45 protein-coding genes and 4 pseudogenes are annotated in these 57,671 nt (G+C 70.1%); 28 read left to right on the forward strand and 21 right to left on the reverse strand.

All coding sequences use genetic code 11. From position 1 onward, the window contains the following. The 4 genes and pseudogenes from BY998_RS24845 to minC (BY998_RS19315) form a co-directional block, all read right to left on the reverse strand. Positions 1 to 147, reverse strand: a pseudogene (locus BY998_RS24845) (porin); the annotation flags it as partial. A 1,223-nt stretch (positions 148 to 1,370) separates the two neighbouring features. Further along, positions 1,371 to 1,652: a cell division topological specificity factor MinE gene (minE, locus tag BY998_RS19305; protein WP_110353289.1), complete on the reverse strand. Its 282-nt coding sequence runs from the start codon at positions 1,650 to 1,652 to the stop codon at positions 1,371 to 1,373. Next, the gene (minD, locus tag BY998_RS19310) at positions 1,649 to 2,464 is read right to left on the reverse strand and encodes a septum site-determining protein MinD (protein ID WP_110353290.1); all 816 of its coding nucleotides are present in this window, start codon (positions 2,462 to 2,464) and stop codon (positions 1,649 to 1,651) included. Before minD ends, minE begins: the two co-directional genes overlap by 4 nt. 12 nt (positions 2,465 to 2,476) lie before the next feature. Continuing rightward, positions 2,477 to 3,115: a septum site-determining protein MinC gene (minC, locus tag BY998_RS19315; RefSeq protein WP_245421661.1), complete on the reverse strand. Its 639-nt coding sequence runs from the start codon at positions 3,113 to 3,115 to the stop codon at positions 2,477 to 2,479. A gap of 321 nt (positions 3,116 to 3,436) precedes the next feature. Here minC (BY998_RS19315) and BY998_RS19320 point away from each other — a divergent pair. Continuing rightward, positions 3,437 to 3,740 (forward strand): annotated as a pseudogene (locus tag BY998_RS19320) (chemotaxis protein); the annotation flags it as partial. Positions 3,741 to 4,048: 308 nt separating this feature from the next. Here the strand turns inward: BY998_RS19320 and typA are convergent. Further along, positions 4,049 to 5,875: a translational GTPase TypA gene (gene typA, locus BY998_RS19325; protein WP_110353293.1), complete on the reverse strand. Its 1,827-nt coding sequence runs from the start codon at positions 5,873 to 5,875 to the stop codon at positions 4,049 to 4,051. Between the two features lie 355 nt (positions 5,876 to 6,230). On the opposite strand from typA, the gene BY998_RS19330 reads away from it, so the two are divergent. From BY998_RS19330 to BY998_RS19370, 9 genes are all read left to right on the forward strand, one after another. Further along, the gene (locus BY998_RS19330; RefSeq protein WP_110353295.1) at positions 6,231 to 7,526 is read left to right on the forward strand and encodes a DUF2254 domain-containing protein; all 1,296 of its coding nucleotides are present in this window, start codon (positions 6,231 to 6,233) and stop codon (positions 7,524 to 7,526) included. A gap of 106 nt (positions 7,527 to 7,632) precedes the next feature. Continuing rightward, positions 7,633 to 8,361, forward strand: a complete 729-nt coding sequence (gene minC / locus BY998_RS19335; RefSeq protein WP_110353297.1) for a septum site-determining protein MinC — start codon at positions 7,633 to 7,635, stop codon at positions 8,359 to 8,361. 254 nt (positions 8,362 to 8,615) lie between these two features. After that, positions 8,616 to 9,596, forward strand: coding sequence for an ABC transporter substrate-binding protein (locus BY998_RS19340; RefSeq protein ID WP_110353299.1), 981 nt, complete (start codon positions 8,616 to 8,618; stop codon positions 9,594 to 9,596). Between the two features lie 13 nt (positions 9,597 to 9,609). Beyond that, entirely contained in the window at positions 9,610 to 10,431 is an 822-nt protein-coding gene (locus tag BY998_RS19345) for an ABC transporter permease (RefSeq protein ID WP_110353300.1), read from the forward strand. An 8-nt stretch (positions 10,432 to 10,439) separates the two neighbouring features. Continuing rightward, entirely contained in the window at positions 10,440 to 11,321 is an 882-nt protein-coding gene (locus BY998_RS19350; RefSeq protein WP_110353302.1) for an ABC transporter ATP-binding protein, read from the forward strand. Positions 11,322 to 11,571: 250 nt separating this feature from the next. Next, positions 11,572 to 13,425, forward strand: coding sequence for an ATP-binding protein (locus BY998_RS19355; protein ID WP_110353304.1), 1,854 nt, complete (start codon positions 11,572 to 11,574; stop codon positions 13,423 to 13,425). Then, positions 13,415 to 14,776, forward strand: a complete 1,362-nt coding sequence (locus BY998_RS19360; protein ID WP_110353305.1) for a sigma-54 dependent transcriptional regulator — start codon at positions 13,415 to 13,417, stop codon at positions 14,774 to 14,776. The genes BY998_RS19355 and BY998_RS19360 overlap by 11 nt, the downstream gene beginning before the upstream one ends. 26 nt (positions 14,777 to 14,802) lie before the next feature. Then, the gene (locus tag BY998_RS19365; RefSeq protein ID WP_110353307.1) at positions 14,803 to 15,633 is read left to right on the forward strand and encodes a 3-keto-5-aminohexanoate cleavage protein; all 831 of its coding nucleotides are present in this window, start codon (positions 14,803 to 14,805) and stop codon (positions 15,631 to 15,633) included. 454 nt (positions 15,634 to 16,087) lie between these two features. Next, entirely contained in the window at positions 16,088 to 16,993 is a 906-nt protein-coding gene (locus BY998_RS19370; protein WP_245421658.1) for a transporter, read from the forward strand. A gap of 35 nt (positions 16,994 to 17,028) precedes the next feature. Here the strand turns inward: BY998_RS19370 and BY998_RS19375 are convergent, their stop codons facing one another. Further along, positions 17,029 to 17,733, reverse strand: a complete 705-nt coding sequence (locus BY998_RS19375; protein ID WP_110353309.1) for an HdeD family acid-resistance protein — start codon at positions 17,731 to 17,733, stop codon at positions 17,029 to 17,031. A gap of 238 nt (positions 17,734 to 17,971) precedes the next feature. Beyond that, positions 17,972 to 18,400 (reverse strand): TIGR01244 family sulfur transferase, encoded by a 429-nt coding sequence (locus BY998_RS19380; RefSeq protein ID WP_110353311.1) that lies wholly within the window; start codon positions 18,398 to 18,400, stop codon positions 17,972 to 17,974. A 233-nt stretch (positions 18,401 to 18,633) separates the two neighbouring features. Here BY998_RS19380 and BY998_RS19385 point away from each other — a divergent pair, with 233 nt between their 5' ends. The 3 genes from BY998_RS19385 (at position 18,634) to BY998_RS19395 (ending at position 20,648) form a co-directional block, all read left to right on the forward strand. Then, positions 18,634 to 18,999, forward strand: coding sequence for a restriction endonuclease (locus tag BY998_RS19385; protein WP_110353312.1), 366 nt, complete (start codon positions 18,634 to 18,636; stop codon positions 18,997 to 18,999). 161 nt (positions 19,000 to 19,160) lie between these two features. Beyond that, entirely contained in the window at positions 19,161 to 20,300 is a 1,140-nt protein-coding gene (locus BY998_RS19390) for an acyltransferase family protein (protein ID WP_245421662.1), read from the forward strand. A gap of 132 nt (positions 20,301 to 20,432) precedes the next feature. Further along, complete coding sequence (locus tag BY998_RS19395; protein WP_110353316.1) at positions 20,433 to 20,648, forward strand: DUF3606 domain-containing protein; 216 nt, start codon at positions 20,433 to 20,435, stop codon at positions 20,646 to 20,648. Between the two features lie 27 nt (positions 20,649 to 20,675). Here the strand turns inward: BY998_RS19395 and BY998_RS19400 are convergent, their stop codons facing one another. Next, positions 20,676 to 21,092, reverse strand: coding sequence for a flagellar biosynthesis repressor FlbT (locus BY998_RS19400; RefSeq protein ID WP_110353318.1), 417 nt, complete (start codon positions 21,090 to 21,092; stop codon positions 20,676 to 20,678). Positions 21,093 to 21,295: 203 nt separating this feature from the next. On the opposite strand from BY998_RS19400, the gene BY998_RS19405 reads away from it, so the two are divergent. The 4 genes from BY998_RS19405 to BY998_RS19420 all read left to right on the forward strand — a co-directional run bounded on the left by BY998_RS19405 (position 21,296) and on the right by BY998_RS19420 (position 28,246). Further along, positions 21,296 to 22,492, forward strand: coding sequence for a flagellin (locus tag BY998_RS19405; RefSeq protein WP_110353320.1), 1,197 nt, complete (start codon positions 21,296 to 21,298; stop codon positions 22,490 to 22,492). 183 nt (positions 22,493 to 22,675) lie between these two features. Further along, a complete protein-coding gene (locus BY998_RS19410) occupies positions 22,676 to 23,869 on the forward strand; it encodes a flagellin (protein WP_110353322.1) in 1,194 nt (397 codons plus the stop codon). Between the two features lie 240 nt (positions 23,870 to 24,109). Beyond that, complete coding sequence (locus BY998_RS19415) at positions 24,110 to 27,136, forward strand: transglycosylase domain-containing protein (protein ID WP_110353323.1); 3,027 nt, start codon at positions 24,110 to 24,112, stop codon at positions 27,134 to 27,136. Positions 27,137 to 27,184: 48 nt separating this feature from the next. Then, positions 27,185 to 28,246 carry a hypothetical protein gene (locus BY998_RS19420; RefSeq protein ID WP_110353325.1) on the forward strand — a complete coding sequence of 354 codons (1,062 nt, stop codon included), beginning with the start codon at positions 27,185 to 27,187 and terminating at the stop codon, positions 28,244 to 28,246. Between the two features lie 180 nt (positions 28,247 to 28,426). On the opposite strand, the pseudogene BY998_RS19425 reads toward BY998_RS19420, so the two are convergent. The 4 genes and pseudogenes from BY998_RS19425 to ptsP form a co-directional block, all read right to left on the reverse strand. Next, positions 28,427 to 29,924, reverse strand: a pseudogene (locus BY998_RS19425) (carbohydrate porin). A gap of 161 nt (positions 29,925 to 30,085) precedes the next feature. Continuing rightward, positions 30,086 to 31,798, reverse strand: coding sequence for a fructose-specific PTS transporter subunit EIIC (locus BY998_RS19430; RefSeq protein ID WP_110353327.1), 1,713 nt, complete (start codon positions 31,796 to 31,798; stop codon positions 30,086 to 30,088). A 191-nt stretch (positions 31,799 to 31,989) separates the two neighbouring features. Next, entirely contained in the window at positions 31,990 to 32,937 is a 948-nt protein-coding gene (pfkB, locus tag BY998_RS19440) for a 1-phosphofructokinase (RefSeq protein ID WP_110353329.1), read from the reverse strand. Next, positions 32,934 to 35,501: pseudogene (gene ptsP, locus BY998_RS19445) on the reverse strand (phosphoenolpyruvate--protein phosphotransferase). Before ptsP ends, pfkB begins: the two are co-directional and overlap by 4 nt. Positions 35,502 to 35,691: 190 nt before the next feature. Between ptsP and BY998_RS19450 the strand changes: the two are divergent. After that, on the forward strand, positions 35,692 to 36,675 hold the full coding sequence (locus BY998_RS19450; protein WP_110353331.1) for a LacI family DNA-binding transcriptional regulator: 984 nt from the start codon (positions 35,692 to 35,694) through the stop codon (positions 36,673 to 36,675). 186 nt (positions 36,676 to 36,861) lie between these two features. On the opposite strand, the gene BY998_RS19455 is transcribed toward BY998_RS19450, so the two are convergent. The 4 genes from BY998_RS19455 to BY998_RS19470 all read right to left on the reverse strand — a co-directional run bounded on the left by BY998_RS19455 (position 36,862) and on the right by BY998_RS19470 (position 44,629). After that, a complete protein-coding gene (locus BY998_RS19455; RefSeq protein WP_110353332.1) occupies positions 36,862 to 40,026 on the reverse strand; it encodes a CusA/CzcA family heavy metal efflux RND transporter in 3,165 nt (1,054 codons plus the stop codon). A 106-nt stretch (positions 40,027 to 40,132) separates the two neighbouring features. Continuing rightward, positions 40,133 to 41,386, reverse strand: a complete 1,254-nt coding sequence (locus tag BY998_RS19460; protein WP_110353334.1) for an efflux RND transporter periplasmic adaptor subunit — start codon at positions 41,384 to 41,386, stop codon at positions 40,133 to 40,135. A 437-nt stretch (positions 41,387 to 41,823) separates the two neighbouring features. Beyond that, complete coding sequence (lepA, locus tag BY998_RS19465) at positions 41,824 to 43,629, reverse strand: translation elongation factor 4 (RefSeq protein WP_110353336.1); 1,806 nt, start codon at positions 43,627 to 43,629, stop codon at positions 41,824 to 41,826. A 160-nt stretch (positions 43,630 to 43,789) separates the two neighbouring features. After that, entirely contained in the window at positions 43,790 to 44,629 is an 840-nt protein-coding gene (locus tag BY998_RS19470) for a DUF2470 domain-containing protein (protein WP_110353338.1), read from the reverse strand. A 324-nt stretch (positions 44,630 to 44,953) separates the two neighbouring features. On the opposite strand from BY998_RS19470, the gene BY998_RS19475 reads away from it, so the two are divergent. From BY998_RS19475 to BY998_RS19495, 5 genes are all read left to right on the forward strand, one after another. After that, on the forward strand, positions 44,954 to 45,667 hold the full coding sequence (locus tag BY998_RS19475) for a response regulator transcription factor (protein ID WP_110353340.1): 714 nt from the start codon (positions 44,954 to 44,956) through the stop codon (positions 45,665 to 45,667). A 32-nt stretch (positions 45,668 to 45,699) separates the two neighbouring features. Next, positions 45,700 to 47,562 carry a sensor histidine kinase gene (locus tag BY998_RS19480; RefSeq protein ID WP_110353342.1) on the forward strand — a complete coding sequence of 621 codons (1,863 nt, stop codon included), beginning with the start codon at positions 45,700 to 45,702 and terminating at the stop codon, positions 47,560 to 47,562. Continuing rightward, positions 47,559 to 48,083, forward strand: coding sequence for an HPr kinase/phosphatase C-terminal domain-containing protein (locus BY998_RS19485; protein ID WP_110353344.1), 525 nt, complete (start codon positions 47,559 to 47,561; stop codon positions 48,081 to 48,083). Before BY998_RS19480 ends, BY998_RS19485 begins: the two co-directional genes overlap by 4 nt. Positions 48,084 to 48,208: 125 nt before the next feature. Beyond that, on the forward strand, positions 48,209 to 48,610 hold the full coding sequence (locus BY998_RS19490; protein ID WP_110353346.1) for a PTS sugar transporter subunit IIA: 402 nt from the start codon (positions 48,209 to 48,211) through the stop codon (positions 48,608 to 48,610). 180 nt (positions 48,611 to 48,790) lie between these two features. Further along, positions 48,791 to 49,114 (forward strand): HPr family phosphocarrier protein, encoded by a 324-nt coding sequence (locus BY998_RS19495; RefSeq protein ID WP_110353347.1) that lies wholly within the window; start codon positions 48,791 to 48,793, stop codon positions 49,112 to 49,114. A gap of 24 nt (positions 49,115 to 49,138) precedes the next feature. Here BY998_RS19495 and BY998_RS19500 read toward each other — a convergent pair whose 3' ends face one another. The 3 genes from BY998_RS19500 to BY998_RS19510 form a co-directional block, all read right to left on the reverse strand. After that, positions 49,139 to 49,426: a GIY-YIG nuclease family protein gene (locus BY998_RS19500; RefSeq protein WP_110353356.1), complete on the reverse strand. Its 288-nt coding sequence runs from the start codon at positions 49,424 to 49,426 to the stop codon at positions 49,139 to 49,141. Positions 49,427 to 49,789: 363 nt separating this feature from the next. After that, positions 49,790 to 50,902, reverse strand: a complete 1,113-nt coding sequence (locus tag BY998_RS19505) for a GTP-binding protein (RefSeq protein ID WP_110353358.1) — start codon at positions 50,900 to 50,902, stop codon at positions 49,790 to 49,792. 62 nt (positions 50,903 to 50,964) lie between these two features. Further along, positions 50,965 to 52,482: a D-alanyl-D-alanine carboxypeptidase family protein gene (locus BY998_RS19510; RefSeq protein ID WP_110353360.1), complete on the reverse strand. Its 1,518-nt coding sequence runs from the start codon at positions 52,480 to 52,482 to the stop codon at positions 50,965 to 50,967. A gap of 263 nt (positions 52,483 to 52,745) precedes the next feature. On the opposite strand from BY998_RS19510, the gene queE reads away from it, so the two are divergent. Then, on the forward strand, positions 52,746 to 53,378 hold the full coding sequence (queE, locus tag BY998_RS19515) for a 7-carboxy-7-deazaguanine synthase (RefSeq protein ID WP_110353362.1): 633 nt from the start codon (positions 52,746 to 52,748) through the stop codon (positions 53,376 to 53,378). Positions 53,379 to 53,493: 115 nt separating this feature from the next. Next, positions 53,494 to 53,907 carry an ABC transporter ATP-binding protein gene (locus tag BY998_RS19520; RefSeq protein ID WP_110353364.1) on the forward strand — a complete coding sequence of 138 codons (414 nt, stop codon included), beginning with the start codon at positions 53,494 to 53,496 and terminating at the stop codon, positions 53,905 to 53,907. A 240-nt stretch (positions 53,908 to 54,147) separates the two neighbouring features. Here the strand turns inward: BY998_RS19520 and BY998_RS24495 are convergent, their stop codons facing one another. Next, positions 54,148 to 54,321 (reverse strand): hypothetical protein, encoded by a 174-nt coding sequence (locus BY998_RS24495; RefSeq protein WP_181425571.1) that lies wholly within the window; start codon positions 54,319 to 54,321, stop codon positions 54,148 to 54,150. Positions 54,322 to 54,409: 88 nt separating this feature from the next. Between BY998_RS24495 and queD the strand changes: the two genes are divergently transcribed. Together queD and queC are read left to right on the forward strand one after the other, a co-directional pair. Continuing rightward, positions 54,410 to 54,766 carry a 6-carboxytetrahydropterin synthase QueD gene (gene queD, locus BY998_RS19530; RefSeq protein ID WP_003604191.1) on the forward strand — a complete coding sequence of 119 codons (357 nt, stop codon included), beginning with the start codon at positions 54,410 to 54,412 and terminating at the stop codon, positions 54,764 to 54,766. 2 nt (positions 54,767 to 54,768) lie between these two features. Next, positions 54,769 to 55,506: a 7-cyano-7-deazaguanine synthase QueC gene (queC, locus tag BY998_RS19535; RefSeq protein ID WP_110353368.1), complete on the forward strand. Its 738-nt coding sequence runs from the start codon at positions 54,769 to 54,771 to the stop codon at positions 55,504 to 55,506. Between the two features lie 27 nt (positions 55,507 to 55,533). Here queC and BY998_RS19540 read toward each other — a convergent pair whose 3' ends face one another. Beyond that, positions 55,534 to 56,730, reverse strand: a complete 1,197-nt coding sequence (locus BY998_RS19540) for an MFS transporter (RefSeq protein ID WP_110353370.1) — start codon at positions 56,728 to 56,730, stop codon at positions 55,534 to 55,536. Positions 56,731 to 56,832: 102 nt separating this feature from the next. Here BY998_RS19540 and BY998_RS19545 point away from each other — a divergent pair, with 102 nt between their 5' ends. Continuing rightward, on the forward strand, positions 56,833 to 57,591 hold the full coding sequence (locus BY998_RS19545) for a helix-turn-helix transcriptional regulator (protein ID WP_110353372.1): 759 nt from the start codon (positions 56,833 to 56,835) through the stop codon (positions 57,589 to 57,591). The last annotated feature ends 80 nt before the right edge of the window (positions 57,592 to 57,671 follow it).

Raw genomic sequence — 57,671 nt, forward strand, 5'->3', positions numbered from 1 at the left:
ATCGGTGCGGGGCTGGGTCTGATCGTTGAACTGGCCCACCGGCGAGGGCTGCTGCGCCAGGGCGCCCGTCGCCCCGGTGAGGCTGGCCGCCAGCAACGCCCCGGCCGCCCAGGCCGCCCGTCCGGGCCTCGCCGATCCCCGATCCATTCCCACTCCGCCACGTTGCATCCTGCAATCCCCTTGCTGTGTCGGTTGCGACCAAGACTTCGCTGATCTTGGGATTTGCTGTGTCGCGTGAAGCGCGACCGCGGCCTTTCCCGATCCGCCGGACGGGCGAACGCTTCCACGAAGCCAGCCGACCGCCGATGCCCGATTTCTTTATTTCGATCGAACTTCAGTGACCGTCGGCAAAGCCTGGGTCTGGTTCGATTCTTTAGCAACATGGTCAAAGCCTGAGCTGTTGCTTCTTTTTTGACCATATCTCTCTTGTATTACAATGATTTCATCGAATCGATGTTGGGGTCAACGCTGAATTTGGCTTTCTTGGATTTTGCGGTATCGCTTGTGCGCCAAAGCCACAGCTCGCGTACGCCGCCCGATCAGCGCACAGGAATTTTCCCAAAGGAAAACGTTAGATCCTTAAAGGAAATGTCGTTCCTGAAACCGCAGGTGAAGCGCGGTAACCGTATTGGAGGATGTGCGCCCGGTTTCATGGACGAGGATAGAGCAACACGCCCAAAAACGAGGCGTTTGGCCGTGTTTCGATGGCAGCGGCAAAGACTCGGCAAGTCCGGGGAGGTTGGTAGCTCTGGGTGTGCAGCACGGGCACGGCGCAGGCGTGTGCTGTCGGAGACGCGCGAAACCGCGCTGCCAAGCCAAGGCGGCGCATCGAGGCGGCGGATCGAGGCGGCGCATCGAGGGGGCGGCCAGGGACGTGAGACGGCTACCGGCCGATCGTCCCGGATCGTCATGGCGAGGCGAAGCCGACGCCATCCAGCGCTCCGAACGATCCGGAGAGGTCGCGCCTCTGGATCGCGTCGCACACGCGCGATGACGCTCCGAGGTGGAAGCCGAGGCCATCAACCGCACGCCGTCAGGGGCGCCGCCGCGGGCGGTTCCTCCCGCTCGAACGCGGCCTCACGCGGCTTCGGTTCGATGCCGTCGGGCTGCTTTCACCCGGGCGAGGCGGGTCTCGGTCAGCGCTCCGCACGATCGCGAGAAGTCGCGCCGCCGGATGGTGTCGCCGAGGCTCCCCAAGGACGATCCGGGACGAAAGCCGGGGCGATCAACCGGAGGCGGGATCGGCCGATGAAGCCCTGCCGGGCAGCGTGCCTGCGGCCTGGCGCGGAGCGCAGGCGTCGCGGCAAAAAAGAGACCGCGGCATCGCTCGGGATGCCGCGGTCTCGGTCTTATGGGTCGTCGCGCCGCGCTCAGGCGGTGGCGCGCTTCGGCTTCGCCTTGAGGGCCGTGTCGACCGGGAATTCGATATCGACACCCAGCGTCGAGACGCCCGCGCCGCGCTCCAGCTTGATCTGCACCTTGTCGCGCTCGACCGTGACGTGCTTGGCGATCACGTTCAGGATCTCCTCGCGCAGCGTGATGATCAGGTCGGGCCTGCCGTTCTCTGCGCGCTCGTGCGCCAGAATGAGCTGCAGGCGCTCCCGGGCGACGGAACTCGATCCGCGCGGTTTGAGGAAGGTCAGAACGCTCATGCGGCCCTCCGTGTGAACAGCTTGTTGATCAGGGATTTGCGGTCGGAGGGGATCGCCATCGGCACGGTCTCGCCCTTCAGGCGGCGGACGGCGTCGATGTAGGCGCGGGAGGGCGCGCAGAGCGGGTTGTTGAGCGTCACCGGGCAGCCGACATTCGAGGCGCGCAGGACTTCGAGGCTCTCCGGGATGATGGCCAGCAGGGGGATCGAGAGGATCTCGAGCACGTCGTCGACCTTGAGCATGTCGCCGCGGTCGGCGCGGGCGGGGTCGAAGCGGGTCAGGATCAGGTGCTTCTCGATATGGTCGCCCTTCTCGGCGCGGACCGTCTTGGAATCGAGGAGCCCGATGATCCGGTCGCTGTCGCGCACCGAGGAGACCTCGGGGTTCGTCACGACCACCGCCACGTCGGCGTGGCGCATGGCGAGCTGGGCGCCGCGCTCGATGCCGGCGGGGCTGTCGCAGACGATCCAGTCGAACTTCTCGCGAAGCTCACCCATCACCCGCTCGACGCCCTCGTCGGTGAGCGCGTCCTTGTCGCGGGTCTGGGAGGCGGGCAGCAGGGAGAGGTTCTCGAGGCGCTTGTCGCGGATCAGCGCCTGCGGCAGCTTGGCGTCGCCGTTGGTGACGTTGATCAGGTCGTAGACCACCCGGCGCTCGGCGCCCATGATCAGGTCGAGGTTGCGCAGGCCGACGTCGAAATCGACCACGCAGACCTTCTCGCCGGCCTGCGCCAGCGCCGCACCGAGCGCTGCCGTCGTGGTGGTCTTGCCGACGCCGCCCTTGCCGGACGTGACACAAAGAACCTTGGCCATTCTCGTTTCCCCTTAACCCAAGGCTGCAATTTTGATCGCGCCGCCATCGGACCAGATCTGGACCGCTTGACCGCGCAGGTGAGTGCCCATGTCCTCGGCCGTGCGGACGAGGCGGTCGATGCCGAGAAGCTCGGGCTCGAACTTGCGGCAGTAGATGCGTGCGCGAGGGTTGCGGGCGGCGCCCGCGATGGCCCGCCCGCGCAGGGCGCCGTAGACGTGGATGGAGCCGCCCGCGAGGATTTCGGCCCCCGAGGACACCGAGCCCATCACGGTCACGTCCCCCTCGCGGTGGACGATGCTCTGGCCCGAACGCACCGAACCCTCGATGGTGAGGGAGGACACGCCCGGCTTCTCTTCCTCGTGAGCCGGCGCCTCGAAGGCGTCGCCCGCCGGGCGTCCGTTGACGAGCCGCGGGGGAAGGGAGGAGGGGAGCGGATCTCGCGCACCCTCGATGCCGAGGATGCGCACCTTGCGGGCCGACAGCTCGGCGACGAGGCTTTCCAGCTCGGACGGCGCGGGCGCGAGGCCCGTGACGTCGAGGATCACGGCCTTGTCGTCGAACAGCGTGCCCGAGCGCTTCAGGGCACCGTCCAGGAGGACGAGCCAGTCGGCGAGCGGAGCCTCGGGCGCGAGCGAGACGGCGCGGAACACGCGGCCTCGCAGGGGCAGTGAGGGGCGGGAGGGAGCGGGGCTGGTCACGGGCGTTGACGTTTCCTTACCGACACGCCCATTGACCGCCGGGATGGTTACCGGCGGGTTAATTTTTACGCCGACCGGGCAAGAATTGCCGGGCAAGATTTTTCCATTGCTCGATGGGTTGCTGCCGAAACCCTGTCGGATCAAGGGCTTGGCGCGCAGGGCGGACCGGAAACACTCATTAATCCGGCCTGTGCCCCCAGGATCGCGGGATCCTGTGATCGCCGCGAATCGCCCTGTTCGGGGCGTGCGCCGCGCGTCGGATCGATCTCCTTCGGCTTCGCGCATGGTCGCGGCGGAGGTCGAGGAAATCGCCGACCACACGGCCCGGGCGACCCACGAGATTTCGAGCCAGATCGGGCCGGTCCGGAACATCACCGGGCAGGCCGTATCGGCCATCGGCGACATCGCCGTGCGCATCCGCGCGATCGACGGGCTCGCCGGCTCCATCGCCGCCGCGGTGGAGGGGCAGGGCGCGGCCGCCAATCAGGTTCTGGCCTCCGCCTCCGAGCCGTCGCGTCCATCCGAGCGACGTGACGGCCAGGTCCGCCACTTCCTCGAGACGGAGCGGGCGGCCTGATACCGGCATCGGTCGAACGCTTCGGGTTCGGCCCCTTCCGTCAATCGCGAGCGTCAGCGAAGCGACGCCACCGCGCGGCTTCTCGGGAAAGGTCGCGCCCTGGATTGCCACGGCTTCGCCTCGCAATGACGAGAGCGGCCGAACGGATCAGCCGCAACTCGTCCGAGGCGGGAGGCCGTTCGGGTTTCGGTCGATCGGTCTTGTCGGCAGCCGCACACCTTCCTCGGAGAGCGGAATCCCACGAAAAAGGCCCCGATGCGTTCGCCGCATCGGGGCCTTATCCGTTCCGATCGAGGTGCGAGGAGATCTCAGCCCGTCAGGGCTTCCTTCGAGCGCTCGAAGCGCTTGCGCTCGTTCGGGTCGAGGTGGATCTTGCGCAGGCGGATCGACTTCGGCGTGACTTCCATCAGCTCGTCGTCCTGAATCCAGGCCAGCGACTTCTCCAGCGTCATCCGGATCGGCGGCGTCAGGCGCACGGCCTCATCCTTCGAGGTGGTGCGGATGTTGGTGAGCTTCTTGCCCTTGAGCACGTTCACCTCGAGGTCGTTCTCGCGGTTGTGCTCGCCGACGATCATGCCCTGATACACCTTGGCGCCGGGCTCGATCATCATCGGGCCGCGGTCTTCGAGGTTCCACATGGCGTAGGCCACGGCCTCACCCTTGTCGTTCGAGATCAGCACGCCGTTGCGGCGGCCGGCGATCTCGCCCTTGAAGGGCTCGTAGGCCTTGAACAGGCGGTTCATGATCGCGGTGCCGCGGGTGTCGGTCATCAGCTCGCCCTGGTAGCCGATGAGGCCGCGGGTCGGAGCGTGGAAGACGAGGCGCAGGCGATTGCCGCCCGAGGGCCGCATCTCGATCATCTCGGCCTTGCGCTCGGACATCTTCTGCACGACGACGCCGGAATACTCCTCGTCGACGTCGATCACGACCTCCTCGACCGGCTCGAGCACGTCGCCGTTCTCGTCCTTCTCCAGGACGACGCGCGGACGCGACACGGCCACCTCGAAGCCCTCGCGGCGCATGGTCTCGATCAGGATCGAGAGCTGCAGCTCGCCGCGGCCGGAGACGTAGAACGAATCCTTGTCGGCGGCTTCCTCGATCTTGAGCGTGACGTTGCCCTCGGCCTCCTTGAACAGGCGGTCGCGGATCATGCGGCTCGTGACCTTGTCGCCCTCGGTGCCGGCGAGCGGCGAATCGTTGACGATGAAGGACATGGTGACGGTCGGCGGATCGATCGGCTGGGCCTGGATCGGGGTCTCGACCTGCGGGTCGCAGAAGGTGTCGGCCACCGTGCCCTTCACGAGCCCGGCGATGGAGACGATGTCGCCCGCCTCACCCACCTCGATCGGCGCGCGCTCAAGGCCGCGGAAGGCCAGGATCTTCGAGACGCGGCCGGTCTCAACGACCTTGCCGGTGCGGTCCAGAACTTTGATCGACTGGTTCGGCTTCACCGTGCCGGAGGCGATGCGCCCGGTGATGATGCGGCCGAGGAAGGGGTTGGCTTCGAGCAGCGTGCCGAGCATCCGGAACGGACCCTCCTCGACCCGGGCCTGCGGCACGTGCTTGAGCACGAGGTCGAACAGCGGCGCGAGGCCGACATCCGGCGAGGCGTCGGGCGAATCGGCCATCCAGCCGTTGCGGCCCGAGCCGTAGAGGATCGGGAAATCGAGCTGCTCGTCGGTGGCGTCGAGCGCCGCGAACAGGTCGAACACCTCGTTCACGACCTCGTTGATGCGCGCGTCCGGGCGATCGACCTTGTTGATCGCGACGATCGGGCGAAGGCCGATCTTGAGCGCCTTGCCGACCACGAACTTGGTCTGCGGCATCGGGCCCTCGGCGGCGTCGACCAGCACGATCACGCCATCGACCATCGAGAGGATGCGCTCGACCTCGCCGCCGAAATCGGCGTGGCCGGGGGTGTCGACGATGTTGACGCGGGTATCCTGCCACACGACCGATGTCGCCTTGGCGAGAATCGTGATGCCGCGCTCCTTCTCCAGGTCGTTGGAGTCCATCGCCCGCTCCTCGACCCGCTGGTTTTCGCGGAAGGTGCCGGACTGCTGAAGCAGCTTGTCGACCAGCGTCGTCTTGCCGTGGTCGACGTGGGCGATGATGGCGATGTTGCGCAGCTTCATCGGAGATCTCGAGCCGTTCGGAAACTTGGAGCCCGGCCATAAAGCGCCGTGTCGCGGGCCGTGTTTCGACGGTCGTGACGCCAGGGTACGGATTCGGGCGGTATCGCGTCGCAATATAAGGTGTCGCCCGATCCGGCAAGTGCGGGCTGCGCCGCGCCCGGGCGGGGCAGCCATGCCGCCGCGCGGTTTTTCCCGGGGAACGGCCGTCGGCTGCTCGCCTCGCCGGGGCCCACCGACTATGGCCGGAGCGTCACCGGGGGGCGGGTCCACCATGGGCCGGCCTCTCCCGGGACGGATCGGCGCCGCCGTGGCGGTCGAGGGAAGGGGTCCGAACATGCCTCGCTGGCGATGGTTGATGGCGCAGCTGACGCGGCGGCTCTGGGTGCGGGCCACGCTGATCGGTCTCCTGGGCATCCTGGCCGCAATCCTCGCCGCCGTGGTCGACACCCATCTGCCCTGGACGATTCCCGGCACGATCAGCGCGGATGCCCTCGACAGCATTCTCACCGTGATCGCGTCGAGCATGCTGACCGTCACCACCTTCTCGCTGAACGTGATGGTCTCCGCCTACGGATCGGCCACGAGCAACGTCACGCCCCGCGCCACGAAGCTGCTGATCGAGGACCGGCTGACCCAGACCGTCCTCTCGACCTTCCTCGGCTCCTTTCTGTTCAGCATCGTCGGCCTCGTCGTCTCGAAGACCGGCGCCTACGGCGAGCAGGGCCGCTCGATCCTGTTCGTGGTGACGATCGCCGTCATCGGCCTGATCGTGATCGCGCTGCTGCGCTGGATCGATCACCTGACCCGCCTCGGACGCGTCGGGCAGACGACAGACCGGGTCGAGGCGGCGGCCCGGGAGGCGATCCGCGCGCGGCTGCGGGAGCCCTATCTCGGCGGCACGGCCCTGCGGGACCGGCAGGCGATTCCGCCCGACGCGCTCTTCGTGACGACCGACCGGATCGGCTACGTCCAGCATATCGACGTGCCGGCCCTGTCCGCCCTCTGTGAGAAGCGGGATGCGGAGGTCTTCGTCACGGCGGTGCCCGGAACCTTCGTCTACCCGCACACGCCGTTGGCACGGCTGCGGGTGAGGGGCGGAGCGGCGGATCGCGAGAGGGCCGACGCCCTGCGCGGCGCCGTCGAGGCCGTGTTCTTGATCGGCGAGGAGCGCTCCTTCGATCAGGATCCGCGCTTCGGCGTCGCCGTGATGAGCGAGATCGGATCGCGCGCCCTCTCCCCGGCGACGAACGATTCGGGCACCGCGATCGACGTCATCGGCCGCGCGACCCGCCTGCTCTGCCTCTGGGCCCGCGGCGGCGACGCGGAAGGGGAGGGCGCCGAGAGCGAGGGACCGAAATATCCGCGCGTCCACGTCCCGCCGCTCGACACCGCCGACCTTATCGAGGACGCCTTCATGCTGATGGCCCGCGACGGGGCCGGGTTGATCGAGGTGCAGCTGCACATCCAGAAGGGACTGTCGGCTCTCGGGCGGATGGGTGACGAAGCCCTCGCGTCGGCCGCCCGGTACCAGTCCCGGCTGGCCCTGGAGCGGGCCGAGGCTGCGCTCCCGCTCGACGCCGACCGGCGGCGCCTGCACGCGCTGGTCCGCGCGCTCGAGGCCGGCGATGCGTCGCCCGCGCCGGCGGGTTGACGGGCGCGCGGGCGCCTTTGCTGTTGAGGACGCCGCACCCCCGCGCGGCGCGGCCCGCGATCTGCCATAAGCTGTCCGGCATGATCCACACGCTGCGACGCCGCCCGTGACCGACCGTCCCCCGATCCGCTTTCGCGGCCGCTCCTTCCTGGCGATGGTGCTGGCGCCGGTGCCGCCGGTCGATCAGTGGCTTGCCGAACTCGACGCCCTCAAGCAGCGGGCGCCCGCCTTCTTCTCGGTGCGGGCGATCATTCTCGACGTGACGGGCCTGCGCTTCGAGCGGTCGGACCTCACCTATCTCTGCGAGGAGCTGAACCGGCGCTCCATCACCATCCTCGGCATCGAGGGGATCGGCCCGACCTCGCTCGGGCCCGGCTTCCCGCCGCCGCTGGTGGGCGGCAAGCCGGTGGACGACATCGCGCCGCCCGAGCCCGGCGCCGTGCCGGCGGGGGCCGCCGAGATCCCCGCCGGCACGGCGCTGGTGGTCCCGCCGTCCCCGTCCCGGCCGCGCTCCTTCGTGCTCGACGCGCCCGTGCGCTCGGGACAGGTGATCCAGCACCTCGACGGGGACGTGACCGTTTTGGGCTCGGTGGCCTCCGGTGCGGAGGTGATCGCGGGCGGCTCGATTCACGTCTACGGCGCCCTGCGCGGCCGGGCCATCGCGGGCGCCGTGGGCGATCCCGGCGCGCGCATCCTCGCGCGCAAGTTCGAGCCGGAACTCATCGCCATCGACGGTCTTTACAAGACCGCCGACGATCTCGGCGCCACCCGCCGCGGCCAGTCGGTTCAGGCTCGGCTCGAAGGCGACGCCATCGTCCTGCTGCCGCTCGACTGAGCGCGCCCCAGGCGCCGACGCGTCTGCATCCCGAAAGCACCGGCCACGGCGGCGGAAATCCGCCGCCTCATCCCGGCCCCTGGCGGGAAACCGCCGCCCCTCGCGGCGGGCGCCGGGCCGATTTTGCCGGAAATGCCTTTATCTGCAGTAAATTGCAGGAAACTTTGCGCCTTCCGCATGGCTGGCATGCGCTCTGCAATGAGGGAGGGGTCACATCGACCGGCCGCAGAGCCGGCACCTCAGGGAGAAGCACCTTGCTCGAACGCCTCCGCTCCACGCGTCTTCGTCTGGCCGCGCTCACGGCCACCGCCGCGTTCCTGCTCGCGCCGAACCCGCTCTCCGCGCAGGAGGTGGTGCGGCTGGGCAACCTGAAGCTCGCGCACTTCGCCGGCGTCTCCTACGTCAAGGAGATCGCCAAGGATTGCGGCATCAGCGTCGATCTCAAGATCTTCGCCAAGGGGCCGGACATCATGCAGGCGATGCTGGCGGGCGAACTCGATGTCGGCGCCACCGCCTCGGAGGCCGCGATCTCGGCCCGCGGCAACGGCGCCCAGGTCTACATCGTCGGCGGCTTCGCCAAGGGCGGCGCCCGCCTGCTGGCGACGGCGGAATCCGGCATCAAGTCGGCGGCCGACCTCAAGGGCAAGAAGGTCGGCGTCACCCGCGGCTCGATCCAGGAGGTGCTGCTCGCCGCCGAGATGGCCAAGCACGGCCTCAAGGCCCGCGACGTCAACCTGATCTATCTCGGCTACCCGGACCTCAACCAGGCGCTGCTGCAGAAGCAGGTCGACGCCATCATGCAGACCGAGCCGCAATCGGCCCAGGCCATCGCCCGCGGCTTCGGCGTCGAGATCCTCAAGCCCTACGACACCCCGGTCGGCTCGCCGATCCGCACGCTGGTGATGACGGAGAAGTTCTACAAGGAGAAGTCGCCGGTCGCGGCCAAGTTCATGGCCTGCTTCGTCAAGGCGCAGAAGACCTTCATGGACGACCCGAAGACGGCCGAGAAGTTCGTCACGCAGGACGTGTTCAAGGGCCAGCTCACCGGTCCCGAATTCCAGGAGGCGCTCGCCAACTCGCCCTACACGATCGAGATGAGCGCCGACCACATCCAGAAGACCACCGACGTGATGGCCCAGCACGGCATCGGCAAGATGTCGGTGCCCGCCAAGGCCGTCGATTGGGTGAAGCTCGACCTGCTCGACGCGGCCAAAGCCGCCGCCGGCACGAACTGAGGAGCCCGACGCCATGCACTCCCTTCGCCTGAAGGCGCTGGCCGAAGGCCTCGCCGTCCCCGTCGCCGCCCTGGTGATCTGGCAGCTCGCCTGCACCGCGGGGCTCGTGAACCCGCTGGTCCTGCCCTCGCCCGCCGCCGTCGCGGCGCGCTGGTGGGCCTATCTCGCCCCGCTCGAAGCCTACGATCCGGCGCACGGCTCGTGGTTCCTCTGGCTCTTCTCCGGCGAGATGCTGCACGACTCGGTGGCCTCGCTCTATCGGGTCGTCGTCGGCTTCGCCGTCGGCGCCGGGCTCGCCCTGCCGCTCGGCCTGTTCATGGGCTCGAGCGACCTGATCTACCGCCACATCAACCCGTTGATGCAGGTGCTGCGCCCGATCCCGCCGATCGCCTACATCCCGCTCTCGATCCTGTGGTTCGGCCTGGGCAACGCGCCCGCCGTCTTCCTCATCGCCATCGGCGCCTTCTTCCCAGTCCTGATGAACACCATCGCCGGCGTGCGCCACGTGGACGGCATCTATATCCGCGCCGCCCGCAGCCTGGGCGCCAGCCGCATGACGATCTTCCGGCGGGTGATCCTGCCGGCGGCCACCCCCTACATCCTCTCGGGCGCGCGCATCGGCATCGGCACCGCCTTCATCGTGGTGATCGTGGCCGAGATGATCGCGGTCAACAACGGTCTCGGCTTCCGCATCCTGGAGGCGCGTGAATACTTCTGGTCCGACAAGATCATCGCCGGAATGCTGACCATCGGTGCGCTGGGCCTGCTCATCGACATGGGCGTCAGCCGCCTGAACAACCACCTGCTCCGCTGGCATCGCGGCCTGGAATCGTGAGGCATCCCATGTCCGTGCAACCTCATCCCCTCGAAGCCGTCACCCAGGACGCCGTGCCCGTCCACGCGTCGCTGCCCTCCGCCGCCTCGTCCCACGCCACGCCGCACATCGTGGTCACGGGCGTCGACAAGGTCTTCCCCGTCCCGGGCGGCGAGGTCGTCGCCCTCAAGGACATCGACCTGACCATCAACCAGGGCGAGTTCGTCTGCCTGCTCGGGCCTTCAGGCTGCGGGAAGTCGACGCTGCTCAACGCCATCGCGGGCTTCTCCCACCCCACCCGCGGCGGCATCGTCGTCGAGGGCCGCAAGGTGATCGAGCCGGGTCCCGACCGGGGCATGGTGTTCCAGGAATATGCGCTGTTCCCCTGGATGACGGTCGCGCAAAACATCGCCTTCGGTCTGGAGATCAAGGGGATGGCCCGCGCGGCCATCGAGGCGCGGGTGGCCGAGCTTCTCGACATGCTCAAGCTCGCCGAGTTCCGCGACCGCTTCCCCAAGGACCTGTCCGGCGGCATGCGCCAGCGCGTGGCGATCGCCCGCGTGCTGGCTCTCGACAGCCCGGTCATGCTGATGGACGAGCCCTTCGGCGCGCTCGACGCCCTGACCCGCCGCTCGCTCCAGGACGAGCTGCTGCGGATCTGGGCGGCCACGGGCAAGACCATCGTATTCGTCACCCACTCGATCGAGGAATCGATCTATCTGGCCGACCGCATCGTGGTGCTGACCTACCGCCCGGGCACGATCAAGCGCGACCTGCGGGTGGACCTTCCGCGCCCGCGCGACAGCGCCTCGGCCGCCTTCAACGCCCTGAAGCGCGACCTCTCCGCCCTCGTCACCGCCGAGCAGCACCGCTTCGAGGAAGTGGAGATGAAGGGGCTGACGACCGATTGACGGCGGCACGGCCGCCGGAGCTTTCGGCGGCCGCGGCCCGCGATCGACGCGGGTCGCGGTGCTGGATCGCGTCGCCGGCGCCCTCCATGACGGAGAGGCAAGAGCCGCACCGTCATGGCGCGGCGGAGCCGAAGCCGTTCGGCCTCGCGACGCCGCAAGGACGCAAGGCTGACTTCCCCGACCACTTCCCCGACCATCGTTCGCGCACGAGGATGACGGTGACCGCAGCCTCGTCTGCTAGATAAAAACAATGCCCGTCTCCCTCGCCGCGGCCGCGCGCGCCCTCATCCTCGCCGCCCTGGCGGTGGCGGCCCTTCTCGTCGTGCTCAAGGCGGGGGATGTGGCGGAGACCCGCGTCGGCCTGAGTCTGGCCGGCGATGCAAGGCAGCGGGCCGAGATCTACGCCCAGAGCCTGGAAGGCGCCATCGAGCGCTTCGGCTTCCTGCCGGCGGCGGCGGCCCTCGACCCGCGGGTCCGCGCCCTGATCGCCGCCCCCGACGATCCGGCGCAGGTGGCGGTCGTCAACGATTATCTGAAGCGGCTCACCGGCGCGGCCGGGGCGGGCGTCGTCTACCTGCTGCTGCCCTCCGGGCTCACCCTCGCGGCCTCCAACTGGGACACGCCCCAGAGCTATGTCGGCCAGGATTTCAGCTACCGGCCGTATTTCACCGAAGGTCTCGCCGGACGCACCGGGCGCTTCTACGCCGTCGGCACCCTGACCGGCGTGCCGGGCTACTTCATCAGCGCGCCCATCGTCATCGACGGCGCGGTGCGCGGCGTGATGGCCACGAAGATCGACCTCGATCCCCTGGAGACCGTCTGGCGGGAGGGAAGCGACCGCGTGCTGGTGGCCGACGCCAACGGCATCGTCTTCCTCGCCTCCGACCCCGCCCTGAAGTTCCGCGCGACCAAGCCCCTCGACGCCGCCGCTCGGGAGGGCATGGAGCGCACGCGCCAGTACGGCCGCGAAAGGGCGCCGCCGATCGATCTCGGCCGGGTGGAGGATGTCGGCGGCGTGCCCCTGGTCGAGCGCTCCGAGGCGTCGCCGCACAATCGCGGGCTGTTCGAGGAGCGGGCGCTGCCGGACCATGGCTGGACGCTGCTGCTCTTCGCCGATGCCGCGCCGGTGGCGATCGCCGGGCGCAGCGCCCGGGCCGGGGCGAGCCTTGCGCTGATCGTGCTCGGCCTGATCGGGCTCTACGGGCGCCAGCACCTGCGGCGGGTGCGGGAGAACCGTGCGGCGCAGCGGGAGCTGGAGGCCAAGGTGAAGGCGCGCACCGTCGATCTCAGCGCGGCCAACGGCCGGCTTGCGGACGAGATCGCGGTACGGGCCCGCGCGGAGAACGACCTGCGCGCGGCGCAGGGCGAGCTGGTCCAGGCGGCCAAGATGGCCACGCTGGGGCAGATGGCGGCGGGCATCACCCACGAGCTGAACCAGCCGCTCGCCGCCATGCGGGGGCTGGCCGACAATGCCCGCGCCTTCCTGCATCAGGGCCGCGAGGAGGAGGCCGCGGCCAATCTCGACCGCATCGTCTCCCTGGTGGACCGGCTCGGCAAGATCACGGGGCAGTTGCGCAGCTTCTCCCGTCGCTCGGGCACCGAGCGGGTCGCGGTGGATGTGGCGGCGGCGGTCGCGGAGAGCCTCGCGATCCTCGCGCCCCGCATCCGCGCCTCGGCCGCGCAGGTGACGACCGATCTCGATCCGGCCGCGCAATGGGTCGGGTTCGAGCCGATCCGCCTGTCGCAGGTGCTGGTCAACCTCGTCGGCAACGCCCTCGACGCGGTGAAGGGCCGGGCCGGCGCCCATGTCGCCGTGCGGGCCTGGGCAGGGGAGGGGCATGTCGTGCTCAGCGTCGAGGATAACGGGCCGGGACTCGACGGGGCCGCGTTGACGCGCATCTTCGATCCGTTCTTCACCACGAAGCCCGCGGGGGAGGGGCTCGGCCTCGGCCTGCCGATCTCGCTCGCCATCGCCCGCGAGTTCGGCGCCACGCTGCGGCCCCGCCCGATCGCCGGCGGCGGCCTCGCCTTCGACCTCGTGCTGGAGGCGGCCGAGGATCCGGCCCGGACCTCGCCCCGAGAGAGGATGCGGCATGTTTCCTGACCGTTCGGAGGCGTTGCCGCGACCGCGGATCGTGCTGATCGACGACGAGGAGATGGTCCGCCTCTCCATGGAGCAGACCCTCCAGCTCGCCGGATTCTCGGTCGAGGCCTATGCCAGCGCCGAGGCGGCGCTGCCGGCCATCGGCCGCGACTTCCCCGGCGTGGTGGTCAGCGACGTGCGCCTGCCGGGTCAGGACGGGCTCGAGCTGCTCGCCGACATCCGCCGCCGCGACCCCGAATTGCCGGTGGTGCTCGTCACCGGCCACGGCGACATCGCCATGGCGGTCGCCGCCATGCGCGAGGGCGCCTACCACTTCATCGAGAAGCCCTTCGTCAACGATGCCTTCGTCGAGGTGGTCCGGCGCGCCCTGGAGAAGCGCGCGCTGGTGACCGAGAACCGCCGCCTGCGCATGGCCCTCGACCGGGACGACGCGCGGGGCAGCGCGGTGGAGCGCTGCCTCGTCGGGCAGTCGCCGGCCATGCGCCGCCTGCGCGACGACGTCGCCTCGCTGGCCTTCGCCGCCGCCGACGTGCTGGTGCTCGGCGAGACCGGGGCGGGCAAGGAGCAGGTCGCCCGCGCCCTGCACGAGGGGGGTGCACGGGCAGCCAAGCCGTTCGTGGCGATCAATTGCGGCGCCATCCCCGAGAGCATGTTCGAGAGCGAGATGTTCGGCCACGAGGCCGGCGCCTTCACGGGAGCCGGCAAGCGGCGCATCGGCAAGGTCGAGCATGCCAGCGGCGGCACCCTGTTCCTCGACGAGGTCGAGAGCATGCCGCTGGCTCTCCAAGTGAAGCTGCTGCGGGTGCTGCAGGACCGGCGCGTCGAGCGGCTGGGTTCGAACACGAGCGTGCCCGTGGATCTGCGGGTGGTGGCCGCCACCAAGGAGGATCTCGGCGCGCTCTCGGAGGCCGGCCGCTTCCGCCGCGACCTGTTCTTCCGCCTCAACGTCGTGACGCTGACCCTGCCTCCCTTGCGCGAGCGGCGCGAGGACATCCCGCTGCTGTTCGAGCTCTTCCTCGTCCAGGCGGCGGTGAAGTATCAGCGCCCGGTGATCGAGGTGCCGCCCTCCTTGCGCCGCACGCTGATGCTTGCCGACTGGCCGGGCAACGTGCGTGAACTGAAGAACGCCGCCGAGCGCTTCATGCTCGGCTTCCTCAGCCCGGATCTGGCCGGCGGCGCCGGGCAAGCACCGGGCCTCGACGCCCTGCTCGACCGGGTGGAGCGCCTCGTCATCGAGGATGCGCTCAAGGCCTCCGGCCAGAGCATCGCCGAGGCCGCCCGGGCGCTCGGCCTGCCGCGCAAGACGCTCTCCGACCGCATGCGCCGGCTCGGACTGAGCGCGGGCGACTGACCCTTTTCCATCGAGAGACCTGACCCGTGACGCACGACGCCGGCTGGCCACCCCTCATCCTCGCCAACGCGCCCAACGGCGCGAGCCGCACGCAAGCCGATCATCCGGCCCTGCCGATGACGGCCGCCGAACTCGCCCGCACCGCCGCGGAGATCGCGGAGGCCGGCGCGGCGCTGATCCATATCCATGTCCGCGACGGGGAAGGCCGACACCTCCTCGACGCGGAGGCCTACCGCGCCGCCACCCGGGCGATCCGCGCCGAGATGGGCGACCGCCTCGTGGTGCAGATCACCTCGGAGGCCGCGGGGCGCTACGCCGCCCCGGAGCAGATCGCGGTGGTGCGCGCGGTGCGGCCCGAAGCGGTCTCGCTGGCGCTGCGCGAGATCGTGCCCGACGCGGCCGCCGAACCCGCGGCGGCCGATTTCTTCGCCTGGGCGCGGCGCGAGCGCGTCCTCCTCCAGGTCATCCTCTACGAGCCGGCCGAGGTGACCCGCTACGTGGAGCTGAAGGCGCGCGGCGTGCTCGGGGAGGGCGGGGATTTTCCCCTGTTCGTGCTCGGCCGCTACACCCCCGGGCAAGTCTCGCGGCCGGCCGACCTGCTGCCCTTCCTCGCGGTGGCCGGGGAGGAACTGCCGCTCTGGTCGATCTGCGCCTTCGGCCCGCGGGAGAATGCCTGCGCCCTGGCCGCGGCGGCCCTGGGCGGTCATGTCCGGGTCGGCTTCGAGAACAACCTGTTGAGCCCCGACGGGCGCCCGGCGGAGAACAACGCCGCCCAGATCCGCCGCGCCGCGGAGGGCGCCCGCCTCCTCGGCCGTCCGCTCGCCGACGCCGACGCGGCGCGGGCGATGATGGCCTGACCGGTTCCGGGCCGTCTCGGCGGCCCGCACCGGCCGACACGCCCGCGGTGCCGCCGTCGGCCGAGTCCGACAGGATCACGCCCCTCCGGCCGATCGGCGATCGGCCCTTACGCTGACTGGGCGGCGCCCGGCTTCCGTTCCGCCCGGCCTGGGGCCGGCTCGCGGCACTCTGCTTTCTATCGAGGCGGCATTCACTTCAGCGCGGAATGCCCTTACCGGGTTCTTGCCTGCATCGGGCTGAGGAAAGATTTTAATCCCTCGATTATCGAAGATTTGCAGATATTTTTATTCTGTTGTTTTTGCATTAAAATCGTAACAAGTCTTGTAATCTATCAATTGATGAGCCTCGGCTCGGCTGGTCCCCTCCCATCCGTCTCGCCAAGAAAGAGGCGCGAAAGCCAAGCGTGCCCGGCCGAGGACGGCGGCCCAGGCGCGATATCTCGGGGGAACCGACTTGAAATCTGGACAGAACGCGCGCCGCGCCGCGCTGGCCACCACCTTCGCGTGCCTGGCCGTGATGCCCGGCACGGCCCTGGCTCGTTCCGCTGCCCTTCCCGGTATCACCATCGGTCTGCCGACGGGCTGGCAGGTCCCGGAAGGCGTGCAGATGGCGATCACGACGAGCTTTGCCGAGCGCAGCACGCGGCCGCGGGACAATCAGGGCAACAACAATCTCGTCGTCTTCCTCTGGGCGACCCCCTGGAAGGTGCTGGGCGGGCAGCTGCGCTTCCTTCAGTCGTTTCCGTTCAACGCGCAGAGCCCGCAGGGCGGACCCTGGCAGGCGGGTCTGTTCCAGCCCCTGACGACGGCCCAGATCGCCTGGAAGATCAACGACAACCTCGGCGTCAGCTACTTCCTCGGCGGTTTCTGGCCCAGTGACACGCTCCTGGCGCTCCGGTCGGCCTCGATCGCCCAGCGCTTCGCGATCAGCTACGTCGGCGACGGCTGGAACGTCACGGCCAACCTCCACTACGGTACGATGCTGGCGGAGAATTCGCCGACCAACGTGCACTATTCCGACTACATGAACCTCGACCTGACCGCGACCAAGCGGATCGGCAAGTGGGCGGTCGGTGCCGTGGCCTTCGGCTCGACCGACCTGCCGACCAACCGGCCGGGCTATCGCCCCGTGGGACAGTTCGCGATGGGCGGCCTCGTTTCCTACGCGTTCGACACGTTCACCGTTCAGACCATGCTCACCCGCGACATCGCCCAGCGGAATCTCGGCGGCGAGGAGACGCGCGCCTGGATGCGCTTCCTCGTGCCGCTCTGGCGCCCGGAGAAGAAGCCCGATCAGGTTCCGAATCGGGTCACGGTCCGGCGCAACAGCGCCGCGGGGCCGGGGGTCGCCCGCGAGTGACGGAGCCGGCCCGCCTCAGGCGGGCCGGGCAGCGTTCAGCCCGAGGTTCGGGCGTGGTCGCTCCCCGGGAGCGGCTGCGCCTGCGCCGTGTGATGGGAGCGCAGGCGGAAGCCGAGGATCAGCAGCATCACGCCGAAGGCCACCGCGTAGGCGCCGAGCCACCATGTCAGCACCAGCGCCGACATGCCGGGATTGATGACCAGCGCGATCCCGAACAACACCGAGATCACCCCGCCGAGGCCGAGCCACCAGCGGCCGTAATGCGGGTGGAGGCGGAAGGCCGCCGCGATCATCAGCCCGCCCGAGAGCAGGGCCCAGGCCGCGACGAGGAGCACGAAGGCCCAGACCGCCGCCGCCGGCACGAGGAAGGCCGCCACGCCGACGACGATGTCGAGCAGCCCTTCGAGCAGCAGGAAGCCCCAGCGCTCGTGCCGCTGCGCCGCCCGGATCGCCGCGCCGATGCCGAACAGGCCGTCGACCAGCATGTAGGCCGAGAAGAACAGCACCAGCGAGAGCACGAAGGCGGCGGGCGCCAGGAAGGCCGCGAGGCCGAACAGGATGGCGAGCACGCCGCGCAGGGCCACGAGCCACCAGTTGCGGGCGAGCACCGCGTTCATCGCGTCGAGATGGGCCGGCCCGGTGGGCCGGGGGGCGGAGGGAGATGGGCCGGAGGCAGATGGGCCGGAGGCAGATGGGCCGGAGGGAGGTGTGGCCCCGGACGTGTCGGATGAACCCACCATCTTCCACTCCTTCGAGATCGACCGGCGAAATCGGCCGGTCGGCGCTGCGGGAACCGGCCGGCGCGGGACGCTTCTCCGGTACCATGGCGCAACGCCGGGTCGTGTCCTGCGTTCCGTCCAGCCCGACGTTGAGTTGCTTTCCCGGCGAAGAGGTTGCGTGAGAGCGAGCCGCGCCCGCTCGGTTCCTCGACGGGCGGGGACGGTTCATCCGGAGGCGGACCCTCGGCCCTCCTCGGCTTCAGCCCGCGTTCGCGGCGAGCCAGCGCTCGGCCCCCGAGAGGTCGTATCCGTGGCGGGCTCCCAGCGCCGCCACCTCGTCCCGGCGCAGGCGGCCGGCGAGCACCTCGCCGATCGCCCAGAGGGTGAGGGAGCGCGTGCCGCTGCGGCAATGGGCGACGACGGGGCCCCGCGCGCCCTCGACCGCGGCGTGAAAACGCTCGACCGCCTCGCGGGTCAGGGTCGGGCCGGTCACCGGCAAGTCGAGATAGGCCAGACCCGCTTCCTCGGCCGCCGCCCGCTCGGCCGCGGCGCCGGGCTGGTCCGGCTCCTCCCCGTCGGGACGGTTGTTGATGAGGAGCGCCACGCCTTCCCGCCCGAGGGCGGCGATCTCCTCGAGGCTCGGCTGGCCGGCGACCGAGAAGGTCGGGTCGATGGGCGTCCGCTTCATGTCGCTGGCCCTCGGGTCTGCCGCGTGCCGGGTTCCGCCAGGGCGGCCGGCTTCCGGATGGGACGATAACGCGGGCCTTGGCGTAGCGCGCACCCTGCGCGGCGGCAAGGCGGGCCGGGCGTCCCGAAGGATTGCCCCGGCGCACGTGACGCGGCCGCGCCGGGGAGCCGCGACGCCCTCCGCCCGGTTTTCCTCGCGCCCCGCGGAGCCGGGCGGTTTCGTGGGAGGGGAACGTGGTGGGGCGGCGCGCCCGGCGCTGGCGGGACGAGGATCCGGAGACCCACGGGCCGGCGCCCGCTTCCGTGCCGGTCTGCCCGCTCTGCGAGCGCCCGATTCCCCGGCACGCGCGCCAGAGCCTGCATCACCTCACGCCCAAGCTGAAGGGCGGGACCCACGGGGGGACGGTGCGGCTGCATCAGATCTGCCACTCGGCGATCCATGCCCGCTACAGCGAGGCCGAGATCGCCCGCCGGCTGGCACAGGTCGAGGCGCTGCGGGCCGACCCCGAGATCGCCCGCTTCCTGGCCTGGGTGCGCGACAAGCCCGACGACTTCCACGCCCCCACCCGCATGACCCGCGCCCGGCGCGACCGCCGCTGACCGGCCCGACCGTCTTGTCCGGGCATTAACCGCGCCGCGAGGTTGCCGGCCCGCGCTCAACCCGACTTAACCCCCCGGCAGCGAGGATGGCGGCTCGATTTCGCAGGCCCGAGCCCATGACCGCGCCCCAGACTGCGCTCCAGACCGCGCCCGCCTCCACGATGGCGGCCAGCCAGCCCCTCCGCCCGCGGCCCGAGGAGGCGGCCCGCCTCGCCTGGGTCGATGTCGCCAAGGGGCTGTGCATCATCCTCGTCGTGATGATGCACTCGACGCTCGGCACCGGAGAGGCGCTGGGCGGCGAGGGTTTCCTGCACACCGTCGTGGAATTCGCGCGCCCCTTCCGGATCCCGGATTTCTTCCTGCTCTCGGGGCTCTTCCTCGGCCGGGTGATCGACCGCGACTGGCGCCTGTTCGCGGATCGCCGCGTGGTCCACTTCGCCTATTTCTACGTCCTGTGGGTGGTGATCCAGTCGCTGTTCAAGGCGGGCCCGATCGTCGCGGGCGCGGAGGGGGTGGGCGCCCAGTTCGCGGCCTTCGGCCTGCATCTGGCCGAGGCGCTGGTGGTCCCTTACTCGACGCTGTGGTTCGTCTACCTGCTCGCGGTCTTCTCGGTGGTGACGAAGCTTCTCCACCGCCGCGTGCCCGGGCTCGTGCTGCTGGCCGCCGCCGCGCTCCTGCAGATCCTGCCGACCAGCAGCTGGCCCTACCTGCTCGACGAGTTCTGCGAGCGCTACGTCTACTTCCTGGGCGGCTACCTCTTCGCCGAATGGATCTTCCGCTTCGCCGACCGGGTGCGCGGGGCGGTCGTTCCGGCGCTGGCGGGCCTCGCCCTGTGGGCGCTGCTGGAGGCCGTCTTCGTCTTCACGCCGACGGGCATCGAGGCCGTGCCGACACTCGCCCGCCTGCCGGTGGTGAGCCTCGGGCTCGGCACCGTGGGCGCGCTCGCCATCGTCGCCTTCGCCGCCCTGATGACCCGCGCGGGCGGGCCCGTGACCGCGGCCCTGCGCGCCTGCGGCGAGCGCTCCATCGTGATCTATCTCGGCTTCTTCCTGCCGATGGCGCTGACCCGCACGCTGATCGTCAAGTTCAACCTCGCGCTTCCCGATCACGCCCTCGGCGTCGGCCTCGCGAGCCTGATCGTGACCGTCGTGGCGGTCACGCTGCCGCTCGCCTTCGAGCGGTTGGTGCGCGGCACCCGGCTCGACGTCCTGTTCCGGCGCCCGGCCGCCTTCCACATCGCCCCCGCGCCGGCCCGGACCGGCTGCTTGCCGCCCGCGTCGGTCGCGCCCCGCGAGGCGTGAGCCGCCGCAGGGGCTCAAGGCAGGTGCGGAGGACCGGCGCGGAGGCGAGGACGGAACCTTCGCGCCCCGCCCGTCGCTTCCCCCCGGCGCCCGCCGTCCCGTCGCGGGCGCGCTTCAGGAAGGGGCCGGCGCATGGCGAACGAGGTGGCGAACGAGACGAGCGCGGCGAGCGGCGACCCCGCCGAGGTGGTCCTGCGCGAGCCCCGCGACCGCGCCTACTGGGCGCGCCGGTTCGAAGTGCCGGTGGAGCAGGTGCAGGCGGCGGTCGAGGCGGTCGGCTCCGATGCGGCGCGGGTCGCCGCCCATCTCGGCAAGCCCTGGCCCTACGACAAGAGTGGCATCGTCTGAGACGGCCCGGTAAGCGCGCGGCGCCGCTCAACCCTGCGGCGCGCCCTCGGCGGTGCTTTGCGCGAGATGGTCGAGGAGCTGGCGCTCGTAGGCGATCAGCTCGCGCCCGCGCTTGATCGCGCGGTGATACTGGCGCGCCGAGAGTTCGTCCTGGATCGCGAGGATGTAGGGCCCCATGCTCGGTGAGGCCTTCATGATCTCCGTGGCCTGGCGCACGAACAGATCCTCGGCCTCCGGCGGGTTGTCGGCGAGGTAGATGAACTGGAGCGTGACGCAGAGCCGCTTGGCGGCGGTGTCGGCCTCGCTCTCGGTGAGGATCTCGCTCTCGCGCAGGAACTTGCATTGGTTCTCGATCACGAAGGTCGAGCGGCGGTCGCCGTTGCGGATCAGTGCGCCGTTGATGATCAGCCGTTCCTGAGGCTTGAGTTCGATGCGCAGCGCCATGGTTACTGATTCCTTGATTGGTCGAAACGGGGCAGCGGCCGTGAACTTCTCTTAACCATGATCGCGAAGCTTTGCGCGATGCTTGCGTTTGACGGGCGAAAGCAGCCCAATCCGACGATCGGATTAAGGTCTCGGCAAGGCGCGGGGTGGAGGGTCCGGGTGTCGCCAAAAGGGCGGCATCAAGACCCACAAGGATCGCCCCCATGTCTTCCGGCATCACGCTTTCGGCCGCCACCCGTCAGAACCTGCTCTCGCTGCAGGACACCTCGGCCCTGACGGCCACCACCCAGAACCGCCTCGCCACCGGCCTCAAGGTTTCCTCCGCCCTCGACAACCCCGTCAACTTCTTCACCGCGCAGAACCTGTCGAACCGCTCGACCGATCTGGGCGGCCTGCTCGACGGCATCTCGAACGGCATCCAGGCGATCCAGGCGGCCAACCAGGGCATCACCTCGATCCAGAAGCTGATCGACTCGGCGAAGTCCACCGCCAACCAGGCGCTCTCGACGCAGATCACCACGACCGGCACCGCGACGAGCGACTTTGCAGCCAGCACCTCGAGCACGACCTCGGTCAGCTTCTACGTCAACGGCACCAGCAAGACGGCGACCATTGCCTCCAATTCCACGATCGACGCGGCCATCACCGAACTCAACACCCAGGCCGGCTCGACGATGTTCTCCAAGGACACGACCGGCAAGAAGATCGTGCTGAACGCCAGCGCTGCCGTGGAGTTCAAGGCCTCCACCGACCAGACCGCGCTGGGCTTTGCCGGTGGCTCGACCTCGACTGCGAACAAGTACGGTTCCAGCAACGATACCATCAGCGCCGGCACGGACCTGACCGTTTCGGGTGTCGATGCCCGTAAGAAGCTGGCCGAGCAGTACAACAGCCTGCTGACCCAGATCACGCAGCTCGCCAAAGATTCGAGCTTCAACGGCACCAACCTGATCAGCAACGGTGATGCCTCGAACAAGCTGCACATCGCCTTCAACGAGAAGGACAGCTCGAACCTCGACGTGCAGGGGCAGGACCTGACCTCCGCCGGTCTCGACCTCGACTCGATCACCAGCAATTCGGGTGCGACCGTCGACGGCAAGGGCAACTTCCTGCTCGACGCCGGCATCAAGAGCACGCTGACCAGCCTGAGCTCGGCTTCGGATACCCTGCGCGCGGCGAGCTCGACGTTCGGCTCGAACCTCTCGGTGGTGCAGAACCGTCAGAGCTTCTCGAAGAACCTGATCAACGTGCTCGATACCGGCGCGGCGAACCTGACCAACGCCGACCTCAACCTCGAGGCGGCCAACTCCCAGGCGCTGTCGACCCGTCAGTCGCTGGGCATCTCGGCGCTGTCGCTCGCCAACCAGGCGCAGCAGAGCATCCTCCAGCTCCTGCGCTGATCGCGTCAGCTGAGACGTCGAACATCGGTGAATGAGACGGCCGGGACCTTGTCCCGGCCGTTCTCTCGTTCGAAAATCGAAGAATCTGAGATCAGGAAGGCATCGTTAACGCTACGGCAACCGAATGCGTGGTGAATTAACCTTAATGCCGGGTCGGTATCGATCTGAACGGGGTTGTTACCCATGTCTTCTAGTGTCACGCTTTCCGCCGCCACGCGCCAAAACCTGCTCTCGCTGCAGGACACCTCGGCCCTGACGGCGACCACCCAGAACCGTCTGGCGACGGGCCTGAAGGTCTCGTCGGCCCTCGACAACCCCGTCAACTTCTTCACCGCGCAATCCTTCAACAGCCGCTCGGGCGACCTCGGCTCGCTGCTCGACTCGATCTCCAACGGCATCCAGACGATCCAGGCGGCCAACCAGGGCATCACCTCGATCCAGAAGCTGATCGACTCGGCGAAATCGACTGCCAACCAAGCGCTCTCGACGCAGATCACCACGACCGGCACCGCGGCCAACGACTTCACCTCCGCGACCAACGCCACCGTCACCTTCTACGTCAACGGCACGAGCAAGACGGCGACCATCGCCACGGGCGATACGATCGACACGGCGATCGCGGCGCTGAACACGCAGGCCGGCTCGACGATGTTCTCGAAGGACACGACCGGCAAGAAGATCGTGCTGAACGCCAGCGCGGCAATCGAATTCGCGACGACGGGCAGCCAGACGGCTCTCGGCTTCACCGCCGGGACCGGCTCCGCCACGGCCAACAAGTACGGCACCGGCAACACGGCCGCGAGCAACAGCGCCAACCTGACCATCTCGGGCGTGGAGACCCGCAACAAGCTGGCCGAGCAATACAACAGCCTGCTGATCCAGATCTCGCAACTCGCCAAGGATTCGAGCTTCAACGGCGTGAATCTGATCAGCAACGGCGATTCGTCGAACAAGCTGCATATCGCCTTCAACGAGCGCGACACCGCCAACCTCGACGTCCAGGGTCAGGACCTGACGGCCGACGGCCTCGATCTCGATCCCATCACCGGCAATTCCGGCTCGACGACGAACGGCCAGGGCAACTTCCTGCTCGACGTGGACATCAAGGGCACGCTGACGAGCCTGACCGGCGCCTCGGACACCCTGCGCACGGCGAGTTCGACCTTCGGCTCGAACCTCTCGGTGGTGCAGAACCGGCAGGACTTCACCAAGCGGCTCGTGAACATCCTCGATACCGGCGCATCGAACCTGACCAACGCCGACCTCAACGAGGAGGCGGCCAATTCCCAGGCGCTGTCGACGCGCCAGTCGCTCGGCATCTCGGCGCTGTCGCTCGCCAACCAGGCGCAGCAGGGCATCCTCCAGCTCCTGCGCTGAGGCAGACGCCATCCGCGAGGCGGCCGGCCGCGCTGGCCGCCGCAGCCACGTCTCAAGGGGCGATCGCGCGAAGCGGTCGTCCCTTTTCGTCGTACGGGCCCGCGGCCGGACCCGACGGCGGCGCAGTCCGGCCCGTGGCGTCGGCGCGCGCGAGTCCATAAATCAGCCGCGTTGTGCGCCGCTTGATCGGCGTCGGCACGCCCTCCGCCGCGTCCCGTCCGGGATCCTCAGAATCGCTCGATGAACGTCATCCTGATCAAGCTGTTCGCGACCGCGCTGACCCTCAGCCAGGTCACGACGCGGCCCGACGCGGTGCGGACCCAGTTCGACCCCGCCAAGGACGGCGGGGAGGTCGTGGCGATCCTGCGCGACGGCTGCGCCCACATGCGCAAGTCCTTCGACATCGAGGACATCAACCTCGACGAACTCATCACCACGGCGATGGAGGATCCGAGTGCGGTGGCGGGCGACAGCGCGCCCAAGATTCTGCACGGGCTCGATCTCAACGAGTTGAACACGAGCTACAAGCAGTTCTGCAAGGGCGAGAACCCGGCTCAGTCGCCCTTCGATCCGGGCGCGGTGATCGCCTTCTACAACAACGCCGTGCGGGACCTGCCCTCGGCCGAGGCCCTGCGCGACATCCGGCTGCCCAGCGCCAGCCTGATCCTCGATTCCGCAGGCAAGCCCTATTCGGAGAGCTTCGAGGCCAATGGCCGGCGCCTCGTGGTGCCGATCGAGGGCGTGCCGGATCTCGTCCGACAAGCCTTCGTCGCGGCCGAGGACAAGCGCTTCTACCAGCACCGGGGCATCGACGAGCGCGGCGTGATCCGCGCCTTCGTCGGCAACCTCGCCTCGCCGGGGCGTCCGGCCGGCGGCTCGACCATCACGCAGCAGGTGGTGAAGAATCTCTCGGTGGGCGACGACGTCACCTACGAGCGCAAGATCCGCGAGATGATCGTGGCCTCGCGCCTGGAGCGCCTCCAGACCAAGCCGCAGATCCTCGGGCTCTACCTCAACGGCATCTATCTCGGCCGCGGCGCCTACGGCATCGAGATGGCCGCGCGCTCGTGGTTCGGGAAGTCGGTGGGCGCCCTCACCCTGCCGGAAGCCGCCCTCCTCGCCGGGTTACCAAAGGGGCCGAACTATTACAGCCCCGACAAATACCCCGAGCGGGCGCGCGAGCGCCGCGCCTACGTGCTCAGCCGCATGAAGGAGGAGGGCGCGATCACCGAGGCGCAGATGAACGCGGCGCTCGCCTCGGATCTCGGCATCAAGCCGCCGGAGGCCGCGCGCCAGGATTCCGGCTTCTACCTCGTCGACCACGTGGCCCGCGAGGCGCGCACCTTTGCCGGGCTCGAATCGCTCACCAAGGCCTCCTACACCGTGCGCGCCACGGTGAATGCGGGCCTGCAGAGTGCGCTGGAAGGCGCGCTGCAGGAAGGGCTCTCGACCTACGAGCGCGGCATCGGCCGCGCCCGCTACGAGGGGCCGGAGCTGAACCTCGCCGAAGCCGTCAAGCGCATCGAGGCCGCCACCCCGGCACCCGAACCGGCCGCGGAAGCCGCGCCGGCGCCCAAGGGAACGAAGGGCGCCAAATCGGCCAAGGCCCCCGCCAAGCCGGCGGTCCAGCCCGCCTGGCAGCGCGCGCTTCTCTCGGCCCGGCCGCCGCTCTACGACGTGCGCTGGCCGCTCGCGGTGGTGCTCCAGACGGGCAAGAACGGAACGCGGGTCGGGCTGCCCGATGGCCGCGTCGCGAGCCTCGAACCCGGCCCCGGGCGCGGAAAGCTCCAGCTCTACGACGCCGTGCGGGTACGCCTGCGCGAGGGCAGGGGCAGCCCCCGCGCCGACCTGCGGGTGCGCCCGTCCGTACAGGGCGCGGCCATCGTGCTCGAGAACCGGACCGGCAAGATCCTGGCGATGAGCGGGGGCTTCTCCTACCCCCTGAGCCAGCTCAACCGGGTGACGCAGACCGTGCGCCAGCCGGGTTCGACCCTGAAGCCGCTGACCTATCTCGCCGCCCTGAACGCGGGGATGCAGCCCAACACCCTGGTGATGGACGCGCCCGTCACGCTGCCGCCCATCGGCGGCATCGGCGATTCCTGGTCGCCGAAGAACTACGACGGCGGCGGCTCGGGCGCGACGACGATCCGGCGCGGCCTCGAATTCTCGAAGAACCTCGTCACCGCGCGCCTGCTCGAAGGCGGCATCGCGCCCAAGGCCCCCGCCAGCCTGCAGCGGGTCTGCGACATCGCGCTGGAGGCGCAGCTCTACGCCGAGTGCGAGCGCTACTACCCCTTCGTGCTCGGCGCGCAAGCCGTGCGGATGATCGATCTGGCGAGCTTCTACGCCGCCATCGCCAACGAGGGCGCGCGCCCGAGCGCCTACGCGCTGGAGGCGATCGAGCGCGACGGCAAGCCGGTCTACAGCCGGCCCGACAAGGCGCCGGTGCGGATCGGCTCGGCCGACCGGGTCGCCTTCTACCAGCTCAAGACCATGCTCCAGGGCGTGACCCGGCACGGCACGGCCGCGGCGCTCTCGAACATCTCCGCTTACGTCGCGGGCAAGACCGGCACCTCGGAGAACGAGAACGACGCGTGGTTCGCCGGCTTCTCGAACGAGATCACCGTGGTGGTCTGGGCCGGCTACGACAACGCCGACGGCGTGCGCCGGACGCTCGGCCGCGGCCAGACCGGCGGCCACGTCTCGGTGCCGATCGCGCGAGCCATCTTCCAGGCCGCCTGGGCCAACGGCGTGCCGCGCACGCCGCTCGCGCCCCCGTCCCCGGAGGCGAAGGCGCTCATCGCCGACCTTCCGATCGAGCCCCGCAGCGGCCAGCGCGTGGCCGGCGGCGGCTTCATCGAGCATTTCCGCCTCAAGGACGGGCGCGTCGCCGACACGCAATACGCGCTGGTGCCGCGCGAGACGCTCTACGCCATGCGCCCCGACGCCGAGGACGGCGACTATGCCAATTCCGAGGACGGGGCGGATGTTGCCGGCGACCTCTTCGGCAACCTGCCCGGCGGGCGCCGCGAGGGCACCGACCCCTTCGCCCAGCGGCGCGCCGAGCCGGATTCGGATCGGACCGCCGATCCCTGGGGTCTGCGCCGCGACCGCCGGGAGGAGCCGCAGGCCTGGCCCGGGCGCGACCGCTACGGGCAGGTCAACCCGGTGCCGTTCGGCTCGCCCTTCGACGACGACGGCGACCGGCGCACCCGCCAGCGCCGCCGCGATCCCGACTACCTCTTCGGCGACGACCCGGGCTACTGAGCCCGCGCCCGTTCACGCCGTCCCCCATCGACGCATCCGAGGTCCGCTTTGCCCAGGCAGTTTCCGGCCGCCCTCCTCGTCGCGCTCGCACTGGCCGCGCCGGCCCGCGCGCAGGACGCGGCCAAAGATCTTCCCAAGCCGACGGCGATCGTCTCCGACCGGGTGAAGGACGTGCCGGCCCTTAAGCCGGGCGATGTCGCCGGCCTCAAGCCCGGCACGGTGCTGTTCAGCGACCACCGCGAGGCCGCCTCGACCAATCCGGAGAGCGGGCTGATCGCCTTCGACGCGTGGCGCAAGGCGCGGGCAGCGGAAGCCGCCGCGCTGAGCCCCTGGCCCGGCTACACCGAGCCCGACTACACCCAGACCGTGAACGGCGTCGCCAAGCAGCGCCACGAGACCCTCAAGGTCTACGTCGCGGAAGGCCGCTTCGTCGTCGCCAAGCCGCCCTCCGCCATCGACCTCTCGGCCTTCGCCGGCATCGACTTCCTGGCCAAGATGGACCCGGTGATCCGCCACAAGCGGCTCGACCCGGCGGACGCGACGCCGACCAAGGACCCGGCGGCCGCCTTCGCGAAGCGCCCGGACCGGCCCTGGTGCGGGGCGGGGGGCGTCTGCATCGAGTCGCGCTACGACCTCGAAGGCAAGCTTCCCTTGGGCGTGAAGCTCGCCAACCGGCTCGAACTCGGCACCTCGAAGAAGATCGCGGAATTCGTCTCGTTCCAGAGCGAGTTGCGGGTGCTGCCGCCGGCCGAGGCGGCGGGCCTCTCGGCGCTGACCAAGATCGAGACGCCCATGGCCGGGGGGCTCGAACAGACCATCTTCTGGGTCAACCAGATCCTGCGCTTCGGCAAGTTCCTGGCGGTGATGCAGCCGGACCCGAACGACCCGGGCCGCACCGTGGTGACGACCTACATGGCGCTCGCCATCAAGGCCGACGTGCTCGACCGCAAGCAGGAATATGCCCGCGTGCCGGTGCTCAAGAACCTGCTTCCGGTGCAGGTGCTGATGGGCAACTCCTCGTTCAACACCGGCAGCTCGATCAGCGCAGGCGTGCCCACCTACGCCCGCAACCGCATCGTCGCCTTCGCCGACGCGCTGGCGAAGCCGTGAGACACGTTCTTCGCTGTCACCCATTCCTCACGAAAGTGTGAGCAAAGATGTCGCTGTCACCGATGGGCAACAGACATTCGCTGGTATATTGGATAATCTATCTCGACTCGTTCCTGAGACCGCGAGTCACCTCAGCCGGCGCGCCTTTCGTAGGCGCGCCGCTTTTTCGTTCGGGGCCCCTCACGGGCTGCCCGGACCCCGGGCGAGGCCGGCCAGGGTGAACAGGTCCACCGAGAGCTTGGCGCCGACCACCAAGGCGTCGGGGATGTTCTTCGGGTAGTACGGGAAGCGGGTCTGGTCCGGATTGATGATGTATTGCAGGTTCGGCGTCAGCCGGACCGCGGGCGAAACCTGGATGCCGTAGTTCAGCTCCATCATGATCTGATGCTTCGGGATCGTGCGGAACAGGCCGAGGGAGGCTTGCGCCGCCTCGATGTTGCCGCGCGCCAGCGGGCTGAAGGCCTGCGTGTTGATGACGAAGCCCACCGTGTCGTAGGGCCGCCCGGCGAAGGTGCCGGTCTGGAGCGCGCCGACCTCCAGGAAGTAATCCTCGACCAAGCGCCCCCCCCGTGCCCGCCATGGCGACGCCGAACAGGGTCAGGCCCTGGATGCCCTTGGGATCGGGGCGCCAGACCATCTGGTCGAAACGGGCATAGATCCCTGAGCGGCCGAAGCGCGTCGCAGGGGAGAACCCGGTGAGCACCCGGCGCCCGCCCGCCGCATCCAGCACCGGGTCCGTGTAGTCGGAGCGGTCGACCCAGCCGCCGATGCCGTAGTTGCGGGGCAGCGCGTCGTTGGCGAAGGTGGTGGAATAGCCGAGTTCGAACGGCACGATCGCGCCGGTGGCGCCCTTGGTCGAGAAGTCGAGGCCGTTGTCGCCCGGTTGCTGGTGCAGCGGGTTCACCTCGTAGGCGCCGACGTGGAAGAACACCGTATCGGTCAGCCACGCCTTGGCGTGCCCGCCCCAGCTCGCTACCGGCCAGAAGGTGAAGTTCGAGGTCTTGAAGACGAAGGTCGGGTTTCCGCAAGCGGAATTTGTCTGAAAGTTGCAGTAGATCGGCGAGTTGAGGAAGTTGATGTTGGCCACCAAGCGCCCGACTTCGATGTCGAGCCGGTTGTCGAACAGCTTCTGCTGGTAGGAGAGCAGGGTCAGCCGCGTGGTCTGGCCGCCGCCGAAGATCTCCTGCACGCTGGTGTTGTTGCCGATGAAGTCGTCGGCGAGGTTGCGGCCGTGGCGGTTCGTGACCGCGACGTGGACCGAGCCGCCCGCGATCCCCGCCAGCCGCTGCAGGTCGGCGTCGATGCCGAAGAAGAGCTGGCCGGCATAAGCCGAGCCCTGGCGGATGCCGCCGACCGGGTTGGCGACCGCCTGTCCCGTATAGTTGAGCAGGAACGAGAGGCCGTTGCCGAGATCGAAGGTGCCGGGCGGCAGGGCGGGGGGCGTCGCCGATTGGCCGAGCACGTCGGCCGCCGCCGCCGCGCTGCCGTCGTCGCCGAAGGTCCGCCGCGGCGGGAGGCGCCGTGCGGCCCGCCGCAGGGCCGGGCGGCGGATCGTGGCGGGCGCGCCGATCGGGACCCCGGCGAGACCCGGTTGCGCGGGCGGCTCCTGCGCCTCGGCCGCGCCCGCGAGCGCGGTGCTGAGGCCGAACGCGACCCATGCTGCCTTTCCAGCCCTCATTTCATTCCCCCTCACTCGACGTTTTCCCGGCCCGGTTGCTCGGACCCTGTCATGTAATCAATCATAGATTGTATTGCGGGCCGCGATCCGGGACGAAGCGGAAGCGACCGCGGTCGATCGTTGGCCCGGCGGCGCCGGAGGCTCCGGCGCCGACCGTCCGTTCAGGCCGCGCGCTTCTTGAGAAGGCCGACCAGCAGGCCGGTCACCAGGGTGCCGGCGGCGAGCGCGATCAGCGCGCCCGTCACGTTGGTCACGGCATTGGGGATCGGCAGCACGAACAGGCCGCCATGGGGCACCTTCAGGGTCACGCCCGAGGTCAGGGCGATGGCCCCGGCGAGCGCGGAGCCGGCCACCATGGAGGGGATCACCCGCAGCGGGTCGGCCGCGGCGAAGGGGATCGCTCCTTCCGTGATGAAGGCGGCGCCGAGCACGGCCGCCGCGCCGCCCGCCTCGCGCTCCGGCGCGGTGAAGCGGGACGGGAACAGGCGGGTGGCCAGCGCGATCCCGAGCGGGGGCGTCATGCCGCCCAGCATCACCGCCGCCATCGGCGCGTCGACGCCCGAGGAGAGCAGCGCCGCGGCGGAGGCGTAGGCCGCCTTGTTGATCGGCCCCCCCATGTCGACCGCCATCATCCCGCCGAGCACGAGGCCGAGCACCAGCGCGCTCGCCCCCTGCATGCCCTTGAGCCAGTCGGTGAGCGCGGCGAGGATCGCGGCCACCGGCACGCCGACGACGTAGACCATCAGCAGGCCGGTGATGGCGGTGGCCAGCAGCGGCAGGATCAGGACGGGCTTCAGGCCCTCCAGGTTCTTATGCAGGCGGATGTGACGATTGAGGAAAGCCGTCGTGTATCCGGCGATGAAGCCTGCCGCGATGCCTCCGAGAAAGCCCGCCTGGAGATTGGCGGCCAGCATGCCGCCGATCATGCCGGGCGCGATGCCGGGCCGGTCCGCGATCGAGTAGGCGATGTAGCCGGCCAGCGCCGGGACGATCAGGGCGAAGGCCGCCTTGGCGCCGATCTCGCCGAGCGCGTAGCCGAGCGTGCCCGCGTTCTCCGGCTTCATCGCGTCGATGCCGCCGACAGCGAAGGCGAGTGCGATCAGGAGGCCGCCCGCCACCACGAAGGGCAGCATGAAGGACACGCCGGTCATCAGGTGCTTGTAGGCACCGGCCTTCTTCTCCGCCGCTTCCGGCCGCGCCGGCCCCTCCGCCTTTGCCTCGCCGCCGGCGGGCTGAAGCTGTGCCTCGGCCAGCGCGGTGGCGATCAGGCCCTTGCCGTCCCGGATCGCGGCCTTGGTGCTCGCGGCGTAGACCCGCTTGCCGGCAAAACGCCCTCGGTCGACCCCGGTATCGGCGGCAATGATCACGATGTCGGCCGCGGCGATCTCGGGCGCCGTCAGCGCGTCGCGGGCGCCGACCGATCCTTGCGTCTCCACGCGCACGTCGTGGCCGAGCGCCTGGGCCGCCGCCTGGATGCCCTCGGCCGCCATGAAGGTGTGGGCGATGCCGGTGGGGCAGGAGGTGACCGCCACGATTCTTTTGGGGCCGGCCGCGGCGGGGGAGGGGGCCTCCGCCCCGGCGCTCAGGCGATCGAACACGGCGTTGACGTCGGTGAGCACGTCCTCGAGCGCCGCCCGCGCCCGGTGCAGCGCGCCGAACCGTCCCTCGCCGAGATCGCCTTCGCCGACGAGCAGCACGGTCTTCGCCTGCGCGATGGCCGCCTCGGAGAGCGGGTTGCCGCTCGCGCCCTTGCCGCGGATCTCGAGGGCGATGGGGGTGTTGCGCCGCCCGGCCGCCCTGCGCAGGGCCTCGGCGGCGAGGACGGCGTGGGTGGAGAGGTCTCCGCCTCCCACCACGGCCAGAAGCTGTGCCATGGGTTTCCTCCTCGGATTCTTTTTCGAGCTGTCCGCTGCCGCGCATCCCTCTCCCCTCTGCGGGAGAGGGTGGCCCCGAAGGGGTCGGGTGAGGGATCGGCTCAGGTCTTTCCGGAAGCGTCGCTCCCCTCTCCCGCCTCGCATCCGCGAGGCACCCTTCCCCGCAGAGGGGAGAGGGCTTTTTCACGCGCTCAGTCGAGCCGTTCCACCCGGATCTCCCGCGCGAGCGCCTCCACCTCCGCCCGCCCCGGCAGGTTCGCTCCCGTGCGGCTGAGCTTGCCCGCGGCGAAGGCGAGCGCCCGGCGGGCGAGGTCGGGCAGGGGCAGGCGGTCGTGCAGGCCGGCGACGAGGCCGGCGACGAGCGCGTCGCCCGCGCCGACCGTGCTCGCCACCCGCGTCGGCGGCGGCAGCGCCCGCACGGCGCCCTCGGACGAGACGAGCAGCGCGCCCTCCGCCCCGAGCGAGACGCAGACCAGGGCGATGCCCCGGCTCTGGAGTTCCCTTGCCGCGACGAGCACGTCCGCGCGTTCGGGAAGCGGGCGCCCGGCCCATTCCTCCAACTCGTGCCGGTTCGGCTTGATCGCGTCGGGCAAGCTCTCCCGCCTGGCGGCGAGTGCGGCGGCAAGCGCCGGACCGGAGGCGTCGAGGACGACGCGGGCACCGCGCCGCTTCATCTCGGCGGTGAGCCGGGCGTAGGTATCCGTGGGTGCCGAGCGCGGCAGGCTGCCGGCGAGCACCGCGAGGTCTCCTGGGCCGGTCAGGTCGGCGAGCACCGCCCGCACCGCCTCGATCGTGGAGGGGCCGATATCGAGCCCCGGCAGGTTGATGTCGGTGGTGTCGCCGCGCGAGGCGTCGAGCAGCTTGAGGTTCGTGCGCGTCTCGCCGGGAATCCAGACGAAGCGGTCGTCGATGCCCTTGGCCGCGAGAAGCTGCGAGAAGGGCGCGGCGTTGTCCTGGCCGAGCACGCCGGTGGCGGCGACCGCCAGGCCCCAATCGGCGAGGCAGCAGGCGACGTTGACGCCCTTGCCGCCGGCATCGGCCCAGACCGAGCGGGCGCGGTGGACGTGGCCGGGGGTGAGGCTGTCGAGGGTGACGGTCTGGTCGATCGCCGGGTTGAGGGTGAGGGTGACGAGGCTCATGCGCGCTCTCCCGTCTCAAGGGTGTCGAGGGCGCGCACGGCCGCCGCGTCCTCCTGCGCGCAGGCCTGCGCCGCGAGCGCCTTCAGTTCGGCGCTGTCGGCGGCGCGCAGGCGCGCCTTCACGCCGGGCAGGTCGCGGGGCGTCATCGAGAGCTCGTGGACGCCCAGGCCCGCGAGCAGGCAGGCCCCGAAGGGATCGCCCGCGATGCCGCCGCAGACCCCGACGAAGCGCCCGTGCCGGGCCGCGCCCTCGCAGGTCATGCGGATCAGCCGCAGCACCGCCGGGTGGAGCGAGTCGGCCTCGGGCGCCAGCTCCGTGTTCTGGCGGTCGATGGCGAGCGTGTACTGGGTGAGGTCGTTGGTGCCGATCGAGAAGAAGTCGCAGTGCCGGGCGAGCACGTCGGCCTGGATCGCGGCGGCCGGCACCTCGATCATGATGCCGAGCGGCACCTCCGGCGCGCCGATTTCCCGGCGGATTGCCTCGCAGATCTCCCGCAGCCGCAGCACCTCCGGCACCGAGGTGATCATCGGCATCATGATCGAGAGCGGCGCGTCCTTGCCTCTCGGCGCGCCCGCCGGCACGTGGTCCTTGGCGGCGCGATAGAGGGCGCGCAGCTGCGGCTCCATCAGGTCCGGGCGGCGCAGCAGCAGGCGTGCGCCGCGCACGCCGAGGAAGGGGTTTTCCTCACGCGGCAGGTGGAGATGGGCGACCTGCTTGTCGCCGCCGATATCGAGGGTGCGCACGATCAGCGGACGGCCCGCCAGCGCCTTCAGCATGCACGCATAGGTCGCGTACTGGTCAGCCTCGCCCGGGGTGTCGCCCCGCTCCAGGAACAGGAACTCGGTGCGCATCAGGCCGACGCCCTCCGCGCCCTGGTCGAGTGCCAGCGGCACCTGCTCGGGATTGTTGACGTTGGCGCCGATGGCGATGCGGTGGCCGTCGCGGGTCTCGGCCGGCCGCGCCCGCTCGCGGGCCTCGGCCTCGGCCTGCTCGCGCTGGCGGGCGCGCCAGCTCTCGGCGGAGGCGATGTCGGCCTCGCTCGGGTCGAGGTAGAGCCGGCCGGTGGTGCCGTCGAGGATCGCAACCGTATGGTTGGGAAGCCCCAGCAGGCCGGGCCCGCCCGCGACCGCGGCCGGAATGCCGAGCGTGCGCGCCAGGATCGCCGTGTGCGAGGTCGGCCCGCCTTGCGCGGTGGCGAGCCCGATCACCCGGGCCGGGTCGAGCCCGGCCGTGTCGGAGGGGGCGAGGTCGGGGGCGATCAGGATGCAGGGCACGTCCGGCAGGTCGTGGCCGCTCTTCAGGGCCGGATCGATCTGCGCCAGCACCCGGCGGCCGACATCGCGCAGGTCGGCGGCGCGGGCGGCGAGAACGGGGTTGCCGAGCGCCGCGAGCCGGCCCGCCATCCGCTCCACCGCGGCGTTCCAGGCGAAGGCCACGCCGTGGCCCTCGACCATGAGCTGGCAGGCGAGCGTGATGAGGTCGGTATCCGCGATCAGCTCGCCCTGCGCGGAAAAGATGCCGGCATCGGCCTTGCCGAGGCGCCGCTCGGTGTCGTCGGCGAGCGCCCTGAGCTGCCCGCCCGTGGCGGCGAGCGCCCGGTGCAGCCGGTCGGCGCCGGAGGTCAGCGGCTCGGGCTCGTCGGGCACGCTGATCTCGGCCGCCGCCAGCACGTGCACGGGGCCGATGGCGATGCCGGGGCTGGCGCCGATGCCGGCCATCACCCGCGGCGCGTCGGCGGGGTTCCACCCGGCCACCGGGGCGGCGGCCTTCGCCGCGGCGTCCGCCGCACGCTGGGCGGCGGCCTTCTCGCCGGCGCTCAGAGACGTCACCGCGGCGCAGATTTTGGCGAGCGCCCCGGCCTCGTCGTCGCCCTCGGCCGAGATCGTCACCTCGTCGCCGCAGCGCAGGCCGAGCTGCAGCAGCGCGATCAGGTTCTTGGCATCCGCCACCCCATCGCCGTGGCGCACCTGGATGCGCGCGGCCAGCGAGCGGGCGGTCTCGACCCAGTGCGCGGCGGGCCGTGCGTGCAGGCCGGTCGGGTAATCGACGGTCCAGTCGAAGCGCTGGCGCAGGTCGCCGACGGGGCCGGAGGCAGCCGGCGCGGCGGCGTCCTCGGTCAGCGCTGCGGCGATGTCCGCCTCGCTGCCCGTGGTGCGGAGCTGTTCGAGGCGCGCCTCGTCCTGGATCAGGCGGGTGAGGCGGCGCAGCACCGTGATGTGGGTGTCCGACTGCGCGGCGATGGCGACCACGAGATGCGCGGTCTGGCCGTCGTGCCACGCGATGCCGTCCGGGATCTGGAGCACGGCGAGCCCACTCTCGCGCACGAGGTGGCGGTCGTCGACCATGCCGTGCGGGATGACGACGCCGTGGCCGAGTTAGGTGTTCGCCACCCCCTCCCGGCGCAGCATGCTGGCGCCGTAGGCCCCGTCGATGCAGCCGGCGGCGGTGAGCAGCCCGGCGGCCTCGCGGATCGCGGCCTCCTTGCTCGCGGGGGCGGCGGCCAGGCGCACCAACAGGCGGGGCCCGGTGCGCGGGTTTGCGAAGGTCGGCGTCTGCGCGAGCATGGCGTGCTCTCCTCCCTGTCGAGGTCGCCCCGATCGATGCGCCGGGTACGAATGTGCTGTGTTGTGCCTATGAAAACGTTTTCACATCCTATGTCAATCTACGTTCGGCAACAAAGTGCCGATCCCGTCTTGTCGACCCTGCTCAACGGTGGCAGAACCGCGCCATGGCAATGAAAACGTTTCCCTCCCGATGAGCGTCGGCATCCGCGACGTGGCCCGCGCTGCGGGCGTCTCGACGGCGACGGTCTCGCGTGCGCTCGGGCGCGGCCCCGTGAGCGACGCGGTGCGCGAGCAGGTCGAGGCGGCGGTGCGTGCCACCGGCTACCGGCCCAACCTCTCGGCCCGCCGCCTGCGCTCGAAGGCGGCGCAGACCATCGGCCTGATCGTGGCCGATATCCGCAACCCGTTCTTCACGGCGGTGAGCCGGGCGGTGGAGGACGCGGCCTATGCCGCCGGGATGCGGGTGATCCTGTGCAACACCGACGAGGATCCGGCCCGCGAGGCGATGTATCTGCGCCTGATGGAGGAGGAGCGCGTCACCGGCGTGATCTTCGCGCCCACCCGCGCGACGGCGGAGGGGCTCAAGGCGGACAGCCTGTCCTTTCCCACGGTCTTCATCGACCGCTCGGGGCTGCCCGGCGCCCATGACAGCGTGGTACTCGACAACCCGGCCGCGGCCTCGGCCCTGGTCGAGCACCTCGTCGCGCAGGGCTTCACCCGCATCGGCGGCCTGTTCGGCTCGACCAGTTCCACCGCCCGGGAGCGCCAGGCCGGCTACGAGGCGGCCATGGACCGCTCCGGCCTCACCCCGCTCGCCCGCTCCGTGGCTCCGAACGCGGCCGCGGCGGAAGCGGAAGCCGCGCGCTGGCTCGCGCAAGCCGACCGGCCCGAGGCGCTGATCCTCTCGAACGGCCTGATCCTGATGGGGGCGGTGCGCGCGGCGCGCACCCTCGGTCTCGCCGTTCCCGCCGACCTCGCGCTCGCGGGCTTCGACAACGAGCCTTGGACCGATCTGGTCGAGCCCGGCCTCACCGTGATCGAGCAGCCGGTGGCCGAGATCGGCGCCCAGGCGATGCGCCTGTTGTTCGAGCGCATCGAGAGTCCGGGTCAGCCGGTGCGCAAGGTGACCTTGAGCGGGCGGGCGGTGCTGCGCGGCTCGACGCGGCGGGGATAGGGCCGATCAGCCCATCGGGGTCGATCGGCTTCGATCGGGCGGAATGAGCGGCGCTCCGTCGTCGCGAGGCGCAGCCGAAGCGATCCAGGCGCTCCGCCCTCTTCGGACAGGTCGCGCAACCGGATCGCTTCGCTGACGCTCGCGGTGACGGCGGTGCGGATCGACCGCGTCCGAACGTTCCGTCCCTCAATGCGCCCCCGCGGGCGTCTGCGCCGCCGCAACCCGGTCCGAGGCCGCCGAATGCACCGCGGGCTTGCGGCGCGAGAAGGTGAGGATCAGCACCGGCAGCACCAGCAGGATCAGCAGGGGCGCGAGCGCCATGCCGCCGACCACGACGAGCGCCAGCGGCTTCTGCACCTGCGAGCCGACGCCGGTGGAGAAGGCCGCCGGCAGGAGGCCGACGCCGGCCACGACGCAGGTCATCACCACGGGCCGCATCTGCGTGTAGCAGGTGCGCAGCATCGCGGGCACGCGCTCGACCCCCACCGCCAGCAGGCCGTTGTAGAAGGACAGCACGATGATGCCGTCCATCACCGCGATGCCGAGCAGCGCGATGAAGCCGATCGCCGCCGAGACGCTGAACGAGGTGCCGGTGAGCGACAGCGCCAGGATGCCGCCGGCCATCGCCATCGGGATCACGCTCAGTGCCAGCAGCGAGTCCGTCACCGACGAGAAGTTCATGAACAGCAGGATCGCGATGATGCCGATCGCGATCGGCACGGTCACGGAGAGGCGGGCGATCGCGCCCTTCATGTTGTTGAACTCGCCCACGAGCTCCAGCCGGTAGCCCGGCGGCAGCTGCACCTCGTTGGCCACGCGCAGGCGCGCCTCCTCGATGGTGCTGCCGAGATCGCGCCCGCGCACGGAGAACTTCACCGGCAGGTAGCGCTCCTGGGCCTCGCGGTAGATGTAGGCGGGGCCCGAGACGAGTTCGACCCGCGCCACCGCGCTCAAGGGGAACTGCACGGGAGCGCCGCTCGCCGGGCTCTGGCCGGCGATGCGCAGGTTGGCGATCGCCTCGATGCTCTGGCGGAACTGGGGCTGGAGGCGCACCATGATCGGGTAGTGCCGCTCGGAGCCGGGATCGTAGAGGTCGCCGGCCGAGTCGCCGCCGATGGCGGTGCGCACGGTGGTGTTGATGTCGCCCGGCGTCAGGCCGTAGCGGGCGGCCCGCACCCGGTCCACGTCGATCTCGATGGTCGGCTGGCCCAGCGACTGGAACACCGCCAGATCCTCGACGCCGTGGATCGTCGAGAGCACCTTCATCACGCTTTTCGCGCTGTCGGTGAGCTTCTGAAGGTCGTTGCCGAAGATCTTGAACGAGTTCTCGCCCTTGATGCCGGAGACGGCCTCGGCGACGTTGTCCTGCAGGTACTGCGACAGGTTGAAGTCGACGCCGGGGAAGGATGCCTGGAGCTTGTGCAGCATCTCCTCGGTCAGCTTCTCCTTGTCCACGCCCGGGCGCCACTGGTCGAGCGGCTTCATTGGCGCGAAGAACTCGGCGTTGAAGAATCCGGCCGCGTCGGTGCCGTCATCCGGCCGCCCGTGCTGGGAGACCACGCGCTCGACCTCCGGCAACGAGGCGATGATTTTGCGCATCTCGTTGACGTAGCCGTTGCTCTCCCGGAGCGAGATCGTCGCTGGCATGGTGGCGCGGACCCAGAGGTTGCCCTCCTCGAGCTTGGGCAGGAATTCCGAGCCGAGATTGCGCGCGGCCACCCCGACGCCGACGCCGACGAGCACCACGAGGGCCGCGGTCACGAGGCGGGCGCCGAGCGCCGCGCGCACCGCCGGACGGTAGATCCGGTCGAGGAAGCGCACGAGGATCGTTTCCTTCTCCTCGATATGAGCCGGCAGCAGGTAGGCGGCGAGCGCGGGCGTCACCGTGAAGGTGGCGATCAGGCCGCCGAGCAGGGCGTAGGCGTAGGTCGTCGCCATCGGCCCGAAGATGTGGCCCTCGACGCCGGTCAGCGTGAAGAGCGGCAGGAAGCCGGTGACGATGATCGCCGCGGCAAAGAAGATCGAGCGGCTGACGTCGCCGGCCGCGAGCGCGATGCGCCCCGATTTCGCGTCGAGCCCCGGCGGCGGATAGCCCGGGATGCCGTGGCCGGACAGGCGCCGGAAGATCGCCTCGACCATGATGACGGTGCCGTCGACGATCAGGCCGAAATCGAGCGCGCCCACCGAGAGGAGGTTGGCCGATTCGTCGCGCGCCACGAGGATGACGACGGCGAAGAACAGGGCGAAGGGAATCGTCGCCACGACGATCAGCGCCGAGCGCAGGTTGCCGAGGAACAGCCACTGGATCACGAGGATCAGCAGGATGCCGACCACCATGTTGTGCAGCACGGTGTGGGTGGTCACCGCGATGAGGTCGGCGCGGTCGTAGATGCGCTCGATCTTCACGCCCGGCGGCAGGATGCCCGCGGCCTCGATCTTGGCGACTTCCGCCTTCACGGCCTCGATGGAGGGCGTGCTCTTCTCGCCGCGGCGCATCAGGACGATGCCCTGGACGATGTCGTCCTCGTCGTTCATGCCGGCGATGCCGAGCCGCGGCTGGTGGCCGATGGTGACGGTGGCGATGTCCTTGACCAGAACCGGCGCACCGCCGACCTGGGTCAGCACGGTGCCGTTGATGTCGTCCACGTCGCGGATCAGGCCGACCGCACGCACCACCGCCGACTGGCCGCCGATGGCGACCCGGTTGCCGCCGACGTTGAGGTTGCTGTCGTTGAGGGTCTTGACGACGTTCGACAGGGTCAGGCCGTAGGCCATCAGCCGGTCGAGATCGACCGAGAGCTCGATGGTCTTGGTCTTGCCGCCCCAACCGATGGCGTCGATCACGCCGGGCACCGCGCGGAAGCGCTTCTTGAGCACCCATTCCTGGAGCGTGCGCAAATCGAGCACGCTGTAGCCGGCCGGCGCGGTGAGCTTGTAGCGGAAGATCTCGCCGATCGGGCTGATCGGCGAGATGGTCGGCTTGGCGCCCGCGGGCAGCGGGTCGAGCTGCTGCAGGCGGTTCAGCACCTGCTGCTCGGCCTGGAGGTAATCGAATTCGAAGCCGAACTGCAGCTTCACGTCGGACAGGCCGTAGAGCGAGATCGTGCGGACCTGGCGGAGGTTCGGCATCCCCGAGGTGATCCGCTCGATCGGGATCGTGACGTAGCGCTCGATTTCCTCCGCCGAGAGGCCGTCGGTCTGGGTCACGACATCGACCATGGGCGGGGTCGGGTCGGGATAGGCCTCGATGTTGAGGTTCTGGAAGGCGGCCAAGCCTCCCACCACGAACAGCACGAAGGCCAGGATGACGAGGGGGCGCTGCCTGAGCGCGAGCGCGACGATGCCGTTCATGGGATCGGATCCAAACCTCGCGCCGTCGCGGCGCGGCCGGGAGCCCCGGCTCGGATTGCTGCTTGTCTCGGAGAGCCTGCCGGCGGCCCGCGGGCGGGCCGGTCGCTCAGCCCTGCTGGTCGGTCATGCCGTCGATGAACAGGGCGCCCTTCGAGATCACCCGCTCGCCGAGCGTGAGACCCTCGGTGATCTCGATGTCGTTGCCGTCGACGAGGCCGGCCTTGACCGGGCGGCTCTCCACCGTGTTGCCGGCGCCGATCACCCAGACCCGCGCCTTGTCGCCCTCGAAGATCACCGCCTGCCGCGGGACCGAGCGGGAGACGGTCTCGCGCTCGTTGATGATGTGGACGCTGGCATACATCTCGGGCTTCAGGAGCCCCTTGGGATTGTCGACCTCGGCGCGCACGACGATGCGGCGGCTCGCCGGATCGACCGAGGCGCCGATGTAGTTGATCCGGCTCTCGAACATCTGGTTCGGGTAGGCGAGGGTGCGGAAGCGGATGCGCTCGCCGAGATCGACCTTGGCCGCATCGGTCTCGCGCAGCTGCGCCACGATCCAGACCCGGCCGAGATCGCCGATCACGTAGGAGGGGTCGGAGCCGCCGGTGTTGATGTACTGGCCCGGCCCGATCTTGCGCTGGATCACGGTGCCGGAGAGCGGCGCGTAGATCGTCGTCTCGGGGTTGATCGCGCCCTTGGTCTGGAGGGCCTTCATGTCGTCGTCGGCGAGCCCCAGGATGCGCAGGCGGTTGCGCACCGCCTCCAGGCCGACCTCGGCGGTCTTGGCGTCGTTCTGCGCCGTGGCGAGGTCGTTCTGCGCGGTCTGCAATTCCTTGAGCGTGGTGACGCGGGAATCGTAGAGGTCGTGCAGGCGCTTCTCGGTGTTGGTGGCGTAGGAGAGCTGCGACCGCGACTTGTTGAGCACGTTCAGCGCCGCCAGGAAGTCGTTCTGCGCCTGGACCATCTCGTTGGCCTGGAGCGAGAACAGCTTGTCACCCTGTTTCACCTGCTCGCCGGAGCGGGCGAAGATGGTGATGACCCTGCCGGCATAGGGCGAGAACACGGGCGTCGCCCGGTACTCGTCGACGCTGATCTTCCCCTCGGTCGCGATGTCCTCGTAGAACAGCCGCTGCTGCACCGCGACAGTGGTGACCGTGGCGAGCTGGCTCTCGCTCAGCACGAAGCGGCCCGGCGTCGCGGTCGTGATCGCGGCCGGCGACGGCACCGCCGCATCGACCTCCTTGGGTCGCCCGTACCACAGGGCCGCCCCCGCCCCCGCGCACAGCACGGCGGCAACGAGCAACTGCGTCCGCAGCCGCACCGCCCGCGGCGTCAGATCTTCCTCGTGCGCCCCGCCCATTTGCGTCTCGATCCCGATTCGACCCAACGCCTCGATCCACGACGGGCGCGCCGCGTGCCGGTTGATTCGGCTTTCGCTTGCGCGCAACCGAAGCTCCCGAATTACGCCGTTACCGTGGCGGCTTGACGGGGGTATGACGCGAAGGTTTCTTACAAATGAAACAAGACGCGCCGGCTGAAAGCGATCCCGGGAATTTTTTCAAGCGTGGTTTGTGGGGAACGCGTTGGCGGCTCCGCAGCACCTCGGGCGGCGTGGGCTTTGAGCGATCCGTCCCGTCCGCCCTGCGTCATCGCGAGCGCAGGCGAAGCGATCCGGCCGCGCGACATTTCTGGACGGGGCGTGCGCTGGATTGCTTCAGCTTCGCTTCGCAATGACGGCGGCGATCGTGCCGTCCGCCCTCGCGAACCGTCGGGCGAAGCGATCCGGCCGCGCTCGCCTCAATCGTCCATCTTCAGCGCGGCGATGAAGGCTTCCTGCGGGATCTCCACGCGGCCGAACTGGCGCATGCGCTTCTTGCCTTCCTTCTGCTTGTCCAGAAGCTTGCGCTTGCGCGAGATGTCGCCGCCGTAGCACTTGGCGGTCACGTCCTTGGACAGCGCCCGGATCGTCTCGCGGGCGATGATCTTGCCGCCGATCGCCGCCTGGACCGGGATCTGGAACAGGTGGCGCGGGATCAGGTCCTTCAGCTTCTCGCACATCGCCCGGCCGCGGCTCTCGGCGCGGGTGCGGTGGACGAGCATGGACAGCGCGTCCACCGGCTCGGCGTTGACCAGGATCGACATCTTCACGAGGTCGCCCTCGCGGTAGTCGGAGACGTGGTAGTCGAACGAGGCGTAGCCCTTCGAGATCGACTTCAGGCGGTCGTAGAAATCGAACACGACTTCGTTGAGCGGCAGGTCGTAGACGACCATGGCGCGCTTGCCGACGTAGTTGAGGTCGATCTGGATGCCGCGCCGGTCCTGGCAGAGCTTCAGCACGCCGCCGAGATACTCGTCGGGCGTGAGGATGGTGGCGCGGATCCACGGCTCCTCGACCGTCTCGATCTTCATCGGGTCGGGCATGTCGGCCGGGTTGTGCAACTCCTTGAGCTCGCCGTCGCGCATGAGCAGGCGGTAGACCACCGACGGCGCGGTCGAGATCAGGTCGAGGTTGAACTCGCGCTCCAGCCGCTCCTGGATGATCTCGAGATGGAGCAGGCCGAGGAAGCCGCAGCGGAAGCCGAAGCCGAGTGCGGCCGAGGTTTCCATCTCGTAGGAGAACGAGGCGTCGTTGAGCCGCAGCTTGCCCATGGCGCCGCGCAAGGACTCGAAGTCGGCGGCGTCCACGGGGAACAGGCCGCAGAACACCACCGCCTGAACCTCCTTGAAGCCCGCGAGCATCTGCGTGGTCTGGCGCTTGTCCTCGGTGATGGTGTCGCCGACGCGGGTGTCGGCCACCTCCTTGATCGAGCCGGTGAAGAAGCCGACCTCGCCGGGGCCGAGTTCGCCGATATCGGCCATCTTCGGGCGGAACACGCCGATGCGATCGACGCCGTAGGCGGCGTCGGCCCCCATCATGCGGATGGTCATGCCCTTCTTCAGCACGCCGTCGATGATGCGCACCAGCACGACGACGCCGAGATAGACGTCGTACCAGCTATCGACCAGCAGGGCTTTCAGCGGCGCCTCGCGGTCGCCCTTCGGGGCCGGCAGGCGCTTGACGATGGCTTCCAGCACCGCCTCGATGTTGAGGCCGGTCTTGGCCGAGATCGGCACGGCCTCGGAGGCGTCGAGACCGATCACCTCCTCGATCTGCTCCTTGACCCGGTCGGGCTCGGCCGCCGGCAGATCGACCTTGTTGAGGACGGGCACGATCTCGTGGTTGGCGTCGAGCGCCTGGTAGACGTTGGCGAGCGTCTGCGCCTCGACGCCCTGGCTCGCATCGACCACCAGCAGCGAGCCCTCGCAGGCGGCGAGCGAGCGCGACACCTCGTAGGCGAAGTCGACGTGGCCGGGCGTGTCCATCAGGTTGAGGACATAATCCTTGCCGTCCTCCGCGCGGTACTCGAGCCGCACGGTCTGGGCCTTGATGGTGATGCCGCGCTCCTTCTCGATATCCATGGAGTCGAGCATCTGCTCGCTCATGTCGCGCAGGGCCACGGTGCCGGTCGTCTGGATCAGCCGGTCGGCGAGCGTCGACTTGCCGTGGTCGATATGCGCGACGATGGAGAAGTTGCGGATGTTGTCGATGGTGCGGGTGGTCATCGGGGTCTCCGGCACGGCGGTCCCGTCGCGGGGCTGACGCGGCGCACGGCAGGTTTATCGGGATTGGCCGGGCCGGGAGATAGCAGCGGCGGGCGGTCGCGCCAAGGCGGGGGGACGCCGCGGAGGCTTCCGTCCTCGCGCCGCGCTCCCTCGAAAGGGTTCAGGCCGGTTCGTCGGGCCGGGCTGCGGCGCTGTCCGCATCCCCTTGCGCATCCCCTTGCGCGGCGCCGGCCCGCGCCGCGGCGGCCATCGCCACGAGGCTTTTTCTCAAGGCGCCCATGTCGTGCACGGGCTCGGGATAGGTGACCCGCGCCGTGCGCTCGCCGGCCATCAGGTCGAGCCCCTCCGGGTCGAGCCCGGTCAGGCGCCAGCCGCTGCCGGCCTCGCCCGCGCCGGCCGCGTAGAGGGCGAGCGCGTCGGCGTGATCCGCGTTCATGTGCTCGACGGCGCCGCGCTCGCCCGCGACGATCGCCGCGGCGGCGGTCAGGTCGAGGAGCAGTTCCGCGGGCGTGAGGGTCGCCGCCTTGGCAAAACCCCCGTTGAGGTGGCCCGCCGTGGGGGCAAGTGTGAAGAAGCCGAAATCGGGGAAGTCCGCGTAGAGCTTCGCCTTCGGATGGCGGGCCAGGAAGCGCTCGCGGATGCGCGGCTCCTCGGAGCGCGCGGCGCGGCCCGTCACGGTCAGGCGGGGATGGGCGAGGGGATCGCCCTTGCCGCCCACCGAGAACAGCAGCGAGGCGCGCGGGTCCTTGTCCAGGTTGCGCGTGTGGGCGGAGAGGCGCGAGAGCAGCATCAGCGGCGTGCCGTCGCTGTCGGTGGCGAGCGTGACGAGGGAGGCGAAGGGCGTGCCGTCGGCCGCGTCGATCGTGGCGAGCGCCCCCGAGCGCACGCCGCGCAGGAGCTGGCGCGCGAGCCCGATGGCGTCGAAGGGCGCCTGTGCCGCGGGCAGCGGCTGGGCCGGCCCGCGCCGTTCCTGGGCAGGCGGCGTCTCGGCGTTCGACATGATGGGCTCCCCAATCCGGACGTCGCGCTGGAATCGCGGCCCGAGCATAGCCCGGTGCGGGCCCCCGGCACGAGGGCAAGGAGGCGGGCAGGGAGACGGAAGGGGCACGGCGCGTTGTCCACACGCGTCCCCTTCCGAGCCTTCGGTTTCAGGGGCCCAATACGGCCAAGCTTAACCGCCCGCTCGCTTTTTTCGAACGATGGTCGTAAAGGACGAGACCCTCCGCGACAGATGGCGGCCACCCGGATGCGGGTGCCGTGCTCGGCCGTCGCGGGCCGCGCCAGGGGCGGCACACGTGCCGCGCCGTCAAGTCAGGGAAACTGCATGCCCACCATCGCCCTCGTCGACGACGACCGCAACATCCTGACCTCCGTCTCGATCGCGCTGGAGACCGAGGGCTACCGCATCCAGACCTACACGGATGGCGCCTCGGCGCTCGACGGCCTGCGCCACTCTCCGCCCGATCTCGCCATCTTCGACATCAAGATGCCGCGCATGGACGGAATGGAGCTTCTCAGGCGCCTGCGGCAGAAATCGGACCTTCCCGTGATCTTTCTCACCTCGAAGGACGAGGAGATCGACGAATTGTTCGGCCTGAAGATGGGCGCGGACGACTTCATCCATAAGCCGTTCTCGCAGCGCCTGCTGGTCGAGCGCGTCAAGGCGGTGCTGCGCCGCTTCGCTCCCAAGGACACCACGCCGGGTGCGGCCGCCCGCGAAGCCGATGCCGCCGCCCGCTCCCTGGAGCGCGGCCAGCTGATGATGGACCCCGAGCGCCACACCTGCACCTGGAAGGGCGAGCCGGTGACGCTGACCGTCACCGAGTTCCTGATCCTGCAGGCGCTGGCCCAGCGCCCCGGCGTCGTGAAGAGCCGCAACGCCCTGATGGACGCGGCCTACGACGATCAGGTCTACGTCGACGACCGCACCATCGACAGCCACATCAAGCGGCTGCGCAAGAAGTTCAAGGTGACCGACCAGAGCTTCGACATGATCGAGACGCTCTACGGCGTCGGCTACCGCTTCAAGGAAGGCTAGGAGCCGGCATCCGTAAAAAATCCCGTTCAGCGATGCTCGCCCCCCTGTTCCGCCCGTCCGACTCGGAGGGCAACGGAGCCCGCCGCGGCTTCCTCTCGCGCTTTTTCTCGCGCCTCGTCCGTTCCCTGAAGCGATCGCCGCTGACCTGGCCGCGCGACCTGTGGAACGCGGTCGGGCAGCGCGCCTCGTCGAGCCTGACGCGCCGCATCGTGGTGCTCAACCTCGTCGGGCTCATCGTCCTGCTGTTCGGCTTCCTCTACCTCAACCAGTTCCGCCAGGGCCTGATCCAGGCGCGGGTCCAGAGCCTGCTGATCCAGGGCGACATCATCGCCGGCGCCATCGCCGCCCAGGCTTCCGTCGACACCGACACGATCCGGGTCGATCCGGACAAGCTGCTGCAGCAGCAGGCGGGCGAGGGCCGGGACTTCGAGGACGACCCCGCCTCGCTCGCCTTCTCGCTCAACCCCGAGAAGGTGGCCCCCCTGCTGCGGCGCCTCGTGACGCCGACCGGCAACCGCGCCCGGGTCTACGACCGCGAGGGCAGCCTCCTGTTCGACACCCGCTCGCTCTACGCCCGCGGCGACATCGCCCGGGGCGAGCCCGGCGCCGTGCGGCCCCCGAAGCCCAACGTGCTGGAGCGGATCTGGGACACCTTCGGCACCCGCATCCTCGGCCTCGTCGTCAGCGAGCGCGACGGGCAGGAGGATGCCGGTCCCCAGGACGGGCGCGCCTTCCGCGAGGTCCAGGCGGCGCTGAACGGCTCGCGCGGTACGATCTCCCGGCGCAACGAGCGCGGCGAGACCATCGTCTCGGTGGCGGTGCCGATCCAGCGGGCGGGCTCGGTGCGCGGCGTGCTGATGGTCTCGACGCAAGGCGGCGACATCGACCGGGTGATCGCCTCGGAGCGCTTCGGCCTGCTCCAGGTCTTCCTCGTCGCGGCGGCCGTGATGCTGGTCCTGTCGATCCTGCTCGCGGGCGCCATCGCCGGGCCGGTGCGGCGGCTGGCGGATGCCGCCGAGCGGGTGCGCCGGGGCATCAAGTCCCGCCAGGAGATCCCGGACTTCACCAACCGCACTGACGAGATCGGCCATCTCTCCGGCGCGCTGCGCGACATGACCCAGGCGCTCTACCGGCGGCTCGACGCCATCGAGAGCTTCGCGGCCGATGTCAGCCACGAGCTGAAGAACCCGCTGACCTCCCTGCGCAGCGCGGTCGAGACCCTGCCGCTGGCGCGTACCGACGAGTCGCGCGGCCGGCTGATGCAGATCATCCAGCACGACGTGCGGCGCCTCGACCGGCTGATCTCCGACATCTCCGACGCCTCCCGCCTCGACGCCGAACTCGCCCGGGCCGAGGCGCGCCGCGTCGATCTCGGCAAGCTGCTCACCACCGTGGTCTCGGTCGCCAACGAGCGGCGCCGGGCCAACGCGGCGGTGATCCAGTTCGACATCGAGCGGCCGGCCGGCGACATCGAGGACCCGTTCCGCATCATCGGCCACGACAGCCGCCTGGGGCAGGTCGTCAACAACCTGCTCGACAACGCCCGCTCGTTCTCGCCGCCCGGCGCCAAGGTGCGGGTGGCCCTGCGCCGCCTCAAGCACGAGGTCGAGTTCGTGGTCGAGGACGAGGGGCCGGGCATCCCCGAACACGCCCTGGAGCGGATCTTCGAGCGCTTCTACACCGACCGGCCGGAGCAGGGTTTCGGCCAGAATTCCGGGCTCGGCCTGTCGATCTCGCGACAGATCATCCAGGCGCATCACGGCTCGATCCGCGCCGAGAACCGCCCCGGACCGGCCGACGAGGAGGGGCATCCGACCGTGCGCGGCGCCCGCTTCATCGTACGCCTGCCCGTGGCCCCCCGGGCCGACCGCTACGGCGACGACCTCGCCGCATGAGCGACGAGGCGCCGGGCGGCGCGCCACGGCGAGAGCTGGAACACGAGACGGTGCATGCGAGCTGCGTGCTCCTCGACGAGGCCGGGGTGCTGGTCCGGGGAGCGTCGGGGGCGGGCAAGTCCGCCCTCTGCCTCGCCCTGCTCGACCGCGCCGGCCTCGAGGGCCGCCACGCCCGCCTCGTCGGCGACGACCGCATCCGGCTCGAGGCGCGCCACGGCCGCCTGATCGCCCGGCCCCATCCGGCGCTGGCCGGGCTGATCGAGATCCGCGGCCACGGCATCCGCCGCCTTGCGGCCCACGCTCCGGCGGCGGTGCTGCGCCTCGTGGTCGATCTCGTGGCCGAGGCCGAGCGCCTGCCGGGCGCCGGCCAGACGGCCCTGCTCCTCGGCGTCGCAGTCCCGCGCCTCGCCCTTGATCCGCGCCATCCCCGGGAATACCTGATTCGCGAGGCACTCGAAGCCGGCGTGGCAATGCGGACGCACCCGGCGGCTCTCGTGCCCGGTGTTGCCCGCGACGTGTAGCGCGGCTGCCACCGCCATGTCATGGTGAGGCCGTCGCGTTACGCAAAACGCCGCGATCCGCTTGCGCTTCACCTTGCGCTGCACAAGATGGCGTCTCCGCTCACAGGGCGTTGGACCACGCTTCGATGATTGGAATGGTGCTCGTCACCCACGGCCTGTTGGCGACCGAGTTCAAGGCCGCCCTGGAGCACGTCGTCGGCCCTCAAAAGCAGATCGAGACGATCACGATCGGCCCGGAGGACGACATGGAGGTGCGCCGCGGCGACATCATGTCCGCGGTCTGCCGCGTCAACTCCGGCAAGGGCGTCGTGGTTCTGACCGACATGTTCGGCGGCACGCCCTCGAACCTCGCGCTGTCCTGCATGAATGGCGGGCAGGTCGAGGTGGTGGCCGGGATCAACCTGCCGATGCTGATCAAGCTCGCCAGCGTGCGCGAGGCCGAGAGCCTCGGCGATGCCGTGCTCCACGCGCAGGAGGCGGGCCGCAAGTACATCAACGTCGCCTCGCGGGTTCTTGCGGGCAAGTAGCATCTGGGCACGTAGCTTCTGGGTACGTAGCTTGCGGGCAAGTCGGCTCCTTCGCGCCGCCGCCCCGCCTTTCCTTCGCCCCGCTCACGGCTTAACCACATCCGTCCCCGACCCGGACGATGCGCGCCTCTCAGGGCGGCCGTCGCCGGCGAATCCTCAGGGGAGCGAGCGCGAGGGACGATGAGCGAGAGCCTGGACGGCGAGGTCGAGCCGCAACCCGAGATCCCCGAGGGCGGCCTCGTGCGGATCCTGCCGATCGTCAACCGCCGCGGCCTGCACGCCCGCGCCTCGGCCAAGTTCGTGCAGACCGTGGAGCGCTTCGGCGCCGCCGTCACCGTGACGCGCGCCGGCGAGACGGTGGGCGGGCGCTCGATCATGGGCCTGCTGACCCTCGGCGCCGCCAAGGGCACCACCATCGCCGTGGTCGCCGTGGGCGACGACGCGGAGCCCGCCCTCGACGCGATTCAGGCGCTGCTCGCCGACCGGTTCGGCGAGGACGAGTAGCGTTTCGCATCCGCCGTCGGAGAATCAGGCGAGATCGGGGTAGAGATCACGCCAACCCGGGTTCAGCGCCTCGATCAGGTTGAGCTTCCTGCTTCTCGCGCCTGCCTCGATCTGCTTCTCGCGGGCGATGGCGTCGATCATCGTCTCGTAGGCCTCATACCAGACCAACAGCTTGCAGCCGTAACGCGCCGTGAAGCCTGCCATCCGACCTTCCCGATGCTCGTACGCACGTCGCGGAAGGTTTGAAGTGACACCCGTATAGAGCGTTCCGTTGCGCGCATTCGCCATGATGTAGACGGCGGGCTGCCGCATGGATCGCCCTCGGGGTCGTCGCGTGCAGTGATCCTATTCATGCAATCTATGGATGTCCATCCGCTCGATGGCCTCCGCGTCGCCTCGCGATGACCGCGCGGGTTCTGCCTCGCCGTCATCGCGAGCGTCAGCGAAGCGATCCAGAGCGCGACCGATCCAGGGAAAGCGCTACGCGCCTGAGCGCATCAGCCGGAACTGGTCTCAGACCGCTTCCACTTGATCGCCTCGGATCGTCATGGCGCTGCGGAGCCGAAGTCCTCCAGCGCTCCGAACGATCCGGAGAGGTCGCGCCCCTGGATCGCTTCGCTCACGCTCGCGATGACGGTTCGAGGTGAAAGCTGCGGCCATCAAGCTGAAACGGTCTCATCCCCCCGGGATCGCCAGCGGATTGTCCGTGAGCGCCGCCCGGTCCGGCGTGTCCAGGGCCGGCTTGCCGAGGAAGGCGTCCCAGATCCGGCGCACGAAGGCGGGGTCGAGGTCGCGCACGATCAGCACCAGCCGCGAGCGGCGGTCCGCGTCGGGCCAGGCGGGGAGCGTCACGGGCGCGTGGACCACGTGCTGCACCCCGTGCACCACGACCGGATGCTCGGGATCGTCGGCGAGCGCCACGAGACCCTTGAGGCGGAGGAGCTTCGGTCCGTGCGCCGAGCGCAGCAGATCCAGGAACATCTCGAAGGCCGGGCGCGGCACCGGTTCGTCGCTCGTCAGGTGGAAGGCGCGGATCGCCGCGTCGTGCCGGTTCACGTCGTGATGATGGTGATCGTGGTGGTGGCCGTGCGCGTGGTCGTGCCCATGGTCATGGTCGGGCTCGCCGAGCCAGGCCCGCACGTCGGCATCCTTGCCGTCGAGGCCGAACAGGCCGCCGAGCAGGCGCTCGGCCGGCACGTCGGGCCCGTGGATCGCGGCCGCCGGATTGAGGCCGGAGAGCCGACGGCGCAAAGCCTCGGGCTCGGCGCCGGGCAGGTCGGCCTTGGTCAGCACGAGATGGTCGGCCACCGCCGCCTGCCGCAGGGCCTCGCCGTGGGCGTCGAGGGTGCCGGAGCCGTTCACCGCATCGACCACCGTCACGACGCCCTGCAGCCGGAAGCGGATCGCGAGATAGGGGTGATAGATCAGCGCGTGGAGGATCGGGGCCGGGTCGGCGAGCCCCGTGGTCTCGATCACGACGCGGCGGAACGGGCCGATCCGCCCGTTGTCGCGGCGGCGAAGGAGATCCTCCAGCGTCGAGATCAGGTCGCCGCGCACGGTGCAGCACAGGCAGCCCGCGCCGAGCAGGATCATGCCCTCGTCGACCGTCTCGATCAGCAGGTGGTCGAGGCCGATCTCGCCGAACTCGTTGACGATCACCACCGTGTCCGCGAGCGCCGGATCGGCGAGCAGGCGATTGAGCAGGGTGGTCTTGCCTGCCCCGAGGAAGCCCGTGAGGACGGTGAGCGGGATCGGCTCGGGGCGGCCGGGTCGTTCGGTCTGGGGCATCGTCGGGTCGCAATCTGTGTCTCGGCCCCGATATGACGGTGCCGGGCGCCCGAAAAAACCCCTTACGACTCGTCGTTCTTGCCCTTCTTGTCCGCCTTCTTGGCAGCGGGCTTGGGCTCCGGCTTCTTCGCTTCGGGCTTCTTGGCTTCCGTCTTCTTGGCGGCGGGCTTGTGGGCCGGCTTCGCAGCGGGCTTGGCGGCCGAGTCGACCGAGGTGTAGGCGCTGGTCGCGGCCGGCACGCCCTTGTCGCTCGCCTTGTCCTTGCCGGCGATCTTCGCGGCGGGTTTGGGCGCGGTCACCGCGGCGGCGCGGGCCTTGGCGGCCTTCTCCGACGCCGCCTGCTTGCTGGCCTCGCGGGCGGCATCCTTGGCCGCCTTGGCCTCGGCGCGCTTGCGCTGTGCGGCCTCGGCCGCGGCCTGCTTGGCCGCCTGCTTCGAGGCCTGCGCCTCCTGCTCCTCCCGGGCCAGCGCCATCGCGCCCTCGGTGGGGCTGGCGCCGATCCAGACCGCGACCGGCTGGAGCGGGGCCCGCGGCGGCAGGGTCCGCCCGCGCACGTTGGCGCTGCTGAGCGCCGCGAAGGCGAGGTTGGAGGCGTCCGGCGTGGCCGAGCCGAGCAGCCGCGTCGCCGCGCCGTCGACGGTCGGGCCGCTGGCGGTCAGGGCGCCCGGCCCCTCGTCCACCGGCATCGGCTTGCGCTTGTCGCAGATGTAGGGCCGCATGTCCGGCGGCGCGGCGATGCTGGAGGCCGGCAGGGATTCGAGCGTCGGCGCGGTCCAGCCCGCGGACTGGCCGAAGCCGTAATCGAACAGGTCGGCGGCCTTGATGTCGCGCTCGCGGGCGCTCGGCTGGCCCATCACCACGGTGATGATCCGGCGTCCGCCCCGGGTCGCGCTCGCCACCACGTTGAAGCCGCCCGAACAGATGAAGCCGGTCTTCATGCCGTCGGCGCCGGCATAGCGCCCGAGCAGGCCGTTATGGTTGGCCATCACCGACTTGCCGAACTGGATCGCCGAGATCGAGAACAGGCCCTGCTGGTTGGGGAAGTCGCGCATCAGCGCGCGGGCCAGGATCGCCATGTCGCGGGCGGTGGTCCATTGCCGCGGCTCGGGCAGGCCGTTGGGATTGTACCAGCGGCTCTCGCGCATGCCGATGCGATGGGCCGTCTCGTTCATCATGTCGGCAAAGCCCTCGACGGAGCCCGCCAGCCCCTCGCCGATCGCCCAGGACACGTCGTTGGCCGACTTGACCATGATGATCTTGAGGGCGTTGTCGAGGGTGATCTGGGTGCCGGGCTTGAAGCCCATCTTCGAGGGCGGCTCGGCGGCGGCCGCGGGCGAGACCGTGAGCAGCGTGTCGAGCGAGACCTTGCCCTGGCGCACCATGTCGAGGGCGACGTAGGTGGTCATCAGCTTGGTGATCGAGGCCGGGTACCAGGGATCGGTCGCGCCCTGGCTGTAGAGCACCTTGCCGGACTCGGCCTCCACCACGAGGATCGGCGCGGTCACCGCCGCCGCCGTCCCGGCCATCAGGCCGAGGGCCGCCAGCGAGCCGATCAGCCGTCCCCAAACACGCATCGCCATCGGGCCAATCTCGAAAGGGTGTGAGGGCGCGGGACGCCGCAGAGGAGGGATTTCGGTGCCGCGGCCGGAGGTTCCTGGAGCGAAGCGCCCGGCCGGTTCGGATCGAGGATACGACGCCATCAACGTGCCCTCCGTGGCGAGAGCATGGCAGAGGCGGCGCGTTCGGCACCGCGGCGGGCGCTCGAACTTGAGAAAAACCGGTCGCATTGGCGCGGCGGATCACTCGGGTTAAGGGCAAGGCACGGTACGCGAAACGAAATTCGATGTCCTACGCGGTCAAGGAACTGTTCCACACCCTTCAGGGCGAGGGCGCCCAGGCGGGCCGGGCGGCGGTGTTCTGCCGGTTTGCCGGCTGCAATCTCTGGTCGGGCCGCGAGGAGGACCGGGCGGAGGCCGCCTGCCGCTTCTGCGACACCGACTTCGTCGGGCTGGACGGGGAGGGCGGCGGGCGCTTTCCCGATGCCGCGGCGCTGGCCGGCGCCATCGCCGCGACCTGGGCCGGGGGCGTGGCCAACCGCTACGTCGTCTTCACCGGCGGCGAGCCCCTGCTGCAACTCGACGAGGCGCTGATCGCGGCGGTCCACGCAAACGGCTTCGAGATCGCGGTGGAGACCAACGGTACGCTCGCGGCCCCTCCCGGCATCGACTGGATCTGCGTGAGCCCCAAGGCCGGCAACCGGCTGGTCCAGACCTCCGGCCACGAGCTGAAGCTCGTCTATCCGCAGGCCGACGCCCCGCCGGAGCGGTTTTCGGATCTGCCCTTCCGGCATCATTTCCTGCAGCCGATGGACGGCCCGCAGGCCGCCGCCAACACCGCCGCCGCGGTGGCCTATTGCCGAGGAGACGCCCGCTGGCGCCTCTCGCTCCAGACGCACAAGATCATCGGAATTCCGTAGAGGGACCGGGAGAGGGACCGGGCCGGCGGTTGCCTCCACCCCAGCCCTCGGCCACGGTCCGCGCGGGCAATGCCGAATCGATTCAGGCCGCCCGGACGTGCCGAAGGACCCGCCTGTGACGCACAGCCCCGCGCCGCTCAGCCTCGATCACTCTTCGATCGAGGATCTGAACCTCGCCCTGCGCCATTACCGGCGCCTGACGATCCGCTTGCCCCTGATCCTCGTCCTCGGATTCGCGGCGGCGATCGGCCTTGGGCGTCTCGGGACCGCCCTGTCGCCGCCCTACGGCGTCTACATTCTCGGCTGGGATCTCATGACCTGGGGGCTGCTCGGGCTCCTTGCCCTGCTCTTCGCCGAATTCTGGTGGGAGGGACGGCAGATCGGGCGGGCCCTCAACAGCGTCGAGATGCAGTCCGCGCCGATCGCTTCCCTGCTGGGCGGCCAGGCGCTGATCGGGGAGCGCGCCCGCGAACACGGCATGAAGCCGGGCCCCTTCAACGGTCCGCTCCGGCCCATCCGCAAACGCTGAGCCGGCACCCGTCAGCCGGTCCGGTCGATCCGCGAGCGGCCCTCGAGCTGCGCCCGACCACGTTGGGTGGGGACGCATCTCCAAGCCTTTGTTGTGCCGCGCTTTCCGACGAACCGGTGTCCGCTTCGTCGGAAAGCGCTCGAGCGCATCGGCCGGCGCCGCCGCCGGTCCTCACGGCTCACCCAGTCGAGCGGCGGCAGGAAGCTCCCGGTTCCCGGCCCCGAAGCGCGGATCGGTGAATCAGGCCGGCTTCACCGTCCCCTTGAACCACTGCCCCATCTCGAAAGAATCGTCCGAGCGGTTCCAGGCGATGAGGCAGGTCTGGTTCGAGGGGCCGCGCCGGTAGATCACCGCGCGCGGGCTCGCGGCCGCAAAGACCGGATAGAGGGTGCATTTCGGCCGATGTGGTGACATATCCACGATCTCGGTGCGCCCGCCGGCCGCCGTCAACCCGCTGCGCTGTCCGCGGCAGGACCGTTCCGGACCTCGTGAAGATCCCGCGATGAAGATCACCCAGGCCTTCACCTTCGAGGCGGCCCACCGCCTGCCGAACGTGCCGCAGACCCATCGCTGCCACCGCATGCACGGGCATTCCTACCGCGTGGAGCTGACGGTCTCCGGCGCGGTCGATCCGACGAGCGGCTGGGTCGTCGATTTCTACGACATCGAGAGCGCCTTCGCGCCGCTCCTGGAGCGGCTCGACCACCATTGCCTGAACGAGATCGAGGGGCTGGAAAACCCCACCGCCGAGCATATCGCGGCCTGGATCTGGCATCGGGCCAAGCCGGCCATTCCGGGGCTCTCCAGCGTGCGGATCTTCGAGACGCCCTATTCCTGGGCCGAGTACGAGGGCGACTGACCATGCCGGAAGCGGGCGGGGCGGCGGAGGCGGACCGGGATTCCGGCGCCCTGGTGCTGTTCTCCGGCGGCCAGGATTCGGCCACCTGCCTCGCCTGGGCGCTCGACCGCTTCCCCCGCGTCGAGACGATCGGCTTCGATTACGGCCAGCGCCACCGGGTCGAACTCGACCGGCGCGAGGGCCTGCGCCGGGGCATGGCCGCCCTCGACCCGGCCTGGGCACGGCGGCTCGGGCCCGACCACACGCTCTCGCTGGCCGCGCTCGGCGCGATCTCCGACACGGCGCTCACACGCGACAGCGAGATTGCGCTGACCCGGGACGGGCTGCCCAACACCTTCGTGCCCGGCCGCAACCTCGCCTTCCTCACCTTCGCCGCCGCGCTCGCCTATCGCCGGTCCTTGCGCCACATCGTCGGCGGCATGTGCGAGACCGACTATTCCGGCTATCCCGATTGCCGGGACGATACGGTGAAGGCGCTGCAGGTCGCGCTCAACCTCGGCATGGAGCGCCGCTTCGTGTTGCACACGCCGCTGATGTGGATCGACAAGGCCCAGACCTGGGCGCTGGCCGAGGAACTGGGCGGGCGCGCCCTCGTCGATCTCGTCGTCGAGGAGAGCCACACCTGCTATCTCGGCGAGCGGGGGCAGCGCCACGACTGGGGCTACGGCTGCGGCACCTGCCCGGCCTGCGACCTGCGCGCCAAGGGTTTTGCACGCTATCGCGCCGCCCGCGCGGCGTGATTCCGGTCGGCGTCGCGGCCTCTCAGGCTACTCCGCCGGAACGAGCGACCGCGATGCGTCCCTGCGCGTGAGCGCGAAGAAGCCGAGCGCCGCCGCGACGATGACGGCCCCGAAACACGCCGCGATCCCGAGCACCAGCCCGAAACCGCCGCGATCGTGCAGGACAGCGATCATCGGCACCACGAAACCGCTCACCGTGAAGCCGAGGAAGTAGCGCACGCTGTAGGCCCTGGCCCGGTAGGCGGCAGGCACGTAGCGGGCCACCATCGCGTCGTTGATGACCACCTGCCCGTAGAGCGCCGCCATCGTCAGCACGAGGCCGGCGAGCAAGGGCAGGCCCGTGCTCGCGGCCGCCAGCCCGAGGCCGAGCGGCTGCAGGACGGAGAGGGCCAGGAACAGGGTCGGCAGGCTGTAGCGGTCGATCAGCCGCCCCATCGCCAGCTGGGTCAGGGCGCCGAAGGCGAAGACGAGGGTCGCCACCGATCCGATCAGGCTGAGCGGAAGGCCTGCGCCGACGCGCTCGTCCACGACCTTGGGCAGGGCGATGGTAGTGATGTTGAAGGTCATCCCGCCGGCGATGATGGCGAAGGCGAACACGACGAGAAGGGGGAGCGGGCGCGCCACGGCGATGAGCGGGGCGCCCCCCGCCCGGCCGCCGGCCCCCTCGCCGTCGCCGGGCACCATCGCCACGAAGGCGGCGCCGCAGGCCAGGCAGAACAGGCCCGGCACGAGGAAGGCCGCCTGCCAGCCGAAACCGGAGGCGAGCAGGGCGGTGACGCCCGAGGCGGTGGCCGCGCCGACATTCCCCCAGACGCCGTTCACGCCGAGATCGCGGCCCAGCCGTCGGGCATGGGTGACCAGCATGGTCGAGCCCACCGGGTGGTAGATCGCCGAGGCCAGCCCCAGCACGCAGAGCCAGACCGCGAAGGCGGTCGGGCTCGCCGCGCTCGCCACGCCGAGGCAGGACAGGCCGTATCCGAAGAAGAAGACCGCCAGGAGGTTGCGCCGGCCGAACCGGTCGGCGAGCCAGCCCATCGGCAGCGAGCAGAGGCCGAAGGCGACGAAGGCCCCGGTCGCGAGCCCGATCAGTTCGCCGTAGCTCAGGCCCGTCTGCGCCGCGATGGCGATGACGGCGGTCGGGTAGATGAGCAGGACGAAATGGTCGAGGGCATGCGCCACGTTGACGAAGCGCAAGGTGCGGCGGGACAGGGTTTCGGCGTCCATCGGGGCAGGCATCTCCGTTAGCCTGTCCTCTCCCTACCTGACCCGTTGCACGCCGTCGGGCCGAAGGTGTACGCGATCGGGCCAAAATGGACGGGCAGCCCCATGCGTTCGATCCGGGCCGAGGATTACCAGACCGTCCCGCGCGCGGTCGCGGTGATGCCCAAGACCTTCGCCGCGGGCAGCCGCACGGAGCGGCACTTCCACCCGCGGGCGCAGCTGCTCTACGCCACCGCCGGCCTGATGATGGCGACCGCCGAGGACGGCACCTGGGTCGTGCCGGAGGGCCACGCCCTCTGGATCCCGCCGCGCCTGCCCCACGCGGTGGTGATGCACGGCGCGGTCTCGATGTGCTCGGCCTATCTCGCGGTCGAGGCGATCTCCGGCTTTCCCATCCGCGCCCGCGTCATCGAGGTCTCGCCCCTGCTCGCCGCCGCGCTGGCGGCCCTCACGGGGGAGCCGGTGCTCTACGACGAGGCCGGGCGCGGCGGCCACCTGGCGGCGCTCGTGCTCGACGAGATCCGCCGGGCGCCGGAGACCAAGCTCACCCTGCCCCTGCCGAGCGACGCGCGCCTGCGCCGGATCTGCCTCGGCCTCATCGACGCCCCGGCCACGACCTTCGACCTCGACGCCTGGGCCGACCGCGCCGGCCTCAGCCGCCGCACCCTGACGCGCGGCTTCCGTCGCGAGACCGGCCTGACCTTCGGGCAGTGGCGGGCGCGGGCCAGGGTGGTGCGGGCGCTCGCGCTCGCCGCCGACGGATGGGCGCCGCGCCAGGTGGCGGCCTCGGTCGGCTACCGCAGCATCCAGGCCCTGCGGGGCCGGACGGAGGCCCTGCTGCCGGAGCCGTCACCGGGCGAGTGAGCGTCGCCGGCCGGCCGTTTTGTCGGTTGCTCCGGCGGGGCCGGGTCGATAGCGCTCTCCCGCGCGTTCGGAGTTCGAGT

The organism is Methylobacterium sp. B4 (assembly GCF_003201865.1).
Classification (GTDB): Bacteria; Pseudomonadota; Alphaproteobacteria; order Rhizobiales; family Beijerinckiaceae; genus Methylobacterium.

Bases quoted from the DNA above. Each gene is read 5' to 3' on its own strand.
- BY998_RS19460 (WP_110353334.1), bottom strand. From the start codon at position 41,386: ATGGGCGGGGCGCACGAGGAAGATCTGACGCCGCGGGCGGTGCGGCTG.
- BY998_RS19475 (WP_110353340.1), top strand. From the start codon at position 44,954: ATGCCCACCATCGCCCTCGTCGACGACGACCGCAACATCCTGACCTCC.
- lepA (WP_110353336.1), bottom strand. From the start codon at position 43,629: ATGACCACCCGCACCATCGACAACATCCGCAACTTCTCCATCGTCGCG.
- BY998_RS19450 (WP_110353331.1), top strand. From the start codon at position 35,692: ATGAGCGTCGGCATCCGCGACGTGGCCCGCGCTGCGGGCGTCTCGACG.
- BY998_RS19490 (WP_110353346.1), top strand. From the start codon at position 48,209: ATGATTGGAATGGTGCTCGTCACCCACGGCCTGTTGGCGACCGAGTTC.
- BY998_RS19455 (WP_110353332.1), bottom strand. From the start codon at position 40,026: ATGAACGGCATCGTCGCGCTCGCGCTCAGGCAGCGCCCCCTCGTCATC.
- BY998_RS19355 (WP_110353304.1), top strand. From the start codon at position 11,572: ATGCCCGTCTCCCTCGCCGCGGCCGCGCGCGCCCTCATCCTCGCCGCC.
- minD (WP_110353290.1), bottom strand. From the start codon at position 2,464: ATGGCCAAGGTTCTTTGTGTCACGTCCGGCAAGGGCGGCGTCGGCAAG.
- BY998_RS19540 (WP_110353370.1), bottom strand. From the start codon at position 56,730: ATGGACGCCGAAACCCTGTCCCGCCGCACCTTGCGCTTCGTCAACGTG.
- BY998_RS19430 (WP_110353327.1), bottom strand. From the start codon at position 31,798: ATGGCACAGCTTCTGGCCGTGGTGGGAGGCGGAGACCTCTCCACCCAC.
- queC (WP_110353368.1), top strand. From the start codon at position 54,769: ATGCCGGAAGCGGGCGGGGCGGCGGAGGCGGACCGGGATTCCGGCGCC.
- BY998_RS19330 (WP_110353295.1), top strand. From the start codon at position 6,231: ATGGCGCAGCTGACGCGGCGGCTCTGGGTGCGGGCCACGCTGATCGGT.
- BY998_RS19415 (WP_110353323.1), top strand. From the start codon at position 24,110: ATGAACGTCATCCTGATCAAGCTGTTCGCGACCGCGCTGACCCTCAGC.
- BY998_RS19390 (WP_245421662.1), top strand. From the start codon at position 19,161: ATGGCGGCCAGCCAGCCCCTCCGCCCGCGGCCCGAGGAGGCGGCCCGC.
- BY998_RS19495 (WP_110353347.1), top strand. From the start codon at position 48,791: ATGAGCGAGAGCCTGGACGGCGAGGTCGAGCCGCAACCCGAGATCCCC.
- BY998_RS19375 (WP_110353309.1), bottom strand. From the start codon at position 17,733: ATGGTGGGTTCATCCGACACGTCCGGGGCCACACCTCCCTCCGGCCCA.
- BY998_RS19410 (WP_110353322.1), top strand. From the start codon at position 22,676: ATGTCTTCTAGTGTCACGCTTTCCGCCGCCACGCGCCAAAACCTGCTC.
- typA (WP_110353293.1), bottom strand. From the start codon at position 5,875: ATGAAGCTGCGCAACATCGCCATCATCGCCCACGTCGACCACGGCAAG.
- BY998_RS19470 (WP_110353338.1), bottom strand. From the start codon at position 44,629: ATGTCGAACGCCGAGACGCCGCCTGCCCAGGAACGGCGCGGGCCGGCC.
- BY998_RS19400 (WP_110353318.1), bottom strand. From the start codon at position 21,092: ATGGCGCTGCGCATCGAACTCAAGCCTCAGGAACGGCTGATCATCAAC.
- BY998_RS19510 (WP_110353360.1), bottom strand. From the start codon at position 52,482: ATGGCGATGCGTGTTTGGGGACGGCTGATCGGCTCGCTGGCGGCCCTC.
- BY998_RS19345 (WP_110353300.1), top strand. From the start codon at position 9,610: ATGCACTCCCTTCGCCTGAAGGCGCTGGCCGAAGGCCTCGCCGTCCCC.
- BY998_RS19360 (WP_110353305.1), top strand. From the start codon at position 13,415: ATGTTTCCTGACCGTTCGGAGGCGTTGCCGCGACCGCGGATCGTGCTG.
- BY998_RS19480 (WP_110353342.1), top strand. From the start codon at position 45,700: ATGCTCGCCCCCCTGTTCCGCCCGTCCGACTCGGAGGGCAACGGAGCC.
- queD (WP_003604191.1), top strand. From the start codon at position 54,410: ATGAAGATCACCCAGGCCTTCACCTTCGAGGCGGCCCACCGCCTGCCG.
- minE (WP_110353289.1), bottom strand. From the start codon at position 1,652: ATGAGCGTTCTGACCTTCCTCAAACCGCGCGGATCGAGTTCCGTCGCC.
- BY998_RS19505 (WP_110353358.1), bottom strand. From the start codon at position 50,902: ATGCCCCAGACCGAACGACCCGGCCGCCCCGAGCCGATCCCGCTCACC.
- BY998_RS19545 (WP_110353372.1), top strand. From the start codon at position 56,833: ATGCGTTCGATCCGGGCCGAGGATTACCAGACCGTCCCGCGCGCGGTC.
- BY998_RS24495 (WP_181425571.1), bottom strand. From the start codon at position 54,321: ATGTCACCACATCGGCCGAAATGCACCCTCTATCCGGTCTTTGCGGCC.
- pfkB (WP_110353329.1), bottom strand. From the start codon at position 32,937: ATGAGCCTCGTCACCCTCACCCTCAACCCGGCGATCGACCAGACCGTC.
- BY998_RS19405 (WP_110353320.1), top strand. From the start codon at position 21,296: ATGTCTTCCGGCATCACGCTTTCGGCCGCCACCCGTCAGAACCTGCTC.
- BY998_RS19380 (WP_110353311.1), bottom strand. From the start codon at position 18,400: ATGAAGCGGACGCCCATCGACCCGACCTTCTCGGTCGCCGGCCAGCCG.
- queE (WP_110353362.1), top strand. From the start codon at position 52,746: ATGTCCTACGCGGTCAAGGAACTGTTCCACACCCTTCAGGGCGAGGGC.
- BY998_RS19350 (WP_110353302.1), top strand. From the start codon at position 10,440: ATGTCCGTGCAACCTCATCCCCTCGAAGCCGTCACCCAGGACGCCGTG.
- BY998_RS19485 (WP_110353344.1), top strand. From the start codon at position 47,559: ATGAGCGACGAGGCGCCGGGCGGCGCGCCACGGCGAGAGCTGGAACAC.
- BY998_RS19500 (WP_110353356.1), bottom strand. From the start codon at position 49,426: ATGCGGCAGCCCGCCGTCTACATCATGGCGAATGCGCGCAACGGAACG.
- BY998_RS19395 (WP_110353316.1), top strand. From the start codon at position 20,433: ATGGCGAACGAGGTGGCGAACGAGACGAGCGCGGCGAGCGGCGACCCC.